Source organism: Sulfurimonas sp. (assembly GCF_023229105.1).
In the GTDB taxonomy this organism is placed as follows: domain Bacteria; phylum Campylobacterota; class Campylobacteria; order Campylobacterales; family Sulfurimonadaceae; genus Sulfurimonas.
This window is the reverse complement of record NZ_JALNZY010000007.1, coordinates 1-43,562: the sequence shown is the minus strand read 5'-3', so window position 1 is coordinate 43,562 and position 43,562 is coordinate 1. Positions and strand designations below refer to the sequence as shown.

51 protein-coding genes and 1 pseudogene are annotated in these 43,562 nt (G+C 36.0%); 32 read left to right on the top strand and 20 right to left on the bottom strand.

Annotated elements, in window-relative coordinates; translation table 11 throughout:
• A pseudogene (locus M0Q17_RS02005) lies at positions 1-302 on the top strand (hypothetical protein); the annotation flags it as partial.
• Here the strand turns inward: M0Q17_RS02005 and M0Q17_RS02000 are convergent.
• On the bottom strand, positions 292-975 hold the full coding sequence (locus tag M0Q17_RS02000) for a hypothetical protein (protein ID WP_295082764.1): 684 nt from the start codon (positions 973-975) through the stop codon (positions 292-294). The pseudogene M0Q17_RS02005 and the gene M0Q17_RS02000 sit on opposite strands and share 11 nt — an antisense overlap.
• A gap of 7 nt (positions 976-982) precedes the next feature.
• Positions 983-2,851 carry an RNA polymerase sigma factor RpoD gene (rpoD, locus tag M0Q17_RS01995; RefSeq protein WP_295082762.1) on the bottom strand — a complete coding sequence of 623 codons (1,869 nt, stop codon included), beginning with the start codon at positions 2,849-2,851 and terminating at the stop codon, positions 983-985.
• A 133-nt stretch (positions 2,852-2,984) separates the two neighbouring features.
• Here rpoD and M0Q17_RS01990 point away from each other — a divergent pair, with 133 nt between their 5' ends.
• The 12 genes from M0Q17_RS01990 to M0Q17_RS01935 all read left to right on the top strand — a co-directional run bounded on the left by M0Q17_RS01990 (position 2,985) and on the right by M0Q17_RS01935 (position 12,254).
• Complete coding sequence (locus tag M0Q17_RS01990) at positions 2,985-3,806, top strand: flagellar hook-basal body protein (RefSeq protein WP_295082761.1); 822 nt, start codon at positions 2,985-2,987, stop codon at positions 3,804-3,806.
• Between the two features lie 12 nt (positions 3,807-3,818).
• Positions 3,819-4,607: a flagellar basal-body rod protein FlgG gene (flgG, locus tag M0Q17_RS01985; protein WP_295082759.1), complete on the top strand. Its 789-nt coding sequence runs from the start codon at positions 3,819-3,821 to the stop codon at positions 4,605-4,607.
• A gap of 141 nt (positions 4,608-4,748) precedes the next feature.
• Entirely contained in the window at positions 4,749-6,278 is a 1,530-nt protein-coding gene (locus tag M0Q17_RS01980) for a bifunctional GNAT family N-acetyltransferase/carbon-nitrogen hydrolase family protein (RefSeq protein WP_295082757.1), read from the top strand.
• Positions 6,279-6,359: 81 nt separating this feature from the next.
• The gene (locus M0Q17_RS01975; protein ID WP_295082755.1) at positions 6,360-6,863 is read left to right on the top strand and encodes a 3-isopropylmalate dehydratase small subunit; all 504 of its coding nucleotides are present in this window, start codon (positions 6,360-6,362) and stop codon (positions 6,861-6,863) included.
• On the top strand, positions 6,863-7,930 hold the full coding sequence (gene leuB, locus M0Q17_RS01970) for a 3-isopropylmalate dehydrogenase (RefSeq protein ID WP_295082753.1): 1,068 nt from the start codon (positions 6,863-6,865) through the stop codon (positions 7,928-7,930). The genes M0Q17_RS01975 and leuB overlap by 1 nt, the downstream gene beginning before the upstream one ends.
• Entirely contained in the window at positions 7,927-8,175 is a 249-nt protein-coding gene (locus tag M0Q17_RS01965; protein ID WP_295082751.1) for a hypothetical protein, read from the top strand. Before leuB ends, M0Q17_RS01965 begins: the two co-directional genes overlap by 4 nt.
• A complete protein-coding gene (locus M0Q17_RS01960; RefSeq protein WP_295082749.1) occupies positions 8,166-8,525 on the top strand; it encodes a hypothetical protein in 360 nt (119 codons plus the stop codon). The genes M0Q17_RS01965 and M0Q17_RS01960 overlap by 10 nt, the downstream gene beginning before the upstream one ends.
• A complete protein-coding gene (gene purU / locus M0Q17_RS01955; RefSeq protein ID WP_295082746.1) occupies positions 8,522-9,364 on the top strand; it encodes a formyltetrahydrofolate deformylase in 843 nt (280 codons plus the stop codon). The genes M0Q17_RS01960 and purU overlap by 4 nt, the downstream gene beginning before the upstream one ends.
• Positions 9,365-9,366: 2 nt before the next feature.
• Positions 9,367-9,837, top strand: coding sequence for a tRNA (cytidine(34)-2'-O)-methyltransferase (locus tag M0Q17_RS01950; protein WP_295082744.1), 471 nt, complete (start codon positions 9,367-9,369; stop codon positions 9,835-9,837).
• On the top strand, positions 9,834-9,974 hold the full coding sequence (locus M0Q17_RS01945; protein WP_295082742.1) for a hypothetical protein: 141 nt from the start codon (positions 9,834-9,836) through the stop codon (positions 9,972-9,974). The genes M0Q17_RS01950 and M0Q17_RS01945 overlap by 4 nt, the downstream gene beginning before the upstream one ends.
• A 218-nt stretch (positions 9,975-10,192) precedes the next feature.
• Positions 10,193-10,852, top strand: coding sequence for a LexA family transcriptional regulator (locus M0Q17_RS01940; RefSeq protein WP_295082740.1), 660 nt, complete (start codon positions 10,193-10,195; stop codon positions 10,850-10,852).
• Between the two features lie 13 nt (positions 10,853-10,865).
• Positions 10,866-12,254 carry an NlpC/P60 family N-terminal domain-containing protein gene (locus M0Q17_RS01935; protein ID WP_295082738.1) on the top strand — a complete coding sequence of 463 codons (1,389 nt, stop codon included), beginning with the start codon at positions 10,866-10,868 and terminating at the stop codon, positions 12,252-12,254.
• 10 nt (positions 12,255-12,264) lie between these two features.
• On the opposite strand, the gene M0Q17_RS01930 is transcribed toward M0Q17_RS01935, so the two are convergent.
• On the bottom strand, positions 12,265-12,570 hold the full coding sequence (locus M0Q17_RS01930) for a hypothetical protein (RefSeq protein WP_295082736.1): 306 nt from the start codon (positions 12,568-12,570) through the stop codon (positions 12,265-12,267).
• A 76-nt stretch (positions 12,571-12,646) separates the two neighbouring features.
• Positions 12,647-13,843: a tetrahydrodipicolinate N-succinyltransferase N-terminal domain-containing protein gene (locus M0Q17_RS01925; protein ID WP_295082734.1), complete on the bottom strand. Its 1,197-nt coding sequence runs from the start codon at positions 13,841-13,843 to the stop codon at positions 12,647-12,649.
• 76 nt (positions 13,844-13,919) lie between these two features.
• Here M0Q17_RS01925 and M0Q17_RS01920 point away from each other — a divergent pair, with 76 nt between their 5' ends.
• The gene (locus tag M0Q17_RS01920) at positions 13,920-14,423 is read left to right on the top strand and encodes an ankyrin repeat domain-containing protein (protein WP_295082732.1); all 504 of its coding nucleotides are present in this window, start codon (positions 13,920-13,922) and stop codon (positions 14,421-14,423) included.
• A gap of 16 nt (positions 14,424-14,439) precedes the next feature.
• Here the strand turns inward: M0Q17_RS01920 and M0Q17_RS01915 are convergent, their stop codons facing one another.
• Both M0Q17_RS01915 and M0Q17_RS01910 read right to left on the bottom strand, forming a co-directional pair.
• Entirely contained in the window at positions 14,440-15,084 is a 645-nt protein-coding gene (locus M0Q17_RS01915; RefSeq protein WP_295082730.1) for a DUF6166 domain-containing protein, read from the bottom strand.
• A 186-nt stretch (positions 15,085-15,270) separates the two neighbouring features.
• Positions 15,271-16,005 carry a molybdopterin-binding protein gene (locus tag M0Q17_RS01910; protein WP_295082728.1) on the bottom strand — a complete coding sequence of 245 codons (735 nt, stop codon included), beginning with the start codon at positions 16,003-16,005 and terminating at the stop codon, positions 15,271-15,273.
• A 60-nt stretch (positions 16,006-16,065) separates the two neighbouring features.
• Here M0Q17_RS01910 and M0Q17_RS01905 point away from each other — a divergent pair, with 60 nt between their 5' ends.
• Both M0Q17_RS01905 and adk read left to right on the top strand, forming a co-directional pair.
• Positions 16,066-16,356 carry a hypothetical protein gene (locus M0Q17_RS01905; protein ID WP_295082726.1) on the top strand — a complete coding sequence of 97 codons (291 nt, stop codon included), beginning with the start codon at positions 16,066-16,068 and terminating at the stop codon, positions 16,354-16,356.
• Positions 16,357-16,430: 74 nt separating this feature from the next.
• Positions 16,431-17,078 (top strand): adenylate kinase, encoded by a 648-nt coding sequence (gene adk, locus M0Q17_RS01900; RefSeq protein WP_295082724.1) that lies wholly within the window; start codon positions 16,431-16,433, stop codon positions 17,076-17,078.
• A 45-nt stretch (positions 17,079-17,123) separates the two neighbouring features.
• Here adk and M0Q17_RS01895 read toward each other — a convergent pair whose 3' ends face one another.
• The 3 genes from M0Q17_RS01895 to wrbA all read right to left on the bottom strand — a co-directional run bounded on the left by M0Q17_RS01895 (position 17,124) and on the right by wrbA (position 20,157).
• Positions 17,124-17,693: an adenylate kinase gene (locus M0Q17_RS01895; protein ID WP_295082722.1), complete on the bottom strand. Its 570-nt coding sequence runs from the start codon at positions 17,691-17,693 to the stop codon at positions 17,124-17,126.
• Between the two features lie 8 nt (positions 17,694-17,701).
• Positions 17,702-19,456 carry an aspartate--tRNA ligase gene (aspS, locus tag M0Q17_RS01890; RefSeq protein WP_295082720.1) on the bottom strand — a complete coding sequence of 585 codons (1,755 nt, stop codon included), beginning with the start codon at positions 19,454-19,456 and terminating at the stop codon, positions 17,702-17,704.
• A gap of 89 nt (positions 19,457-19,545) precedes the next feature.
• Positions 19,546-20,157 (bottom strand): NAD(P)H:quinone oxidoreductase, encoded by a 612-nt coding sequence (gene wrbA, locus M0Q17_RS01885; RefSeq protein WP_295082718.1) that lies wholly within the window; start codon positions 20,155-20,157, stop codon positions 19,546-19,548.
• Positions 20,158-20,323: 166 nt separating this feature from the next.
• Here wrbA and M0Q17_RS01880 point away from each other — a divergent pair, with 166 nt between their 5' ends.
• From M0Q17_RS01880 to mrdA, 13 genes are all read left to right on the top strand, one after another.
• Complete coding sequence (locus tag M0Q17_RS01880; protein ID WP_295082716.1) at positions 20,324-21,178, top strand: NAD(+)/NADH kinase; 855 nt, start codon at positions 20,324-20,326, stop codon at positions 21,176-21,178.
• A 17-nt stretch (positions 21,179-21,195) separates the two neighbouring features.
• Entirely contained in the window at positions 21,196-21,729 is a 534-nt protein-coding gene (locus tag M0Q17_RS01875) for a DUF4136 domain-containing protein (protein WP_295082714.1), read from the top strand.
• A 91-nt stretch (positions 21,730-21,820) separates the two neighbouring features.
• Entirely contained in the window at positions 21,821-23,356 is a 1,536-nt protein-coding gene (locus M0Q17_RS01870; RefSeq protein ID WP_295082712.1) for an AAA family ATPase, read from the top strand.
• Between the two features lie 10 nt (positions 23,357-23,366).
• Positions 23,367-24,143 carry a TatD family hydrolase gene (locus M0Q17_RS01865; RefSeq protein WP_295082710.1) on the top strand — a complete coding sequence of 259 codons (777 nt, stop codon included), beginning with the start codon at positions 23,367-23,369 and terminating at the stop codon, positions 24,141-24,143.
• A gap of 77 nt (positions 24,144-24,220) precedes the next feature.
• A complete protein-coding gene (locus M0Q17_RS01860) occupies positions 24,221-25,447 on the top strand; it encodes a lytic transglycosylase domain-containing protein (RefSeq protein WP_295082708.1) in 1,227 nt (408 codons plus the stop codon).
• Positions 25,440-26,252 carry a septal ring lytic transglycosylase RlpA family protein gene (locus M0Q17_RS01855; RefSeq protein ID WP_295082706.1) on the top strand — a complete coding sequence of 271 codons (813 nt, stop codon included), beginning with the start codon at positions 25,440-25,442 and terminating at the stop codon, positions 26,250-26,252. The genes M0Q17_RS01860 and M0Q17_RS01855 overlap by 8 nt, the downstream gene beginning before the upstream one ends.
• 3 nt (positions 26,253-26,255) lie before the next feature.
• Positions 26,256-26,828 carry an imidazoleglycerol-phosphate dehydratase HisB gene (hisB, locus tag M0Q17_RS01850; RefSeq protein ID WP_295082705.1) on the top strand — a complete coding sequence of 191 codons (573 nt, stop codon included), beginning with the start codon at positions 26,256-26,258 and terminating at the stop codon, positions 26,826-26,828.
• A complete protein-coding gene (locus M0Q17_RS01845) occupies positions 26,825-27,319 on the top strand; it encodes an HAD-IIIA family hydrolase (protein WP_295082702.1) in 495 nt (164 codons plus the stop codon). The genes hisB and M0Q17_RS01845 overlap by 4 nt, the downstream gene beginning before the upstream one ends.
• A gap of 3 nt (positions 27,320-27,322) precedes the next feature.
• Entirely contained in the window at positions 27,323-27,844 is a 522-nt protein-coding gene (lptC, locus tag M0Q17_RS01840; protein ID WP_295082700.1) for an LPS export ABC transporter periplasmic protein LptC, read from the top strand.
• Entirely contained in the window at positions 27,841-28,323 is a 483-nt protein-coding gene (gene lptA, locus M0Q17_RS01835; protein ID WP_295082698.1) for a lipopolysaccharide transport periplasmic protein LptA, read from the top strand. Before lptC ends, lptA begins: the two co-directional genes overlap by 4 nt.
• Positions 28,316-28,936, top strand: coding sequence for a ribosome biogenesis GTP-binding protein YihA/YsxC (gene yihA, locus M0Q17_RS01830; protein ID WP_295082696.1), 621 nt, complete (start codon positions 28,316-28,318; stop codon positions 28,934-28,936). Before lptA ends, yihA begins: the two co-directional genes overlap by 8 nt.
• Entirely contained in the window at positions 28,923-29,387 is a 465-nt protein-coding gene (locus tag M0Q17_RS01825; protein ID WP_295082694.1) for an N-acetyltransferase, read from the top strand. Before yihA ends, M0Q17_RS01825 begins: the two co-directional genes overlap by 14 nt.
• Positions 29,388-29,802: 415 nt before the next feature.
• Positions 29,803-31,590, top strand: coding sequence for a penicillin-binding protein 2 (gene mrdA / locus M0Q17_RS01820; RefSeq protein WP_295082692.1), 1,788 nt, complete (start codon positions 29,803-29,805; stop codon positions 31,588-31,590).
• A gap of 87 nt (positions 31,591-31,677) precedes the next feature.
• On the opposite strand, the gene M0Q17_RS01815 is transcribed toward mrdA, so the two are convergent.
• Both M0Q17_RS01815 and ybeY read right to left on the bottom strand, forming a co-directional pair.
• Entirely contained in the window at positions 31,678-32,604 is a 927-nt protein-coding gene (locus M0Q17_RS01815; protein WP_295082690.1) for a calcium/sodium antiporter, read from the bottom strand.
• 6 nt (positions 32,605-32,610) lie between these two features.
• A complete protein-coding gene (gene ybeY, locus M0Q17_RS01810; RefSeq protein WP_295082688.1) occupies positions 32,611-33,030 on the bottom strand; it encodes an rRNA maturation RNase YbeY in 420 nt (139 codons plus the stop codon).
• Positions 33,031-33,076: 46 nt separating this feature from the next.
• Between ybeY and queC the strand changes: the two genes are divergently transcribed.
• Together queC and M0Q17_RS01800 are read left to right on the top strand one after the other, a co-directional pair.
• Entirely contained in the window at positions 33,077-33,751 is a 675-nt protein-coding gene (gene queC / locus M0Q17_RS01805; RefSeq protein ID WP_295082686.1) for a 7-cyano-7-deazaguanine synthase QueC, read from the top strand.
• A complete protein-coding gene (locus tag M0Q17_RS01800; protein ID WP_295082684.1) occupies positions 33,738-34,403 on the top strand; it encodes a SprT family zinc-dependent metalloprotease in 666 nt (221 codons plus the stop codon). Before queC ends, M0Q17_RS01800 begins: the two co-directional genes overlap by 14 nt.
• On the opposite strand, the gene M0Q17_RS01795 is transcribed toward M0Q17_RS01800, so the two are convergent.
• Genes M0Q17_RS01795 through mobB form a run of 7 tightly spaced genes read right to left on the bottom strand, consistent with a single transcriptional unit; the run spans position 34,336 to position 41,249 of the window.
• The gene (locus M0Q17_RS01795; RefSeq protein WP_295082682.1) at positions 34,336-35,640 is read right to left on the bottom strand and encodes a putative glycoside hydrolase; all 1,305 of its coding nucleotides are present in this window, start codon (positions 35,638-35,640) and stop codon (positions 34,336-34,338) included. The genes M0Q17_RS01800 and M0Q17_RS01795 overlap by 68 nt on opposite strands.
• On the bottom strand, positions 35,630-36,763 hold the full coding sequence (gene dctP / locus M0Q17_RS01790) for a TRAP transporter substrate-binding protein DctP (RefSeq protein ID WP_295082680.1): 1,134 nt from the start codon (positions 36,761-36,763) through the stop codon (positions 35,630-35,632). The genes M0Q17_RS01795 and dctP overlap by 11 nt, the downstream gene beginning before the upstream one ends.
• 14 nt (positions 36,764-36,777) lie before the next feature.
• Positions 36,778-37,773 (bottom strand): hypothetical protein, encoded by a 996-nt coding sequence (locus tag M0Q17_RS01785; RefSeq protein ID WP_295082678.1) that lies wholly within the window; start codon positions 37,771-37,773, stop codon positions 36,778-36,780.
• Complete coding sequence (gene metG, locus M0Q17_RS01780) at positions 37,770-39,698, bottom strand: methionine--tRNA ligase (RefSeq protein WP_295082676.1); 1,929 nt, start codon at positions 39,696-39,698, stop codon at positions 37,770-37,772. The genes M0Q17_RS01785 and metG overlap by 4 nt, the downstream gene beginning before the upstream one ends.
• A 10-nt stretch (positions 39,699-39,708) precedes the next feature.
• On the bottom strand, positions 39,709-39,915 hold the full coding sequence (locus M0Q17_RS01775; RefSeq protein ID WP_295082674.1) for a hypothetical protein: 207 nt from the start codon (positions 39,913-39,915) through the stop codon (positions 39,709-39,711).
• Positions 39,902-40,741 carry a class 1 fructose-bisphosphatase gene (locus M0Q17_RS01770; protein WP_295082672.1) on the bottom strand — a complete coding sequence of 280 codons (840 nt, stop codon included), beginning with the start codon at positions 40,739-40,741 and terminating at the stop codon, positions 39,902-39,904. The genes M0Q17_RS01775 and M0Q17_RS01770 overlap by 14 nt, the downstream gene beginning before the upstream one ends.
• Before the next feature lie 4 nt (positions 40,742-40,745).
• On the bottom strand, positions 40,746-41,249 hold the full coding sequence (gene mobB / locus M0Q17_RS01765; RefSeq protein WP_295082670.1) for a molybdopterin-guanine dinucleotide biosynthesis protein B: 504 nt from the start codon (positions 41,247-41,249) through the stop codon (positions 40,746-40,748).
• A 96-nt stretch (positions 41,250-41,345) separates the two neighbouring features.
• On the opposite strand from mobB, the gene M0Q17_RS01760 reads away from it, so the two are divergent.
• The gene (locus M0Q17_RS01760; protein WP_295082668.1) at positions 41,346-41,831 is read left to right on the top strand and encodes a hypothetical protein; all 486 of its coding nucleotides are present in this window, start codon (positions 41,346-41,348) and stop codon (positions 41,829-41,831) included.
• An 18-nt stretch (positions 41,832-41,849) separates the two neighbouring features.
• Here the strand turns inward: M0Q17_RS01760 and M0Q17_RS01755 are convergent, their stop codons facing one another.
• A complete protein-coding gene (locus M0Q17_RS01755; RefSeq protein WP_295082666.1) occupies positions 41,850-42,134 on the bottom strand; it encodes a YggT family protein in 285 nt (94 codons plus the stop codon).
• Positions 42,131-43,429: a glutamate--tRNA ligase gene (gene gltX / locus M0Q17_RS01750; protein WP_295082664.1), complete on the bottom strand. Its 1,299-nt coding sequence runs from the start codon at positions 43,427-43,429 to the stop codon at positions 42,131-42,133. The genes M0Q17_RS01755 and gltX overlap by 4 nt, the downstream gene beginning before the upstream one ends.
• Positions 43,430-43,562: the final 133 nt, after the last annotated feature.

Genomic DNA, 43,562 nt, shown 5'->3' with positions numbered 1-43,562 from the left:
AGGATCCTTATGAGCTTTATGAAGAGTTTGAGATAGATGCTAGACCTGCTGATGAGCTAGATTTAAAAGCTATTGTTAAGCAGGAGAAAAAAAAGATAAAAATTTTAAATATAAAAGATATTAAAAAGGGCTCAAAAGCAGGTGTTTCTCTTTTTAGACTGATTCCGTATCTGTTTTTGATTTTAGGTTTTATTGCTCTTAAAAATAATGCACTTTTGGATATCTCTATCTATCTTCCATCTCTGCTTGTGGGAATTATTGTAGGTTATATTTTCTCAAAAGAGTTTAACCCTAAGCAGTAATCATCGGTATATTAAGGGTTATCTTTTTTTGAATATCTATATAAAAATTTGTATTTACCGCTAACGCTTTTAGTTCGTTAACTCTCTCTTTATCAATACTCTTTGAACTTATTTCGATAGAGAATATGCTATATTTTTTATTTTCAAATTTTATATGTTCGCCGACTCTGTAAAATATTTTGGTTACAATTTTTTCATTATTTTCATAGCAAGAGTAGATTTTGTTTACTATTTTTATGAAGATGTTAGAGTCAACTATAACTTCTGGAATAGTAGGGTCAAAATCTTTTTCAAAAAATATTTTTGAGTTTATTGAGTGTGTTAACATGCATAAATCGACCAAAGCATAAATATTAACCGGCTCCCCGATAGGTTTTTGGTTATTTAGTTTAAAAGATGGAGTTTGATAGAGCTTTATACCTATAGCATCATCATTTTCATATCCGACGGTAAGTGCAAAAAATCTATAGCGCCCAACCTCCAACTCAACAAAAGTAGTCTTAAACCCAAACGTGACGTTTGCGTACGTTGTAGTAAGTATAAAAAGCTCTTCTGTCGTAATTGAGCCTAATAGAAACTGAGCTTGTGAATTTAACGATATGATTTTTCCATTTGAGCTAAAGAGCACAAAAGGGTTGTAGTCATACTCAATCCATTGCTGCTCAAATGTCATCTTATGATTACTCTTCTATATAATTTTTCAGTTTTCGCCCAACTTTAGGGTGCTTTAGTTTTTTAATTGCACTTGATTCGATTTGGCGGACTCTCTCGCGCGTTACACTAAGCTCCTTGCCTATCTCTTCTAGTGTTCTGTCACTCTCATCATCCATAATTCCAAAACGAAGTTTGATAACAGCCTTTTCTCTTTCGTTAAGCTGCTCTAAAACATTTTCTATTTGAACTCTTAAATCATCTTTTAATATTGCATCAGATGGAGATAGTGAAGATTTATCCTCTATAAAATCTCCAAAACGTCCATCATCTTCACTTCCAATAGGAGCCTCTAGGCTTATAGGCTCTTTTGTGATTTTGATGACATTTTTAACCTTCTCAACAGAGAGACCGACTTCTTGAGCGATAATCTCAACATCTGGCTCTTTTCCATGCTCTTGGAGATGTTTGCGCATAATTTTATTTATACGGTTTATCGTCTCTATCATGTGGATAGGAATACGAATAGTTCTTGCTTGATCCGCAATTGCTCGAGAGATTGCCTGACGAATCCACCATGTAGCGTATGTTGAGAATTTATAACCTTTTTGGTATTCAAATTTGTCAACTGCCTTCATAAGACCAATATTTCCTTCTTGGATTAGGTCAAGAAATGGAAGACCGCGATTTGTGTAACGCTTTGCAATAGATACAACAAGTCTTAGGTTTGATTTTGCCATCTTTGTTTTTGAGATTTCAGAGATATTTTTACCGCGTTTAATCTGCTCTAAAATATCTGCCAATTTTTCCGGTTCCATATCAAAACTGTTTTTTGATGCCTCTTTTGTTTGAACAAGTTTTTTTATCTCCATGTAGGTACTAACCATGGTAGCTTCGGGAACCATACCTGCGATATCTTCTTTATTTAAGTCGCATATTTTTTCAACTAAAACCTTATGGTTTGCTTTTAGAGTTGAGTTAAACAGCGGAAGTTTGTACTCCAATCTTTTTAGCTCCTTGTCGTACCCTTCATCACTTTTAAGTGCTGTTTCCATTGCCTTAACAAGCTCATTGATAAGCTTAGACGTAGGACCCAGATCTAGTAACTTCTCCTTTAAAATGCCTTTTTTAAAGGTAACTGATAAGAAGTAGAAGATAGTTTCAGGGGTAGGCTCGCCGTCAAGATTTTCAGGTGTTTTGTCGGTTAGTTTTATCCACTCTTTTTTAGCTTTTTCCAAAGCTTTAAAACTTGTGGTAACCTTCTCAACTCTAGTTTTATCTTTGACTGTCAATGTTTTTTCAACATTCTCTTCTTCAGCATCTTCATCATCATCACCGTTCTCTGAGTCGTCGCCATCATCATCTTTTTCATCTTCAAAACTCTTAAAGAGTTCCTTTACTCTTCTTTCACGGTTTATAAGTGGCTCTTTATAATCTAAAATAAAATCTATTAAATATGCAACCGAGCATATTGCATCTATGATAATACTCTCACCGCCTTCAATTTTTTTACTTATCTCTATCTCTTCTTCTTTAGTTAAAAGCGGAATCTGCCCCATTTCACGAAGATACATACGAACAGGAGAGTCAGAACGAGACCACTCTAAAAGCTCATGCTCTTTTAATATATCAAAGCTATCTGTTTCGTTATTTTCAATCATCTTTCTTTGAGCATTTCTTCTAGCCTCTGCCTCTTTGTCATTAAGAAGTTTTGCATGCTCTGATGATGTGTAGATGCAAGCCTTATGCTTTTGTGCGAGTTTATATATATTTGCTGCTTGTGATGCAGTCGGCTGCTTGTCAAAAAGTTCCACTAGTGCTTCGTATGTCAAACACTCTTTAGGTTTTTGATTTGCGAAGAATGATTCGATAGCTTTGTTTAATTCTTTGGCTGTCATATAAAATATACCTTCTTAAGTCTATAAGATTTTTCAAAGGTGGATTATACCCAAATACTCTTAACTCTTGCTTCTTTTAATATTGGAACACCCTTTGCTTTAACATTTGAAAATATTTGTTTAAAGGTACTTTATGCAAAGTGGATACTATAGTTCAGCAGCAGGTATGGTTACTCAGTTTAATCGCCTTGACACTATCGCAAATAACCTAGCTAATGTAAATACAGTTGGCTTTAAAGAGGATAATTTGGTAGTCGGTGATTTTATGCGTCTTTACAAAGAAGCAAGAGATGAGCTTCCAAACGCAAACCAGACTAAAGAGGCGGCACAGTTTTTAAACAGAGCCATGAATAAGGCTCCGCAAGTAGTTGACTCATATACTGATCACTCTTTGGGAAATATGCAAAAAAGTAACAATCCGCTTGATATGGCTCTCTCAAAAGAGGGACTTTTCTTTTTGGTTAAAACACCAGAGGGAATTAGGTTTACTAGAGATGGTACATTTATGAGAGATGATCAAGGAAGAGTTATTACAAAGAGCGGCTATGAGGTGCTTCCTAGTGATTATTTTCAAACAAAACAGCCTATAACACTCAACCAAGAAGATAGTGTAGTTGAGATAGATAAAAATGGACAAATATATACAAATATTCCAAACAGTGCGAATTTTACACTTAACTCTAAAATCTTTATAGCGCAGCCTGAAAATATTGCGTTTTTGAAAAAAGAGGGAAATAACCTTTATAGATACGACAAAGAACAAGAATTTGTGAGCATTCAAGAGAGCGGAGCTGTAATGCAGGGTTTTGTTGAAAAGAGTAATGTAAATGCTGTGAAGATGATGACACAGATGATAGAGACAAATCGTTTAGTTGGAATGTATCAAAAAGCCATGGATACCCAAATGAACGATATGAACCGTGATGCAATTGAAAAAATTGCCAAAAAATCTTAAGGAGTTTAGACTATGATGCAATCACTTTACACTGCTTCGACCGGAATGTTAGGCATGCAGACACAAATAGATACGACAGCGAACAATATTGCAAACGTAAATACAATCGGATTTAAAAAATCTCGTGCGGAGTTTGCTGATTTAATGTATAAAGTTATGGAGTATGCAGGAACATCCACGAGTGATGTTACCAAAAGTCCTACCGGTATCGAGGTTGGACTCGGTGTTAGACCTACTGCAATCAATAAAATATTTTCAGAGGGCAGCCTAAAGCAAACAGATAATGAGCTTGATTTGGCTGTAACAGGAAAAGGTTTTTTTAAATTAGAGCTTCCTGATGGAACTGAGGTTTACTCAAGAAACGGTGCTTTTAAAATTGATGAAAACGGGACAATTGTAAACAGCGACGGGTACAGAATGGTTCCTGAAGTTGTTATTCCGCCTGATGCAACAAATGTCAATGTAGGAACAGATGGCACGGTCAGCGTTGTTCAACCGGGGCAGACTCAGGCAACTCAAGTAGGTCAAATCACATTGACTAACTTTATAAACCCTGCAGGTCTTCACTCTATGGGAGACAACTTATATATAGAGACAGACAGCTCTGGACAGCCAGTTGAGGGGACTCCCGGACTTGATGGTCTTGGAGTGCTTAGACAAGGTTTTGTTGAGCTGAGTAATGTCGAACTTGTTGTTGAATTAACAGACTTAATAACAGGTCAACGTGCATATGACTCTAACTCAAAAGTAATCACTACAAGTGATGAAATGCTTCAAACTACAAATAATCTAAAAAGATAATAAACTCTTAAATACGGCTTGATACTAAGTGATATTAAGTCGTAGTCTTCTCTTTGTCTGCCAATTAGCAAAACATCAAACTACTTTTAGTACAATTACTACTATAATATGAAAAAGTAGAGTATAAAATTAGGAATTTTTATGAATTTAAAAAATATAGAGAAAATTGAATTAAACTATCTAGCAATAGAAGACCATGAAGCCGTAGCAGAACTTATGAAAGATGAGTATAGACATCTTAAAGACTCCACATGGAGCAAGGAAGAGCTTGCTATTTTAATCAATAAATTTCCAAAAGGGCAGGTAGGTATAAAAATAGATGGGGAGTTTGCCGGTTTTGCCCTGAGTATGATTGTGAATTATGATAAATTTGAAGATACGCATACATATAAAGAGATAACGAAAAATTATACTTTTGACACATTTAACCCGCTTGGTAACATCCTTTACGGAGTTGATGTGTTTGTTAGTAAAAAATACCGTGGATTAAGACTTGGAAGAAGATTGTACGATTATAGAAAAGAGCTATGTGAAGAGCTTAATCTAAAAGGGATAATTTTTGGAGGAAGATTGCCTAACTACGCAAAATACTCAAAAGAGCTCTCTGCAAGAGAATATATACAAAAAGTTAAAGAAAAAGAGATTGATGACCCCGTGCTTAATTTTCAACTCTCAAATGATTTTAATGTCAGGCGTATAGTGAAAAATTATCTCGAAGGGGATATGGAGAGTTGCGAATATGCAGCAATTTTGGGATGGAATAATATCTATTATACGCAACCAAAGAAAAATCCGCTAACGCAAAAAACAGTTATAAGACTTGGGCTAATTCAGTGGCAAGTAAGACCGTATAATGACATAAAAGAGGTGCTTGAGCAGGCAGAATATTTTATAAATGCAGTCTCTAACTACAGAAGTGATTTTGCACTTTTTCCAGAGTTTTTTAATGCGCCACTCATGTCAAAATATAATCATCTAAATGAAGCAGAAGCTATTAGAGAGTTGGCAGGTTATACTCAGAGATTTAGCGATGAGTTCTCAAAACTGGCTATATCGTATAACATAAATATTATAACTGGAAGTATGCCGGAACTGGTTGATGGGCATCTTTATAATGTCGGATTTTTATGTAGGCGTGATGGAACGGTTGAGAAGTATTCTAAGATACATGTAACTCCCGATGAGGAGAGAATCTGGGGGCTAAAAGGCTCTAATGAGATAAAAACATTCAATACCGATTGCGGAAAGATAGGAGTGCTTATCTGCTATGATGCTGAATTTCCAGAACTTGGTAGATTGCTAGCTAAAGAGGGAATGGAGATACTTTTTGTCCCATTTTTAACAGATACACAAAATGGATACTCAAGAGTCAGAATCTGCTCGCAAGCAAGAGCAATAGAAAATGAGTGCTATGTTGCAATTGCCGGATGTGTAGGAAATCTGCCAAAAGTCAGCAACATGGATATACAGTATGCGCAATCAGCAGTATTTACACCATGTGATTTTGCATTTCCTTCAAACGGCATCAAGGCAGAATCAACACCAAATACGGAGATGATTCTTGTTGCTGATGTTGATTTGGATCTTTTAAAAGAGCTTCATACATTCGGTGGAGTTACAAACCTAAAAGACAGAAGAGAAGATCTCTATGAGCTTAGATTAAAAAAGTAGCAAAAAGCTCTTTATAAAACTAAAATCTCATTTTGGGTATAATCGCAAAATTAATTTACAACAAATAGTTAGGAATCTATAATGCAAAAAGCAAATATTAACGGAAAAGTTTGGAGATTTGGCAAAGATATCGACACAGATTTAATCATAGCAGCTCGTTATTTAAGTACCTCGGTGCCCGAAGAGTTGGCAAAACATGTCATGGAAGATGCTGATCCTGAATTTGTAAATAAGATGAGCAGAGGCGACGTGATAGTTGCGGATGAGAATTTTGGCTGCGGCAGTTCTCGCGAACACGCTCCAATTGCTCTAAAAGCTGCCGGTGTTGCAGCAGTTATTGCTCCTACTTTTGCAAGAATTTTCTATAGAAACTCGTTTAACATGGGACTTCCTATATTTGAGCTTAAAGAGAGCGCAGAGATAGCAGAGGGCGATGAGATAAGTATAGATATGAATAATGGAACTATTATAAACAAAACATCAGGCAAAACATATAGTTTTACCCCAATTCCCGCATTTATGCAAGAGCTTATAGATGCCGGCGGACTTATGAATTTTGCACAAAACGAGATTAAAGGTAAATAATGAAAACGTATAAAATTGCATTAATAAAAGGTGATGGCATAGGTCCTGAAATTATAGATGAAGCTGTAAAGGTTTTAGATGCCGTAGCATCATGCTGTGATATAGAGTTCTCTTACGAAGAGGCTTTAATGGGCGGTTGCGCTTATGATATTACCGGTGATCCTCTTCCACAAGAGACTATCAACATATCATTAAACAGTGATGCGGTACTCTTTGGTGCAATCGGCGGAGAAAAATGGGATAATCTTCCCCGTGAAAAACGACCTGAAAGCGGGCTTTTACGATTTAGAAAAGAGCTTGGTGTTTATGCAAACCTGCGCCCTGCAGTTGTATATGATGAACTTGTGAATGCTTCATCACTTAAGGCGGAAGTCGTTAAGGGCGTTGACTTGATGGTTGTTCGTGAGCTTATCGGTGGAATCTACTTTGGGGAACCAAAAGGGCGTGATGAAAACAGAGGCTGGAACACTATGGTCTATACTCGTGATGAGATAGTCAGAATCGCGCATCAAGCATTTAAGATTGCCATGACAAGAAGCAAAAGAGTCTGCTCGGTTGACAAAGCAAATGTTTTGGATGTATCGCAACTTTGGAGAGATGTGGTCATTGATGTCTCAAAAGAGTATCCAGAAATTGAACTCTCTCACATGTATGTAGATAACGCAGCGATGCAGCTTATCCGCGACCCTAGGCAGTTTGACGTAATTCTTACGGGAAATATTTTTGGTGATATTTTAAGCGATGAGGCTAGTATGCTATCAGGCTCGATAGGTCTTCTTCCCTCGGCTTCCGTTGGGGCTAAGATAGGTGTTTATGAGCCTATTCACGGTTCTGCACCTGATATCGCAGGTCAAGGAATTGCAAATCCTATTGCAACTATCTCCTCAGCTTCGATGATGCTAAGATACGCTCTTGGCGAAGATAATGCAGCAGACAAGATAGATGCTGCCGTAAAAAGAGCACTAAAAGAGGGCTACAGAACAAAAGATTTGGCACAATATGATGCTAAAGAAGTTTGTTCTACAAGTGAGATGGGTTCTATAATTGCTAATTATGCGGCGAAATGAAGACACTAACTTTAGCAAATATTTATGAGTTGCAAGGATTAAAAGAAGAGGCGCTTGAAATCTATAAAGAGATACTAAAAAAAGAGCCCTCTAACATTGATGCTAAAATTGCCATACGAAGACTCTCTGGCATGAGAAAGAAGTTTTTAAATGTAAATACTCAGATGAAAGAGTATTTTGTAAAGATGGAAGAAGAGATTGAGTTTAATGAATTTGAAAGGTGGCTATTAAAGTTATGGAACTAAAAGATGTAATTCTCTCAACTTTAGCAGAGATGGAAAATGTGAAACCTGAAAAAAAGATGATAGATAATATAAAGCATATCCAAGATGCTCAAGAGAAAAGCAAAAAAGAGCTTGAGCTAGAAGTTCAAAGCGAAGAGAGCTCTGCTTCAAAAGACGAACGGAATGTAAACAGCGAGATACTCTTTTTAAAATCGACAAGAGAGAGATTGCTTGTGCTTTTTGAAGGTTTTCAGGCTCCAAACAATACAAATATAGAGGCCAAAATAGATATGACGCTTAATTTTTTAGAGTATATGCTCGTTACTATTGACTCAAGAGTTGAAGAGATACAAAGAGGTAGTCAAATATGAGCCAGTACAGAGTCCTGATAGATGCAAATGATGAAAAAGGTCTTGTTTATAAAGTCTCTTCCGTTTTTTATCAAAACGATATGAATATTCTCTCAAATAGCGAATTTGTTGACAAAGAGAATAATAAATTTTTTATGAGAAGCGTTGTTGAAGGTGATATAACTTTAGAAAAACTCCATAAGCTCATCAGCGATATTATGCCCGAAAATGCAAATATTGACGTAATTGCCCCTCAAGATAAAAATATAATTATAATGGCAACAAAGGAGATGCATGCCTTAGGCGATATTTTAATCAGGCATGAGGCTGGAGAATTAGAGGCAAATATATTAGCCGTAATATCAAACTACAGCGATTTAGAATCCCTTGTGTCTAGATTTAATATCCCTTTTGTCTGCATCTCTCATGTTGATTTAAGCAGAGAAGAGCATGAAGATAAAATACTTGAGCACTTAACTAAATTTAAAGCGATAGATTATATCGTTTTGGCAAAATATATGAGAGTGTTAACGCCTCAGTTTGTAGAAGTTTATGAAAAAAAAATTATTAATATCCATCACTCATTTTTACCGGCTTTTATTGGAGCAAACCCCTATAAACAGGCACATGAAAGGGGTGTGAAAATCATAGGTGCAACTTCACATTTTGTGAATAACAACCTTGATGAAGGTCCGATTATTGCTCAAGAGGTTATACATGTCGATCATGCCTATGGGTGGAGGGATATGCAGCGTTTAGGCAAAGATGTTGAAAAAGTTGTTCTCTCTAGAGCGCTTAAACTTGCGCTAGAAGATAGAATTTTTGTATATGCAAATAAAACCGTTATTTTTCAGGGATAGTGTTGTTTAACCTTGTTTTAGTAAACCCACAAATACCAAACAATACCGGTGCAATAGGGCGTTTATGCGTAAATGCCGGTGCATCTTTGCATATCATCAAACCTATTGCTTTTGATATTGATGAAAAAGCTGTAAGACGTGCAGGACTTGACTATTGGCATAAGTTAGACCTGCATGTCTGGGAGAGTTTAGAGCATTTTTTCCAAAATAATAAAATATCCGACAATGCCTATTTTGCTACTACAAAAACTGATAAACCATACTTTGAGGCAGAGTTTAAAAAGGGTAATTATATTTTTTTTGGAAGTGAAACAGCAGGGATACCCGAAGATATTTTAGATGCCCACAAGGAGCAAAACATAACTATACCTATGACTAAAGAGGGCAGAAGTCTAAATTTGGCTATAAGTACAGGAATAGTGCTTTATGAAGCAATAAAACAAAACTATACAATCTTTAAGGAGAACAGATGAAGGAATATATAGATATTATTATGGCTATACTTTTTATACTTTTTATGGTTTTTGTCTTTGGCGGTTACCATAAAAATAAGTTTGCACAAAGAGAAGCTGATGAAAAAAAGCTAAAAGATAAAGAGAATGGTCTTTAAAAAACTTTTTTAGCCCACTTCTCTAGTGTTTCTTCAAATTTCTCCAACATACTTTGTACATTTTTTACTACAAGTGTCATATAAAAATCCTTTAATTTTTCCAAATTTTACACATAATTTCATATTTATATAAAAAATATTGCATTTTGTCATATAAACTTTGACTAAATTGCAAAAATCAAATATAATATTTTAAAAGTTGGCATAAAGGAAGCGAGATGAAAAATTTTCTAGAAATTATAGAAGAGATAAAAAATATTGTTTCTACGGAGTTTAAGAACAAGAAGATATACGACAAGGATGTTGCAGATATTTTGGGAGTTTCTCAGATGAATTTTGCGACTATGAAAAAAAGAAATAAAATTCCTTTCGATGAACTTTTAGACTTTTGTGCAACAAAATCTATATCTATAAACTGGATGCTCTACGGGCAATCTCCTGAGAGTCTTGTTGAAGCAACAAACAGATTTTTTATGATTAAATACTTTGGAGGGGTCAATGCGTCTGCTGGCGGTGGAGCAGATGCCGAGGAAGAGGAGATGCAAGGAATCGAGATTCCGCATGAGTTTGCACTAATGCTCGGAGGGGAGAGGGAGCTAAAGTATATAGAGGCTATAAATGTGTCTGGAGACTCCATGGAACCTACCTTTAGTTACAATGATATAGTTTTTATAAACAGAAGCAAGACGGATCTGCAAAGAGGCGGAATCTTTACTATAAGAACAGAAGCCGGACTGTTTATAAAGAGAGTACAAAAAAGAATTGACGGAAAAATAGATATAATATCCGACAATCAAGTTTACTCCACTCAGACGCTAGACCCATCTGAAATAGAGGTAATAGGAAGAGTAGTCAGTAGATTTGGAAGCGTTGATTAAAAAGGTTTTGGCTGTGAGATATATTTTTTTAATGTTATCAATTCTTCTGTTGGCAGGCTGTACGTCAAAGAGAGTTGAGTCGGAGGTTGAAGTTAAAGTTGAAGATAAAATAACACTAACAAAGTCGCTCAACAAGCCTGTGGAAAAATCAAAAAAAAGAGATATAGAGATATTTGACTTACTCAATATTCCTCAAGATGTAAGCTATTTTGCAAAGAATATAGATGAAAATTCAACTATTTATGATATTCAAAAAAAATATGAACAAAACTATTTTAGTGTATGGAATATTGATAAACCAAAAGAGGATTTAAAGTCTGCAATGTGGCCCTTTGCATCATTCTCATTTAACAAAAGTTATGGAGAAAATCTTCAGCTTTTAGAGAAGAGTTTTTTTGATGAGATGATTAAAAACGCAAATTTTGAGGCATATGCAAGTGTAAATAAAAAAGCATTAACTCTAAAATATAGCAACATGAGAGCTTTTCCAACGATAAGACCTCTCTTGAGAGATCCTACAGCAGCAGGAGAGGGTTTCCCTTTTGACTATCTTCAAAACAGCTCCATACATGCGAATGAGCCTCTTTTTATCTCACACTATACAAAAGATAAGGAGTGGGCATTTGTATTTAGCAGTTATGCATCAGGATGGTTAAAATCTGATGAGCTTGTAGTTCTAACCGAGGAAGAAGTTGCTAAGTGGCAAAAAGCAAAGCAGGTAGCAATCGTTAAGGAGAATGAATCTCTTTACGACAGTGAGGGTCATTTTTTATTTAAATCAAAAATAGGCATGATGTTTGCGCTTATCTCTGAAGATGAAGAGACATATACTGTTTTAGCTGTTTCCTCGTATAAAAATTCAAAACCACTCTTTTTAAAATCCAAAATATCAAAAAATATAGCAACAAAAGAGATACTTAAACTAGGTAGAGAAAATCTTATTTCCATAGTCAAGGAGGTCTCAAAAACAAACTATGGATGGGGCGGAATGTATGAGCAAAGAGACTGCTCATCAATGCTTAGAGATATGTTTGTGCCGTTTGGTATATGGCTACCTAGAAACTCGTATCAACAGAGTAAAATAGGCAGTGTCGTCTCTTTAAAAAATTTATATGATGATGAGAAGATAAGAGTCATAAAGGAGAGAGGTGTTCCTTTTGAGACGCTTCTGTATAAAAAAGGACATGTTGTTCTTTATGTGGGCACTTACAATGATGAAATTGTTGTATTTCACAACACATGGGGCATTAAAACTAAAAAAGATGAAGCTGAGGGTAGAATTATTATAGGAAAGCCTATCTTTAGTTCATTGAGACTTGGTAAATATCAGCAAAACTATGATGAAGATGCTGAGTTACTAAAAAATCTAGTTAGTATGAATATTTTGACTAGACAACCTTAAAGACTTCTAGTTAGGCCTTAGTGTCTAGAAGCGAGCCTAACATCTCATCATGTGCTCTGATAGCCGCAACATTTACCGCAGTTGAACCCTGAGTTATAATCTGATCGGTCATCTCTTTGGATAAATCGGTTTGACTTATTTTTGAGCCGTTGTCATCCGCTTTTCGCACATTTGTTGTTATGGAGTTTTCATCACCCACAACTTTAGTGTCTGTCGGCACATATCCTTCACTGTTTACATTTGCAACATTGTTTGCAGTTGTGTTCATCAATGTTTGATGAGCTTGTATAGATGATACATTGCTAGATATATTCATAAAAAACTCCTTTATAGTTATTATACTAATTTTAATCTTTAAAAGCTGAAGCAACAGGTCCTTTTAAAAATTAATATTAGTGCAAATCTGTATTTAACCTTATCTCTCTCTTGCTTCTTTGAACAACATATTGCCCTGTTAAAGAATTTTGTCTAAAGTGCAATCCATTAAGTCCTGCAAGTTCTGATGCTTTCATGATAGATGATAATTTTACATCTGGATTTACTTCTTGAATCTCTCTTATCTCTTCATCATTAATGCCAACTTTTATACCTGCTAAAACTGCCAAGCCACCGTCAATAATACATCCATCTCCAAGAGGAATCCCGCATGTAGAATTTGCTCCAAGAAGTGTATTTTTACCAATAGTAATAGGAGTTCCATCTGTTCCGCTAAGAACACCGAGTATTGAAGCACCGCCGCCAATATCGCTTTGGGCTCCAACTACAACGGAACTTGAAATTCTGCCCTCTACCATTACGGGACCTGTGGTTCCTGCATTGAAATTTACATACGAAGCTCCCGGCATGACTGTAGTTCCAGCAGCAAGTTGTGCACCAAATCTCACTTTTGATGTGTCTAGAATTCTAGTATTATCAGCAGGAATAATGTGTTGTAAAAATCTTGGAAATTTATCTACAAAATCAATATGCGGGTAGTCATTTGAGAGCTTTAATTCTATCTCAAATTCACGAAGATATTCGAGCTCTATAGGCTGTCCGTTTGACCATGCAACATTTGGTAAGACGTTAAAAGCACCGTTTAAATTTATGCTTCTTATTTCAACTTTTGCCTCAGAGAGAGCATAGAGTTTTAGATAAGCTGCTTCAACACTCTCTAGAGCCTCATCTGCAAAGATAAATGTGACCTTAAACTCACCCTCTAAAGAACCGCTATTCATGATTTGATTGTAAAGAGCAGAGACTACCTGAATATTTTTATGTGCATCCCCGTAAGCTTCATCTGCATAAGGAGTAAAAGCATTTAGACAACTCTTTAAAAATGAAGAGTTTATATTGTAAACCACTTCATTCTTGCTAAAGTCAAGCTCAACGCCTTGCTCTGCTAATGCGTTAATAAAGATAGCTGCGCTTGCAAAGTTTTCATTCCAATTAACTACAGGGTAGGTTGCTTGTAGGGTTTTGCTAAGATTTAACTGTCCCGAATCAACTCTGCATATCCCAAAAGCCAAAGGATCTCTATATTTTTTGGTTGAAGATTTAATGTTTGCTACCAGCGCTCGAAAAGCATCTGTTGTTTGAATAATTTCCATGAAGTCTCACTTAAATAATTTTCTAAAAACATTATACTTAAACATTGTTAATAATAATTTAGTATATACTTCTGCTATGAATAAATGGATTGAACTTTTAAAAAAGAATGATTTTTTGGCTGTTAAAAAACATATATCTGATGGCGCTGACCTAAATGAGGCAAATGAAAGCGGAGAGTCTGTTTTAGCATCTTCTTTGAGATATGGCTGTGATTTTGATCTTGTAATGCATCTAGTTGAAAACGGCGCTGATATTTTTGATTTTGATGAAGAGGGCGTTAGCATTTTTGATATGGCAATTACCTATAACAATATTGAAATGGTAAAGTATCTAATCTCAAAAGGTGTTGATGTAAACAGCACCACAAGAAGAAGTAAGTTTACTCCACTAATGGCGGCAGCTTGCTATGGACGCACAGAAGTTGTAAAACTACTCTTAGAGCATGGTGCAGACAGAGATGCCGTTGATGCAAAGGGAATAAGTGTTATAGATTTTGCAAGAAAAACAAACAAGAAGAGTATCTTGCTTCTTTTAGATTATGATGATAATGTTCCAAAAAACAGAGGCTACGCAAGGTAGCTGCTAGAAGTTACCCTTAAGATACATCAAGCAGTTTAACAAAGCTTTTATAGCTTTTAATTATTTGTTGACTTTTTTGACTCTGCATATAAAATTCTATAGCCTTTTTGCCAAGCCGTGGAATCTCATTTTTAACAGCCCAGCTGCTTACTGTCCCCTCTGGAATCTCCAGTATGGAAGCAAGATCTTTTTGAGTTATTTGCAACTCCTTGCATATCTCTTTAACTACGTTATCTTTTTGTTTTGGTTTTTTTGAAAGTTTTTGTGTTTTTAGTATTAAAGTATTTACAGGTTCTTCTTTTTTTTCTTCCTGCTTTTGGATAGTTTTATCTTCAATGGTTTCTTCTTCTGTATGTTCTTCTACCCATTTTAATACTTCGTAAGCTGATATAATCCAATCTCTGTTGTTAAACTTTGAAACAACATCTATTGTAAATAGAGATGCATTATCTCTTGCAAAATCCTCATTGCTTAATTGACAAAGTATTGAAAACGAGAGTTGCTGAGCAGCACTTCCTTTGTTTCCCCAATCAAATCCATTTTTAGATAAGCTAAACATATCATACCTAAGCGGAAGTTCTACTTCGCCATAAGTTACATACTTTACACCTAACAATGTCCTATGCCCTTTAAAAACATGATTGTTTCTCATAATAGCCATTACTATTGCCTTATATTTTAAAAGTGTAATGATGCTCTATTTTGTGACTTCTATCTTTTTTATGTAGAAGCAAGAAACGATAAGCAACATATAAAGATAAACAAAGCAATAAAAGTACCAATAACCAAATTATCATGGTGTAATTCCTTGATTTTTACTTATATAAGGAAATCGACCATAAGGAAATTATATTAAATTATAAGATATTTTTGAGTTCTTTAAAAAATCAGTAAAAAGTTTGAAATACTTATCTACACTTTTTTTATCTGCTGCACAAAGTGATATTTCAACAGATGCATCTTCTTTTGCATTGAGTATAGGCAAGGAGGAGAGCTCAATCTCAGACGGAATCTTTTTCATAATGTTAATAAGTGTATTTTCACTTGTTTTAGCGAGGAGAGTAACTCGATATTTTTGTTGTGATGTGCTAAATAGACGCTCTATAACAGAGGCAATCATCGGATGCGCCATTTGTGGAAATCCGGGAGTAAAGAAATATCTCTCCTCTAAAGAGAAGCCAGACATGTTGTTTATGGGATTAAACAATAGCTGCGAATTTTGCGGCAGATCTGCCATATATATTCTATGTGGGTACGCCTCCTCGCCGAATCTCTCTATAATATCTTGCTTAAATTTTTCATGTCGTTGCAATGGTTTTGAGGTAAAAACTTCTGCCGCAATCTCTCTTGTTAAGTCATCAGGGGTAGCGCCGATACCGCCAAAAGAGAACATAACACTCCGTGAGTCATCTTTTACTAGTTTATATATATTTTTTATAAGTTTCTCATCATCTTTTATAATAAAAGAGGCGAAGAGTTCGTGTCCATATTTTTGAAGTTCATTTTTTAAAAATGCAAAATGTTTATCTTCTCTGCGTCCGTTTAGTATCTCACTACCGATTATACAAGCATAAAAATTCATTTTTATCTTCCGCTTTACTTTTTTTTATGTATTATACTAAAAACAGTTAAGGATAAATAGATGTCATACGCACAGCAACTAGAAGAGTTAATAACAAAAAATGTTATTCCAGATATTGATGAGAGACTAGATGAGATTTTTGAAGAAATTGCCGAGAGTAAAGAGGCTGACGAGGATGCAAAAGAGGAGATAGAGGAGCTAAGAGAGTTCAAGGCTGATTTGCAGGATGTATTAGATGATATAAAAAGCGGAGATATCGAAGAAGATGAGTGTAAAGAGCTTATTGATGATATTTTAGAGGCTCAAAATGAATCTCATGATGAAGATTTTGGATTTACAGAGGAGGGGTAGTCTGTATAATTGGCTTATAGCCAATTTTAAATTCGTTTCTATATAATAGCATCAACAAAACAGATAGGATAAATATGAGAATAATATTATTAGGAGCTCCGGGAGCCGGAAAAGGAACTCAAGCAGGGTTTTTAACAAAAAAATATAACATCCCTCAAATCTCTACAGGAGATATGCTTCGCGCTGCTATTAAAGCAGGCACAGAGATGGGTAAAATGGCAAAAGCTGCTATGGATGCGGGTCAGCTTGTAACTGATGAGATTATTATCGGTCTTGTAAAAGATAGAATTGCCGAAGATGATTGTAAGAACGGTTACCTGCTTGATGGTTTTCCTCGTACACTTGCTCAAGCTGATGCTGTTACAAATGCAGGCATAAATATTGATGCGGTCATTGAGATAGATGTTCCCGACTCAGAAATAGTTACTCGTATGGCCGGTCGCCGCGCGCATTTGGCAAGTGGGAGAACTTACCATTTAGTTTACAACCCGCCAAAAGTCGAAGGAAAAGATGATATAACGGGAGAGGATTTAGTTCAGCGTGATGATGATAAAGAGTCAGTTGTGCTAGACCGCCTAAAAGTTTACCATGACCTTACAAGTCCGCTTATAGGTTACTACAAAGAGCAAGCTTCTAAACTTAAGGGTTTAACTTACATAACTGTTGACGGAACGGTAGATATAGCTGACGTTGAAGCGGCTATTGTCTCTAAGTTAGGTTAAGAACTAATTTGCATATCTAAGTATCTGGAATTTATCCGGATGCTTTTATATTTTAGACTTAATAAAACTCTCCATCTCAGAAACTATTGTCTCGATACTTCCCTCGCCGCTTATTACATGTAAAAGATTTTTAGCTTTGTAAAAAGTCTGCATGTCAGCCAAAGGCTCTGCGTAAACCTTCATTCGGTTGTCAAAGATTTCTGTGTTGTCATCGGCACCGCGGGCACGACCGAGGACTCTTTCTCTTGCGGTATCTTCGCTAACACGAACTTCTATAACGCTGATAAGCTCAAGTGACGAATCTTGGCTTAGATACTCATCTAGAGCATTTAACTGCTCGATGCTTCTTGGATAGCCGTCTATGATGATTATGTCGGTAGGAGCATTTTTTATGGCGTTAACAATAGTCTCTATTGCTATTTTAATGGGAACTATTAGACCTTTAGAGATATAGTTATTTATTTCAGAACCGAGGTTGCTGCCGCTTGCAACTTCTGCTCTTAACATCTCACCGGCAGAGTAGTGTGTTATCTTCTCATTTTGTTCAGCGATTAGCTGGGCATCTGTAGTTTTACCGGAGCCTGGTGCTCCGATAATCAAAAATAGTTTTTTCATACCCAAAACTATTTTACTTGTTCACGCAATCTTATATGCAGCTCTTTAAGTTGCGTTGCATCAACAGCACTTGGTGCTTTAGTAAGGATACAAGAAGCCTTTTGTGTTTTAGGGAAGGCTATAACATCACGAATGCTCTCTTTTTTAGTGATAAGCATCATGAGTCTGTCAAATCCTATTGCAAAGCCACCATGTGGAGGTGCACCAAATTTAAGAGCATCAAGCAAGAAACCGAATTTCTCCCCAGCTTCTTCTTCGTCAATCCCTAGAAGTTTGAAAACTTCTTCTTGAACCTCAGGCTTATGGATACGAATACTTCCGCCACCGAGTTCCGTGCCGTTTAAAACGATATCATATGCGATAGACTCTATCTCTTCAATATCTTCTTTATCAGTATCTTTAGGCATAGTAAAAGGGTGGTGAAGTGCTTTTACGCGTCCATCTTCAACTTCAAACATAGGAAAATCAACAACCCATACAAATTCAAAGGCATCTTTATTCACAAGATTCATCTTCTCATGCTCAGCTATAAAAATTCTAAGACGTCCCATGTAGTCCCAGACGGTTTTTTTATCGCCTGCGCCAAAAAATACGACATCGCCAACTTCCATGCCGAGTCTCTCAACTAAAAGTGCAATATCATCTTCGCTAAAAAACTTTATAAGAGGACCTTTAAGCCCATCTTCTTTCATCTGAAAATACCCAAGACCTTGTGCACCAAACTTTCGTACATAATCTTCAAATGTTTTCATCTCTCTTTTTGAGAAAACCAAATCTGCTCCCGGAACTTTTAGAGCCTTGATTCGGTTTGTATGTGGTTTTTTTGCGATATTTGTAAAAATTTCATTGTCGCATCTCTCAAAAATATCAATAACGTCAACCATCTTAAGGTTATACCTTAAGTCTGGTTTGTCAGAACCGTACCACTCTATAGCGTCTTTGTAAGCTATACGGTTAAATGGAGGTTTGACATTGATGCCACAAGCACTAAACATAGCCTCAAGCAAATCTTCAGCTACTTTTATAACGTCCTCTTGATTACAGAAGCTCATCTCGACATCTATTTGAGTAAATTCCGGTTGTCTGTCTGCACGCAAATCTTCATCGCGAAAACATTTTGCTATTTGGAAGTATCTGTCAAAGCCGCCAACCATTAAAAGCTGTTTAAAAAGCTGTGGGGATTGAGGAAGTGCGTAAAATTCTCCGCTGTGAACACGTGAGGGAACCAAATAATCCCTTGCACCCTCTGGAGTCGATTTTGTTAAAATCGGAGTTTCTACCTCTAAAAATCCATTTTTATCTAAGATATTTCTAGCAGCGATTGCCGTTTTTGAGCGAAGACGAAACGTTTCATACATGTCAGGATCTCTAAGCTCTAAGTAGCGGTATTTAAGTCTTGTCTCCTCGCCGACATTTTTATCGCCGATAACAAAAGGAACGGGAGCTGATTTGTTCTCAATAATAAGCTCTTTTACTATAACTTCGATAGTACCTGTTTTAAGACGTGGGTTGACAAGTCCCTCCCCGCGATGACGAACAGTTCCTTTAGCTATAAGAACATACTCATCACGAACACCGTCTGCTGCTTTATGCGCGGCTGCGTTGTCTTCAGGGTCGCATGTAAGCTGAATAAGACCGCTTTTATCTCTTAAATCAATAAAAATAATCCCGCCATGATCACGGTAACTGTTTGCCCAACCCGTTAGAACAACATCCTGTCCAACGTTTGCCTCACTTAAATCTGTACAATAATGACTTCTCATAAAAATAGAGTCCTACTAAATAATTTTTGCGATTATATCCAAACTTGACTTATCGGGCAATTATTTTGTTCTTAATAGATATTTTTCTCTTAAGCCATAAGTTTCTTTGCTATTTGCGCAACATGTTTTCCCTGAAAATGCGCTCCTGCAAGCTCATTTTTGCTTGGATAGAAACTCCCGTCAGAGCCGGCAATAGTAGATGCCCCGTATGGGGAGCAACCGCTGATTTCATCCATAGTATTCTGTCCTTGAAAAGTATATGGAAGTCCGACAATTACCATGCCGTGATGCAAAAGAGTAGTGTGAAAACTAAGAATGGTAGATTCTTGACCGCCATGTTGCGTGTTTGAGCTTGTAAAAACGCTTCCGGCTTTTCCTACTAACGCGCCTTTTGTCCACAACCCACCGGTAGCATCAAGAAACTGTCGCATCTGAGCGCACATATTGCCAAAACGAGTCGGCGTTCCAAAGATAACCGCATCGGCATTACCTAGCTCTTCTACAGTGCATATAGGTATATGGGCTTGATGCTTTTGAGCTTCAACAGCACCCATTTTTTCTAGCACTTCTTGAGGGAGAGTCTCAGGAACTCTACGAAGTACAACTTCAACATTTTCGACCAACTGAGCTCCCTCAACCGCTGCTTTTGCTAGTTTATAGACATGTCCGTACATGGAATAGTAAACGACTAATATCTTCATAAAAAACTCCTTTGCTTGCGCTATTTTAAATATTATATATCAATTAATCTTAAGCGATAGAGAGTGTACTATAGTTAAAGTATTGAAAATTCAATAGTTTATCGCTCCATTGGATTTTAATGTCAAAAGTGTATAATTAACAAAATAGTTTATAAAGAGATATACTTTGAAAAGCAAAAATATTAAGAGGGTAGGCGTTGTTTTAAGACCCTCAACACCAGAAATAAAAGATGCTTACCTAAGAGTAGAGCAAATTTTTAAAAATTATAATATAGAAGTTTTGCTAGAGAGTAGGAGTGCCAAAATGATTGGCATGACTGGAGAGAGTTTTAAAAATATCTGCAAGGAGTGTGATTTTATAGTTAGCTTCGGCGGCGATGGCACGCTCATATCTACAGTTAGAAAATCATTTGATTTTGATATTCCAATACTCGGCGTTCATGCAGGTAATCTTGGATTTTTGGCGGATTTGTCTGTAGATGAGCTTGACTCTTTTGTGCAAAAAATAATTCAAAACAGGTATAGAGTCGATGAGAGAGCGGTTCTTGAAGCAACCGTTATAAAAAATACGAAAGAGGTTAAATACTACGCTTTTAACGACATTGTCCTAACTCGTACTCGTGTTTCAAATATGATACATATAGAGACTCTTGTTGATTCCCAATCCTTTAACACATATTATGGTGATGGGGTGATTGTCTCAACACCAACAGGCTCAACTGCTTACAACCTCTCAGCAGGCGGACCTGTTCTCTTTCCGATGTCAAATGTGTTTGCGCTAACGCCGATCTGCCCTCACTCCTTAACGCAAAGACCAGTTGTGCTTCCGGGAAAATATGCTATAGAGATGAAGACCTCGGAGGAGAGGGCTCTTATGATTATAGACGGACAAGATGTGCATGAGCTAGAACTTGGCGAGAGCGTACATATAAAACTCGCCACTAAAACGGTAAAGCTGATGCATAAAGAGGAGTATAATTACTTTGAGGTGTTAAAAGAGAAATTAAGATGGGGAGAATAGACTCCGAAAGAGATAACATGTATAGATATTTACTTCCATTTTTGCTACTTTTAATTTTGTCAGGCTGTTCGTCGAAAAAAGTAGATGTAGATTACGATTCCTTATTTCAAATAAGTTCACTTTCGACATTTGCCGTAGTTAACAAAAATACAAATAAGCTTTATCTATTGGACAATGAGCGTATAATAGATGCTATAAATCGTGAAATGGAGTCAAAGGGTTACACAAGCGTATCTGTAGATAAAGCTGAGTTTCATATAACTTTTCACAGTGTCATAAAAGAGGATGTGCCTTCAAACGTTGGGATTGGACTTGGATTGGGTACGTTTTCAAGCGGACTCGGTTTATCTCTGGGAACTTTTCATGGCTTTTCAAGTGATGAAGGAAATCTTCTTATAAACATGCTCGACTCATCTACACAGAAGATATTCTGGCAGGCTACACTTAAGAGTAAGATAAAGGAATTAGAGTCACCGCAAGAACGCATAGAATACTTCAGTAAAACTGTAGCTACCATGCTAGAAGAGTTTCCTGTTCGCTCAACTAAGTAAAAGTATTATACGATTTGTAAAAATAATAGAGTCATAGATTTTTAACAATAAAGAAGTATAATTTAAAAATATTTTAGTAAGGCACTGATTAATGATAGAGAGATTTTACTTAAAAGAGTATCTTAGCTTTAAAGAAGTTGAGTTGGATTTAAAATCGGGACTAATAGTCTTTACGGGTCCTAGTGGAAGCGGAAAGTCGATTTTAATGAACTCAATCTTATCATCATTTGGCACCGCATCATGCGAAGCATCGTTATGTGAATCTACTGTTTCTTGGGAGCTAGATGCTGATGAGTATGGCATAGATAGTGATGATGTATATATTTTTAAGCATATCAAAAAAGAGAAATCAAGATACTTCATAAACAACCAGAGCATCTCTAAAAAAACTATGGGTAATTTATCTTCTAGCTACTTAAGACATCTCTCTTTGAGGGATTTTAGTGATTTTGAAAATGAAAATCTTCTATCTATTTTAGACAGCAGAATAAAAAAACAAACTCTAAATATGGATGCACTCAAAAGCGATTACAAGGAGGCTTTTTTAGAGCATAAAAGAGTCAAAAAAGAGCTTTTAACTATTGAGGATGAGCAAAAAAGAGTTACTGAATTAAAAGAGTTTGCAGCTTATGAGATTAAAAAGATAGAAGATATAAATCCAAAAATCTCTGAGGATGAAGAGCTTTTAGAGATAAAAAAGGAGCTCTCAAAAAAAGAGAAAGTGTTAGAAGCTATAGCTAAAGCAAGTGCTGTTTTTGAGCATGAGCACAACATTTTTAGCGCACTTGATCTGCTCAATAAAGAGAGTTCCTTCTTTAGTGACAGCTTAAATGAACTTAGAGCCATCATGGAGAGTGCAGAAGAGAAGTTTAATGCGCTTGATGAAGTCGATATTGAAGAGGTTTTAAACCGTATTGAAGAGTTAAGCGACTTAAAAAGAAGATACGGAAGCATAAAAGAGACTCTTGAGTACAAACAACAAAAGATTTTAGAGCTTCAAAAGTATGAAAATATAGAGATAACCAAAGGTGATTTAGCAGCAAGAGAGGCAGCGCTTGAGGCAAAAGTAAAAGATTTGGCGCAAAAAATCACAGCTCTTCGCTTAGGCGAGCTAAAATTTTTCAAAGATGACTTAAACAGGTACCTAAAAGAGCTCTATCTTCGAGATGCACAAGTTGAGATAAAAGATGCCGAGTATAAGCTTCTTGGAAAAGACGAGATGGTTATAAGACTAAATGCTACTGATTTGCAAAAAATAAGCACGGGGGAGTTTAACAGGCTCCGCCTTGGCATCTTGGCTCTAAAATCAGAGTTTATGAGCAAAAACGGCGGCGTATTGATGCTTGATGAGATAGATGCAAATCTAAGCGGGGAAGAGTCGATGAGCGTTGCAAAAGTGCTAAAGGAGCTATCAGAGTATTTTCAAATATTTGTAATCTCGCATCAGCCGCAACTCACTTCCATGGGAGATCAGCACTTTTTAGTACATAAAAAAGGTGATGAGTCACATGTAAGAGAGCTTGGATTTGATGAGAGAGTAGATGAGATAGCTAGAATAATTAGCGGCGAAAGTATTACGCAAGAGGCTAAAGGGTTTGCAAAAGAGTTGCTAAGTTTACACAAATAAAGAGAGATTGATGATAATTGACACACATGTACACCTCGATGATAAGAGATACAAAGATGACTTGGATGAAGTTTTAAATAGAGCAAGAGAGGGTGGGGTAGAGCGTTTTATAATTCCCGCAGCAGATCCTGCAAACCTCGATAGAGCTGTTGAGATAGCCCAAAAAAATAGTGATGTTTACTTTGCCGTGGGGGTTCATCCTTATGATATGGATAAATTTGATACGCTTGAGTTCAACAAATATATAGAGCATCCAAAATGTGTAGCCGTAGGCGAATGTGGACTTGATTATTTTAGGCTTGAGGGCACAGAAGATGAGAAGCAGAGAGAAAAAAAGAGGCAAAAAGAGGTCTTTATAGCTCAGATAGAAGTCGCAAAAAAGTATAAAAAACCGCTTATCGTTCATATACGAGATGCCTCAAGAGATTCAAAAGAGATACTGCTTGCGCATAATGCAAAAGAGGTAGGCGGAGTGCTTCACTGTTATAACGCCGATGAGGAGCTTTTAAGCCTTGCAAAAGAGGGCTTTTATTTTGGAATAGGAGGAGTTTTAACCTTTAAAAATGCAAAAAAGCTTCTGCACGTGTTGCCAAAGATACCCCATGAAAAACTACTCGTAGAAACAGATGGTCCATACTTGACTCCGACTCCGCATAGAGGCGAGAGAAATGAGCCGCTATATACAACTTTTGTTGCAAAAAAAATGTCTGAAATTTTGGAAATTTCATTTGAAGATATAGAAAAAATAACCACTCAAAATGCCCTAAAACTCTTTGATATTTCTTAATATTAAATTCTATTAACTATATTTAAAGTTGATTTAGATAAAATCAACACTTTAAATTTAAAATAAGAGTTGCTATTTTGAAATATTTCCTACTACTTTTACTACCGTTTTTGTTGAGTGCAAGCCTTAATTTCACTTCAAACCACACTAAAGAGATATCCGTACTAGAGTCTTTTGATATAGAAGCATCTTTTTTATATGATCCGATTATGAATGAGATGAAAAATAGCAATATGACTATCTACAAAGATAAACGCTTTTTTCAGGCGATGAATGATGCATATCTTTTCATTCCGGCTGTAAAGAGCATTTTGGCTAAACATGACATACCAGCTGAATTTCTTTTTCTTGCAATGGCAGAATCACACTTTTCTGCAAAAGCGTATTCGGCAAAGAGTGCATCTGGATTGTGGCAGTTTATGCCCGAGACAGGTAAGGTATATGGACTTAAGATTGATGAGTATGTTGATGAGAGAAGAGATCTTATAAAATCAACAGAAGCAGCTGCGAAACATCTTCGTGATCTTCATGACAAATTTGGTAAATGGTATTTGGCAGCTATAGCTTACAATTGTGGCAGCGGAAGACTAAGTAGGGCTATAGAAGCTGCAAAAAGTAACGATTTAAACACTTTGCTAGATCCTAAAAAGATGTATATTCCAAGAGAGAGCAGGTTGTATATTAGAAAAATAGTAGCCCTCGCTATAATGGGAAATGATGAGCAATTTTTGCTAAAAAGCGAGTACGAGCACCTTTTAAACAGAGCAAACGCTTACTCTATCTCAACTGTTAGAGTTCCAAGGGGCGAATCATTAAAAAGAGTATCAAAACTTGTTGGAATTCCGTTAGGTGAACTTCAAAAACTCAACAGACACCTAAAATATGACTTTGTTCCTCCTTATTTTGACGGCTATGATATATATATTCCATATATAAAACTTTCAGATTTTAAACAAAAATATTTTGAGGAGGAAATTCAAAATATTTACAAGGTGCATGTTGTTAGAGGAGGCGATAGCCTCTATGATATAGGCAAAAGATACGGCGTTTCATATAAAATGATAATGGACTTTAACTCTCTAAAGAGCAGCATCATAAGTCTAAATCAAAAATTAATTATTCCCATAGATAACAAGGCAAATGTTGAAAAAATAAATAAAGGAATTTATCACTTAGTTAAAAAAGGCGATACTTTAGAGTCAATTTCAAAAGCATATAAAATAAGTATTAAAAGCATACAGCTTACAAATAAGCTCAAAGGCAATATGATTAGAGAAGGAGAGAGGTTAATACTTCATGAATAAATTATCTTTTTTTATAATTCCTTTTGTTCTTATTTTAACGACAGGATGTAGTACAAGAGGCGCAAGAACATATACAAATTTTGGTGAGACAAAAACATACTCCCAAGATAGTAGTGCGCATAGTTCAGTTATTAGTAAAAAAGATTATAAGCATCCAACGATGAAACCTTACGTTATAAGAGGAATAAAATATTATCCGACTGTGGTAAATGTAGGTGATGAGTTTAGCGGAAATGCAAGCTGGTACGGTCCTGATTTTCACGGCAAGCTGACATCAAACGGTGAAACTTACAACATGTACGACATGACCGCTGCGCATAAAACTCTGCCGATGAATACAATTGTAAAAGTGACAAATAAAAAAAATGGTTTAAATACGGTTGTTAGAATAAACGATAGAGGTCCTTTTATTGCAACAAGAATTATCGATTTGTCTAATACGGCAGCACGTAAAATAGGCATGCTTAATGACGGAACGGCTCCTGTTAAAATTGAAATCATAGGTTTTCATTCAAAAGATCAGAAAAAAGTTCCACTTAATCGGGAGCTAAAAGAGTCTCCACAAGATCAGATAGTAGATGGGTTTGCTATTCAGATAGCATCTTTTTCTAGGATAGAGGGTGCGATTTTTACTCAAAAAAAGTATGATGATACTGATGGATACAAAACAATTATAAAAGATATGCACACGGAAAACGGCAGAATGTTTAAGGTATGGCTCAAAGGCTTTAGAAGCGAGCAAGAGGCTAGAGACTATAAATCACTCGGAAATTTTAAAGATTCATTTATTGTTAGAGAGGACTAAAAGATGATTAGTAAGAGCAGAAAAACAAAAGAGACGGATATAACTATTTCACTACTGTTAAATGGAGAGGGAAAAGCTAAAATCCAAACTGGTGTTGGTTTTTTAGACCATATGCTAGAGAGTTTCTCTAAGCACTCCCTGATTGACTTAGAAATCTCATGCAAGGGTGACACTCAGATAGATGACCATCATAGTGTAGAGGATGTTGGGATTGTTCTTGGTTCTCTTTTGTCCGAAGCGATATATCCGGTTAAAAATATGGAGCGTTTTGGAAGTGCAAATATAGTCATGGATGAAGCATGTGTTAGTTGTGACTTAGATTTAAGCAACCGTCCGTATCTTGTTTACGACATTGACGTAACTGGAAAAATAGGGCAGTTTGATACAGAGCTTGTAGAAGAGTTCTTTAAAGCTTTTATATCAAATGCTAGAATTAGTGCACATATAGTAGCTCTTAGGGGAAAGAACAGGCATCATATTGTAGAGGCTGCCTTTAAATCACTTGCAGTTGCAATTCGTCGTGCAATACAGAAAAATGATAGAGTAGGTATCCCAAGTACGAAAGATATGCTGTGATAAAGCTTATTGTTTTAGATGTTGATGGCTGTCTTACAAATGGAGATATTATCTATACTTCAAACGCTGAAGAGATAAAACACTTTAATGTAAAAGATGGGTTGGCTATAAGTTCATGGATAAAGATGGGTTTTCATGTTGCAATCATAACAGGAAGAGAGTCCAAAATAGTTGAAAAAAGAGCTAAAGAGCTAGGCATTAAGCATCTGTATCAACATGTTAAAAATAAAGAGAGAATACTAAAAGAACTTATAAACAAGCTTGAGTTAAAAAGCTATGAAGTAGCGGCTATAGGTGATGATTTAAATGACTATAAAATGCTTCGTTATGTAGGTAGAAGCTTTACCCCTAAAGATGGCATAAAAGAGGTCAGAGAACTTGTTGATACAGTTTTATCGCTAAAAGGTGGAGAAGGCGCGGTTAGAGAGATGATAGATATTTTAGTAGATGAGAACGATATAAGAGATCAATTTTTGTCTGTATGGTTATAGATTATGAATATAAACTACTTTTTTTTATTTATATCTTTGTGCTTACTTATGATTTTATTGTTGTTTAAACCCCTAGAAATTAAGCAACAAATATCCAAAGAGGTGCCGCTGTTTAGTATATCATCCTTTACGATGCATGAGCTTGATTCAAATGGGCTTGTTACTTTGATGAATGGTAAAGAAGCAACTAAATATGCCAATAGATATACTGTGCAAATGATGCAATATATTGATAATTCCAAAAAATTTATGGCAAACATGAAGGCTAACAACGGAATATATAAGGATGATATAGTTTACTTAGATGGGGATATAATATATACAAGAGAAGATGGGTTGACCTTTGAGACGCAAAAAGCAGTTTATGACAAAAAAACAAGTATAGCTACGGCTGATGGAGATTTTGTTCTCTATAGAGATTCTAACAGGATAACAGGAGAGAAGTTAAAGTATAATAACTCTCTAGAGAAGATAGAATCAAAAAATGTTAACGCAGTATATCAATTACAAAAGAGCAATAAATGAAAAAAACAATTTTTTTAACAATTTTTTTAACAGCAACGCTATTTTCACAAGAGTTAAAGATTAAGGCAAATCTTTTTAATGCAGATCAAAAAACGGGCATCTCTGTCTTTGAAGGTAATGTTAATATAGTCAGAGGCAAAGATGAGCTAAATGCTTCAAAAGTTACAATTTATACAAATGAGAAACAGGAGCCAACAAAATTTATAGCTCAAGGGAATGCATCTTTTCATATAGAGACTCTAGGTGGTGCTCTATATGAGGGTAAAGCACAAAAAGTGATATATCTTCCGATTGAAAAAGAGTATCACTTTTTCAAAGAGGTTCATCTTAAGCAAATTAATGAAAAAAAAGAGATTATAGGAGAAGAGGTTATCTTAAAAACAATCGAAGGCAAAGCGTATGCAAAAGGTGCACAAAAAGAACCTGTTATTATGATATTTAACATGTCAAAAGATGTTAATAAGAGTAAAAATGATTGAGATTGTTGATGCGAAGTTTGTCACATCTGCGGCAAATATAGAGGGAGCTCCAGATACAGATAAGCAGAATGAAGTTGTCTTTATGGCTCGCTCAAATGCAGGGAAAAGCTCCCTCTTAAATGCCCTCAGCAACCATAAAGGATTGGCTAAAGTCTCTTCAACTCCAGGTAAAACAAGGCTTATAAATTATTTTGACGTTACTTTTATTGATAGAGAAGATGCTAAAAAGAGTTTTGCAAAATTTGTTGATTTACCCGGCTTTGGTTATGCAAAAGTATCGAAATCTATCAAAAGTGATTGGGAAAAAAATCTAACTGATTATATATCACAAAGAAAACAGATAAAACTTTTTATACATTTAGTTGATTGCAGACACCCATATTTAGAGATTGATAAATCAGTAACTGATTTTTTGCTTCAACATGCAGATGAGTCGCAACATATATTGCAAATATTTACTAAAATAGACAAACTTAATCAAAAAGAGCAAAATGCGCTTAAAAAAGAGTTTCCGCAGGCTATTATGGTTTCAAGTTCGAAAAAAAAAGGGTTGCAAAAAGTTGTAACAATAATACATGATATTTTAAAAGGAGCTTTCGATGAACAACATTGAGTTATCAAAAGCTAAATTATCCGACATTGAAAATATGCAAAAATTAGTTATTCCTGAAGTTGAATTAGGTCTTATTTTAGCCAGAAGTTCCGATGAGATAGCGACAAATATAAGATCTTATATACTTGCAAAAGAAGATGCAGAGATTGTTGGATTTTGTGCTCTTCACATTCATACTCCATCACTCGCCGAAATCAGATCTCTTGTTGTAAAACAGAGCAAAAGAGGGCAGAAGATAGGGCAAAGTTTGGTGCTAAAAGCGATAGAAGAGGCTAGAATGCTCGGGTTGCAAAAAGTTCTCAGTTTAACATACAGACAACAGTTTTTTGAAAATCTTGGGTTTGTTGAAATTCCAAAAGAGTCACTGCCCGAACATAAAATCTGGGCTGATTGTATAAAATGTAAGCACTTTCCAGTATGCAACGAAGTATCTCTTATCAAAACCCTTTAACACCGCTTCTTTATGCTGCGCTGTTTATTTTATATACCGCATTAAGCGGGATATATCTCTTCTTACCACCCTTTTTTGCGATCTTATATGTGCTTTTTTCAAGAGCACTAAAACAAGAGAATACTGCATCTATATTTTTAGTATCTTTTTGTCTGCTTTTTTTCGAAGCCCAAAACAGTTATATGCTCTTTAGCACTATTATTTATTTCTCGCTTATTCATAAATATGTGGTTGCAAAGATAAAGCAAAATTTTAATTGTAACTTATGTGTGAAATTTTCAATTGTCTTTTTGGTATATATTGGTTTTTTTATTTTTAACTTACTGTTATCCAATATATTTTTATTTCCTATGCCAAGTATAAACTATTATGTTATTTACTATGTGGCAGTTGAATTTTTAATTTTGAATCTGTTATGAAAATAAAATTTATACTTTTTATTTTCGCCCTAACATGGTTTGCTCTTTTAGTAAGGGTCTTTTTACTCTCTGTAGAATCAAATACTTATTATGAAAAACTCTCTTATGACAACACTATTAAAACTGAGCAAATTCCGCCGGTAAGAGGTGAAATTTTAGACATAAATAACAAGCCTATTGCCATAAATGAACTTGGTTTTAAGATACAGTTAGCTCCGCATCTAGGGTTGAAAAAAAATAATTATATTTTCAAGGAGGAGATTGATACTCTTCTTAGGTTTTTGCCAAATTTAGATAGAGAAAAAATAATAAAAAACTATAAAAAAGCGGACTCTTACTACAATCACAACTTTATTGATATAGTTGAATTTGTCTCTTACGAAGATATTATGCCGATATATTCTATACTAAATCTTAGAGACATGATAAATATCGTCTCCTCTCCAAAGAGATTTTATCCATACAGTGAGGTCGCTGCCCACTCTATAGGGTACGTTTCACGCGCAAACAAGAGTGATATAAAAGATGACAAACTTCAAGAACTCATAGGATATACGGGCAAGTCTGGAATAGAGAAATATTATAACACATACCTTCAGGGAGAAGCAGGCAAGAGAGAGATTAAAGTAAATGCAAACAATCAAGAGATAGAGGAACTCTCAAGCGAGGCGGCAATAGAAAATAGAAAATTAACGCTAAATATTGATATTGAGCTTCAAAAATATATATCATCTTTGTTTGTAAAAAAGTCCGGTGCAGTTATTGTTATGGGCGTTGATGGTGCTATTTTATCAGCCGGCAGCTTTCCTGAATATAACTTAAATACATTTGTAGCAGGAATTACGTATGAAGATTGGGACAGGCTTTCAAATAGCCTTGAAAAACCATTTACAAACAAATTGATTCATGGACTTTATCCTCCGGGATCAGTTATAAAAACAGGACTTGGACTCTTGTATATTAGCGCACCTGAAATTGGTCCTAACTGGAGTGTTCACTGCACAGCATCGTTACCACTTGGCAAAAGAGTCTTTAGATGCTGGAAAAAAGATGGGCATGGAAGCACTAGCATAACAAAGGCTATACGAGAGAGCTGCGATGACTATTTTTACAAAGGAAGTATTCAGCTTGGCATTAAAAAGATGAGTGATGGGCTCATTAGATATGGTCTTGGCAGAAAGACGGGTGTTGACTTGCCAAACGAATTTGTCGGCACAGTACCCTCAAGGGAGTGGAAAAGAAATAAATATAACAAACCTTGGTATATAGGAGAGACGGTAAATACATCAATCGGGCAGGGTGATTTTTTAACTACACCCATGCAGATGGCACAATTTACAGCACTCATGGCAACATCTAGGCTTCCTCGCCCGCAATTTGCAAAGAAGATAGGGGAGGAGGAGATTAGGCCTGAATTTGAAGAGGTGCTTAATGAAGATGAGTTAAAAAAACTTCCAATTATCCAAAAAGCTATGTATGAAGTTTGTAATTATCCCAGTGGAACAGCAACAAGTTATTTGAGTTCAAAAGTGAAGATTGCAGGAAAGACAGGAACAGCACAGGTTATCGGTATTTTACAAGATATAAAAGAGAGAGAGCTAGAGCACGAGATGGAATACTACACTCGCTCTCATGCTTGGTTTACAACTTATGGGCCATATGATAATCCTCAGTATGTAGTTTTAGTTATGGTTGAACATGGGGGACATGGTGGTGCCGCAGCGGGTAAAATCGTCTCAGATATTTACAATAAGCTTTTAGAGATGGAATATATTAAAAAGTAGAAGCAGGGCTACATCTCTAAAGATTGCTCCTTAGAGAGAATTTTCTAAAGAAACTTGTTACTACGCAACGGTGTTTTCTAAAGAAATTTATACTGCGTTTTGTATAAACAGAGCTAGTATGATTAGTAAAAATATTGCTCCGGCTTTGTTATATAGTCTGTTAGCTAAGATAAAAACAAGGGTGATCGAAGCTGCCGCCATTATAAAAAGATCAAACTTTGTTGCAATGAGGTCTATACTTAAGGGACTTAGAAGTGATGCAGATCCTAGTACCATTGAGAAGTTTGCAACGTTTGAACCTATAATATTTCCTATGCTCATCTCTGCGTTTCCTTTTTTTATAGCCACTACAGAAACAACAAGTTCAGGAAGCGATGTTCCAAACGCTATAAGAAAAAGACCTATAATCCACTCGCTGACACCAAAGTTCCTTGCTATATTTGTACCGCTCTCTACAACAAAGTTTGCTCCGCCGATGGTTAAGGCAAAGCCCACAAGAAGAAGTGCTATTGTCAGACCCCAGTTGAATTTTTCTTTTAAAAGCTCTTCATCAATATCACTCTCAAGAGTCTCCTTAGCGCTTCCAAATAAAAATATAAGATAAGATATCATTAAAAGTAGATATAAAACTCCGTCTGTCCTGCTTATTTCGCCATCTTGAATCATTATAAAAAAGAGCACTACCGGAATAACTACCCAAGCACTGTCTAAAGAGAAAAGATCTCTTTTTGGAACCATTTTTTTGGAGATAAAAAAGACGATTCCAAGTACAAGGGTAATGTTGAAAATAACGCTTCCAACTACATTTGCAATAGCCATTTCACTTTTGCCGGCATATGAAGCCATCATAGAAGCTGCCATCTCTGGCAGAGATGTTCCAAAAGCTATAAGAGTGGCACCTATAACATAGTGAGATATGTCAAATTGCAGGGCTATTCTCTCAGACTCTTTTATGACGAAGTCAGCTCCGTAAATAAGTGCTGTCATGGCAACTGTAAAAATTACAAAATCCATACGATTCTATCCCTCCGTTCTTATTATTAAACTTTTTGGCAAATTAAATTTCTCTATTAACTTGAACTCTCTTTCTCTCATTTCACCGCTATCAGTCTCATGGTCGTATCCTAAAAGATGCAGCATCCCGTGAATAAAGAGAAGTGCAAGTTCATCATCTACACTATGTCCAAACTCCTTTGAACTCAAAAGTAGGTATGAAGATGAGATAACAATGCTTCCAAGTGGACACATGGGCATCTCTTCGTAGGGAAAACTAAGAACGTCAGTATCTTTGTCTATATTGCGATGCGTCTTGTTTATCTCTTGCATCTCTTTGGCGTTTGTAATAATTAGCTCTATCTCTTTTTTTGTAAGAGAGTCTGCTATCGCCTCTATTGTAGTAGTGTCAATCTGTAGGGAAGTTCTGTTGTCTAATTCAATCATGGGCGAATTATAGCGAATATAAAGCAAATTATGTTAAAATATTTTTATGATAATGAAAAATAAAAGAGCGATATGCATCATGAGCGGCGGTATGGATTCGACACTTAGCGCCTATATGATGAGAGAGATGGGTTATGAAATTGTGGCTTTGCACTTTAACTATGCACAAAGAACACAAGCTAAAGAGTTGGCGTGCTTTCATGCTATTTGCGATGAGTTAAAAGTTTTAAACAGATATGTTTTAGATTTGGATTTTTTTGCTCAAATCGGTGCTTCTGCTTTGACTGATGCGAAGATAGAGGTTCCAACAAGCGGCCTACAAGAGGGTGTTCCGGTTACATATGTACCTTTTAGAAACGGGATATTTTTAAGTATGGCTGCAGCCATAGCGGAAAAAGAGGGCGCTGAGGCTATAGCTATTGGCGTTGTGGAGGAGGATGGCAGTGGATACCCTGATTGTCGGGACTCTTTTATACAAAGTATGCAGCACAGCATAAATCTCGGTACAAAAGAGGGAACAAATATAGTTATTCATATGCCATTAGTGCATCTTATGAAGTCTCAAATAGTAAAAAGTGCTCTAAAGCTCAATGTTGCATTGCATCTTACATGGAGCTGTTATAAAAATGAAGATAAAGCATGTGGAGTCTGTGACAGCTGCCGTTTACGACTAAACGGTTTTAAGATAGCCGGAGTAAAAGATCCAATTGAGTATCAATAAAATAAGATTTAACAACTTAGAGATTTTGCATCTATGTAAAACAAATCTAAAAAACAGCTATATAAGCGTGAAAAAAAATGGTGATATAACGCTCAAAACTCCAAAAGTCTCAAACAGATATATTGAAAATCTTCTTTTAAAAAAAGAGCCGTGGATAAGAAAGCAGTTGAAAATCATAGAAGAAAATCCACCAAAGGTGCACAATCTACAAGATGAAGTTCTGCTTTTTGGGGAGCTATTTAGCATAGACAGCGAGGAAGCGAGCAAACTAAGAGAGTATTTAAAAAAAATAGATATCTCAAAAATCGACACAATTTTAAGTTGTTATGATAAATACTATAAAAATTATGCAAAAAATTATCTTACCCAAAGAGCCCAACACTATGCAAAAGAGATGGCTTTGAGCTACAACACTATAAAGTTTAGAAAGATGAGAAGCAGATGGGGGAGTTGCAGTTCAAGAGGTACTATAACTTTTAATACAGAGCTTATAAAGATAGACAGAAGACTCATTGATTATGTCGTAGTGCATGAACTGGCTCATCTGGTGCATATGAACCACTCTAAAAAATTTCATGACCTTGTTAGTCAATATATTCCTGATTCTCGCGGATTAATTCAAGAGTTAAAATATTTTTGTCTTGGGACTTAAAGTAACTTGCTTCATATTTGCTAGAGGGTGACCAAAGCATCCATCCACCAGAATTTGTATCCATAGCCGCTCTTATCTGCTCATTTATTTCAAAGTAGTCATACGCAATTTTTGTATGAGCATAATCTTTAAAAGATTGTAGCCAAGGTCTGACTCTCTTTGAGTCAATCTTGTGCTCTATATTTTTTAAACTTTTATAAATAACTGCATGCGGGTGTTCGGCAGGATTTTTAAGTCCAAAAGATCCACTTGAAAAGCCTGAAGGGTAGAGCATAGGAGAGATATAATCTGCATACTTAGAGAGCGATTCTATCTTTTGTCCTATTCCTATATCATCTTCTACCCAGCAGATGTTTCCATAGGTATCTACAGAGATAAAAACACCGTATTTTCTAAGTCTGTTTTGTGCCAACTCCAAAAACTCGCTTATTGCTTGTATGCGATTTGCTTGCGTATTCTCTTTTGAGAGTATCAATCCTGTTTTTGCCGGAAAACGAATATAATCAAAATTTATCTCATCAAAACCTACTTTTGCAGCATCTTCGGCTATTGAGATGGTGTACTCATGTGCTCTTTTGTCAAATGGGTCAACCCAAGCCATATTATCATGGTTTCTCCATAGAGTACCGTCATCTTTTTTTATGGCATAATCATAGTTGTTCGTGGCTTGAAGTTCATCTTTAAATGTTACGATTCTGGCTATTGTATAGATATTTTTGGATTTCATTAACTTTATAAACTGTTCAATATTTCTGTTTGTTCTATCCTCATGTGCGCCATAACCGTTTGCTTTTTCAAAAGAGGTTTTGTAAGAGGTTGAACCATACTCATTTTTCACATCTACGACAATCGTATTAACTTCCGTCTGTTTAATAATCTTTAAAATCTCTTTTAATCTCGGGGAGTTATTGCTTGCGCGCCAAAAACTTAGATAAAGAGCTTTTACGGTTATTGGCTCTAGCTCAACAACGGTTTTATTATCTTCTAGGTTTAGTTTGTAAGGTCTATATCCATACGCTTTTATATAAAGGCAATTTTCTTCACTCTTATGTATAAAGGTGCCATTTTCATCACTCTTTACGCTCAATTTAGAGTCGCTAGCAGTAGCGTGTGCAATAGGCAAAGATGTAGTTTTATCGATAATCGTTGCGCCAAAAGAGCCCCATAAAATGGACTTATAAAGAAAAAATGGAATTAATATATATCTGAAAATCATGTTGTTTTGCTTATCTTTCATTTAAAAAATATCCTAAACTTGCACTGCTCCACTCTTTTGAAAGTGCAAGATAGTTGTCTATAGAGTCATAAACTCGCCTAAAATCGCTGTTTTTTTCACTAAGCTCTAAAATTACCTCTTTTAAAGCCCTTTTTCCTGCATCTATGACATCTTTAGGAAACTGATGCAAAGAGATGTTTAACTCTTTTAAGTTTTTAAAAGCTTTAATATTTTCACTATGAAACTCATATGTCATATTTGAGTTCATCTCACTTGAAGCAACCTCTATCATCGACTGATGCTCATAAGCTAGCTTACTCCAAAACTGCTTGTTAAAGGTAAGCTCTAGGATTGAACCTGGTTCATGCCAGCCTGAATAGTAGTGAGGCGCTACTTTGTAAAATCCCATCTTGATATCGAGCGCGGGCCCAACCCATTCGGTTGCATCTATAACTCCGCGCTCTAGGGAAGTATATATCTCCCCCGCAGGAAGTAAAACTGAATTTACTCCCATCTTAGAAAAAACTTCCCCGCCTAGACCCGGGATTCTCATCTTTAGTCCCTGCATATCTGAGAGTGATTTTATCTCTTCTCTAAACCATCCGCCCATCTGAATATTTGTATTGCCTCCCATTAAGGGATGAAGATTGTATTTAGCATACTGCTCTCTCCATAGCTCCATTCCGCCGCCAAAGAGCATCCAAGAGTTTATCTCCTCCGCGGTAAAACCAAATGGAATACCGCTAAAGAGTGAAAATGTACTGTTCTTTCCCTTCCAGTAGTATGGTCCTGAGTGAAAAGCATCAATCTGACCACTAGAACAGGCATCAAATACCGCCAAATCAGGGATAAGAACATTTTTAGGATAAATCTTTACATCCAAAGAACCACCGCTAATATCACTTAGTCTCTTTGCCAACCTCTCTACGCCGACTCCCATAATCGGAAAGCTTGCAGGCCAGCTTGTTGCAAGCTTTATTGTAGTCTTTTTATTTCTGTTTATATTTACTCTTTTTGCATCACTCTCTTTTTTGGTAGGATGTTTTGAGTAGTCTATAGCTTCTCGGGCGCCATCATTGCACCCGACTAAAATAATAGAAGCAGATGCTGTTGTAGCAGTTGTTAAAAAGTCTCTTCTGTTCATTATTTTACCTTTGTTTAAAAATCCATTGTGAGTTGAGTCTGCTTTACCAACGGCTTGTTTAGTATTGATTTGTCAACTCCTACAATCAAAGCAAAGTGAAAGCTGTTATTTTTGAGTATATCGGTAATATCTTTCTCATTTTTATAGCTAAAAATATTATCACTCCTATTTGGCTTAATATATTGCGGAGCAATAAAAATAATATTAGCCCAAGATGCATGGCGCTCTAAAAAGAGGATTTGCGAATCTATCAACTCGCTATTAGGCTCAAAAATAAGCACTTTTTCGCTCGTACCGAAGTTTTTTATCTCAAATTTTTTATTTACAAAAACAGCTTCAAAATGATCTATTGGAGTGAATTTTTTAAGCTTATAGTTTATCTTTAATGTTTTAAAAAAGTTCAAAAGCTCCTCTAGATAGGAGATAAAAAATGGAGATATTAACTGTCTTTCATAAAATATATCATCATAAATAAACGATGTTTCAAAGAGAGTCTGCTCCATAATCTCAATAAGCGCAAATGGTCTTTTTGGCATCGTTTTTACACTTGCAAATATCCCGCTGTCTGTTAGAGCAGGGCAAAATAGCACTGTTGTCCTGCTCTGTATACCCCAAAGAGTTCTAAAAACTGTTTTTAAATCCCCAACAAGTGAGAGAAAATTTTCCTGAGTAATTATCTGCAAGGAGAGCTTTAAAACAATCTCATTACACTCATATGCTACAACCTCTTTTTCAATCATCTTAAACCGAAGCAGTTTTTTCAGAGCAGTATCTAGGCTTTGAACTTTAATCCAGGCTATCTCTGTGTCGCTAATCCTGTTTTCTCCCTCAAACACAATGCCATAAGCACCGTTTGCTACTGCTAAAGAGATGCTTTCATTCTCATAAGCAAAAAAAAGGTCGCCTCTTTTTACTTTTGAGGCTTCAAAAATAATATTTTCAAAACCATGTATGCATGGTTCATTAACAAGGGTAGCTTGTGTAAGCGCTAGAAAGTTTTCAAGTCTCATCCAATAGGCGTGCCTGCTTTTTTAGGTTTTTCCGGTCTAACTAAACATAGACCATCTTCATCCTTAGCAGCAAGAAGCATTCCCTCTGAGATCATTCCCATGAGTTTTGCAGGTTTTAAGTTCGCAACAACGCAAACCTGTGTGTTTATCAGAGATTCGGGGGTATAAAATTCTCTTATTCCTGCAACAACTTGTCTAGGCTTATCTTCGCCTAAATCAACTTGAAGCTTAAGGAGCTTTTTACTCTTTGGAACCTCCTTCGCCTCTACAACTACACCTACTTTTAGCGAGGTCTCAAAAAACTGTCCTATTTCTATAAGGTTGTCTTGCTCTTTTAAGCTATCTTGCGACTCTTTAGCGCTATCAATATTTGGCTGAGCCAAAGGAGCTTCTGCCATCAAAGGCTCTTCAACACGTGGAAAAAGAGGCGGAACTACCTTGATATTAAATAATTTCAATAACTTTTTCTCTATTACAAGTTCTCTGTAGCTTGCGTTGTCTATCTTAAAATTTAGAGCATCCGCAATAGTGTTTGTAGTCTTAGGCATAACAGGGAAGAGCATGATAGAGGCTTTAGCTAAGATATTTGCTACGAGCGCAACAGTAGCTAGTGCTTCATTTTTTTTATTTTCTTTCATTTTAACCCATGGAGCATGCTCTTCTATGGATTTGTTTGCGATTGAAAAGAGCTTCCATAGCTCCTCAAGATATCTATGCGTCTGTAGATTTTCCATATATGAATCAAGTGAATCTAAAACGAGATTCATAGCATCAAGCTCTCTTTTATGGTACTTTAATACATCTTTGCTGTCTATCTCAAAGTCAGAGTATTTACCGCTCATGCCGATAATTCGGTTTAAAAGATTACCTAAATCATTACTGAGTTCAGAGTTAATTCTATCAATAAATGCTCTTTGAGAAAAATCACCGTCCTGCCCAAAAGGAACTTCTCTGAGCATAAAATATCTTAAATTCTCAACTCCATAAGCGTTTGCAACCTCTCTAGGAGAAACAACATTCCCTTTTGATTTGCTCATCTTCTCGCCATCTCTAGTCCACCATCCATGTGCACCGATATGTTTTGGCAGAGGGAGGTCTAAACTCATTAAAAATGCAGGCCAGTAGATAGCATGAAAACGAAGAATGTCTTTACCGACAAACTGAACTGATGCCGGCCAGTATCTCATATTTTCTTCAGTTGTTCCATATCCAAGAGCAGTTATATAGTTTAAAAGTGCATCAAGCCATACATACATGACATGCTTGTCATCTTTGATTGACTCTGGCATCCCTACGCCCCATGTAAAAGATGTTCTTGTCACGGAAAGGTCACGCAGACCGCCTTTTACAAAGTTAATAACTTCATTAGCACGAGAGCGAGGCATGATAAAATCAGGATTATCACTATAATGTTTTAAAAGTGCATCCTCATATTTTGAGAGTCTAAAAAAGTAGCTCTCCTCTTTGATAATATTTGTACCTCTACCACAATCTGGGCAAAATTCGCCATCTACTAGCTGCATTTCCGTAAAAAATGTCTCACAGCTTACACAGTAGTGCCCCTCATAGAAATCTTTGTAAATATCGCCTTTGTTATGCATGGCTTCAAAAGCTTTTTGCACGCCTTTTTTATGATCTTCATCAGTCGTACGGATAAACTTGTCGTAATTTATCTCAAATTCATCCCATAAATTTTTAAAGCCCGCACTTATCTCATCTGCAAACTCCTGTGTAGGCTTGCCACTCTTTTGAGCCGACTCCTCAATCTTTTGACCATGCTCGTCTGTGCCGGTTAAAAAGTAGGTGTCCTCCCCTTTTAGTTTTTCATATCTAGCCATAGTGTCTGCTATAAAAGTGGTGTAAGCATGTCCGATATGCGCCTCGCCGTTTACATAATAGATAGGTGTTGTTATATATTTACTCAATTTTATCTCCTTAAAATTCAAATCCACCAGTATCGCCCTTAGACATACTGTTGTAAACCGCTTTTACATAATCGCTTCGAAGAACGCAATTTAAGTAGAGCTCGCAATTACTGCAACTTTTTAAGCCTCTCTCTTTTTGACAAGTTTGAATTTTTTCTATCATCTCATCAAGATAAAGTTCAAACTTATCCATTGCTTGCACATTAGTTGTTTGCATAAACTTCTTTTACTCTTTTTATCTCGTACTTAGAGCCAAAAAAACAAGGGGAAGTATCATGTATATGTGCGCATCCTAGCTCCATCAAATCTTTTTTTCCGTCAATTGCTTCTCCTCCGGCAGTTTTAAATATAAAAGCAAAAGGAAACACTTCAAAAAGCCTACGAAGTTTTCCTTCAGGCTTATCAGAAGTGCAGGGGTAGCTAAAAAGTCCGCCGCCCTTTAGAAGAATCTGATGCAAATCCGGAACCATACCCCCAGAGTATCGCAGACGGTAACCCTCGGCAAAAAAGCTATCTACAAGCTCTTTGTGAAAAGGTTTCCAGTTTTGTTGTGTTCCGCCTGGCGCATTAAGATTTCCTTTTTCATTTAGGCGAATCTCTTTTACAAACTCAAACTCTTTTCCTTGAAGCAGATGAAGTTTTGTTTTGTTGTGGGCAAAAACCATCTCAACACGAGGTCCAAAAACAACATAACATGAAGCAACCATATTTTTTGCCTCAAAGCTGTTTTCATAGATGCCAAATATGGAACCGACGCTAAGATTTACATCTATCAAAGAGGAGCCATCAAGCGGGTCATAAGCAATAAAATATTTGCCATTTTTATGAAGTACAACCTCTTTCTCCTTCTCTTCACTAGCTATTGTATGGATAGAGGCTACATGTGAGAACTCCTCCTCGATAATCATATCGCATTTGATATCAAGCTGAAGCTGTGTTTCTCCAGAGCTGTTTTCCTGTTGCGAATAGCCTATATCTTTGGTGTCTATCGCACTTTTAATTCTGATGGCTGTTCTTTGTATGGCACTAAATATATCAGTCATTTATCTATACTTCCTTTGCGTTTTTAAGTATCCATGAAATTACACTTTCACAGTTGTTAATGTCGAGAATGTCAATGTTTTGAGGTAATTTATAGTTACTTAAATCTATACTGCCATCAGTTGCTAGCGCATCCATGTATGGAAAATAATCTTCATCCAAAACATCTCTAAAGATGCTTATTCTAGGAAGAGGCAGATTCTTTAATCCCTCTACAAGTAAGATGTCAAAGTCATTAAAGAGTCTAATCATCTCATTAAGCTCTTTGTGTTTGTTGGAAAAATAGGTAGTACGTTTTGGCGAGGTTACTATAACCTCCGCCCCGGTATCTGAGAACTTATAACTGTCCTTTCCCTCAACATCAAAGCGTGCCTTATCTTTTGGGTCATGCTTAATAATAGCGACCTCTTTTTTGTAGTCATGTATAAGTTTTCTGGCAACTTTTAGTATGAGAGTAGTTTTACCGCTGTTGGAAGGACCTGTAAATGCAACTGCTAATCTTTTTTTCAATTTAAATACTTTAGTTAATTTTAGGAGATTATACAAAATAGTCGTTAAAAGCTTGTTTAATAAGATATAATTCTGCGATTATTTAGAGGATTTTGAATGAAAATTTTCATTACTGTTTTATCTTTTTTAACACTTTTTAGCGGATGCTCAACAAAAAATGCCTTTTTTGGATTTGATATGAATAGAGCTCAAGAACTAAGCGCATCTAGCTTGCAGAGTTCAAAAATAATATCAAAAGATGGCAATATAAGTGGTATTTTTTCCGTAATATACTTAAATGAAGTCTATCCAAAATCATACAATCAAAATGAGTATTTTTATGTATTTATGTTTACAAAAGAGTCCAAAGTGCTTTATGATTCGAAAAATCCCAAAGATACAGACATGAGACTTACACTAAACTCAAAACCGCCTCTTAATGTAGAAAAATTGCCCGAAGAAAATCAATTTTCTCATCTAGCCAATACAAAAAATGACTGGAACCAATACTACCTTGTCACATTTGAGCAAGCAGATACTATAAATCTTACTCTAGAAGATAATACAACATCTTCTAGGGTTATAAAATACAAAAAAGAGTAGAAGTTTTTTAACACACTCCTAAAGGGCGCGCAAAACAGCACTTAGCAAAACGCTAATTATCTGTAATCCTATTATAATTATCAGCGGTGCCAAATCCAAACCATTGAAATTTGTCCTTATATATCTTTTAACAAGAGAGTATGCAGGATTTGTTATTCTATATAAAAATTGAACAATCGGATTAAACGGATCAGGATTTACAAAACTAAGAAGAGCAGCTATAATAACAACCCACATATAAATATTGATAAGAGTAAGAGCTATTGCTCCGATGCCTTGAATTATCTCTATTAATATACTCATTTTACAATCTCCCCTAGGTAGTTTTTAATATATTTATAGACCAAAGAAATATCAGGACCATGTTCAGCTCCTGTTAAAATTAAACGAAGCGGTCTAAAAAAGTTTTTGCCCTTAAGTTCGGACTCTTTCATGACATAGTTTTTAAACTCATCATACTCCTCAAAGTAGGGAGCATTTTTGATAGTTTCTACTATGATTTGGGCAGACTCTTTAAGCTCCTCGGGTATCTCTTTTTCTGCGAAAATAGAAGCTATTTTTGCTTTTAAATCTCTAGTCGTATTTGACTCTTCTAGGTAAATTTTTGCAAGTTCCCCAATCTCTTCATCGGCAAAACCGACATAACGAGAAAGCTCTTTTGGCTCAAGCATTTTTATATGCTCCCTATTTATATGCTTGAGCATATTTATATCAAAACGGGCAGGGGATTTTGATATGTTTTTCAAATCAAACCACTCTATGGTCTCTGTTAGATGAAAAATCTCTTTTGGAGGTTTATTCCCCATCAGTATAAGATAGTTTGCAATAGCCGATGGCAAGAAACCCTCTTCAAGAAGCCATTTAACACTTGAAGCATCATCTCTTTTACTCATCTTTTTGCCGCTGTCGTTTAGTATTATCGGCAGGTGGGCGTACTCTATATTTTTGTCGTAGCCTAGCGCTTCTCTGATAAGAATCTGCTTTGGTGTATTGCTCACATGGTCTTCCCCTCGGATTATCAACGAAACATCACTTAACATATCATCAACGGCGCACGCAAAATTATACATAGGCGTCTTATCTTGTCTCATGATTATGAAACTGTCTATCTCATTTGCTTCAAATTTCATCTCGCCTTTGATATAATCTTTTACAGTGATAGCTTCCATGGGTTTTCTTATTCTAACCGTAAAAGGATTCTCATTGTCAATAACAAGCTCATCCGGCAGAGATGCGCATGCATCATCATATCTATATGCAGTTTTACTCTCTTTAGCATCTTGTCGTTTTTTATCCAGCCAATCCGTGGAGCAAAAGCAGTTAAAAGCTTTTAGTTCGTGCAGGAGTTGTAGCGCCATAGCAGAGTGAAAACGCATATTTTGGCTTTGGTACATAACTTGTGAGTATTCGATGCCAAAAACGCCCAAAATATCCAATATTTCTTGATCTTTTCCCTCTATATTTCTATCTTTATCAGTATCTTCAATTCTGATAATAAGATCTTCTTTTCTCTGTTTTGATACGATGTAGTTAAATAGCGCAACTCTAAGGTTGCCTATATGCATATCACCGGTAGGGCTAGGCGCAAATCTTAACATTAAAATTCCTAAAAATAGTTTTTTGAAATGTTACCAAATTTTAGCTGAGGAGATAATTTATTTTTGATTGTTTTGAGTATTTTGAAGTGGTGACCCCGAGGAGAATTGAACTCCTGTAACATGGATGAAAACC

What these genes read in the sequence shown, in the direction of transcription:
- M0Q17_RS02000 (WP_295082764.1), bottom strand. Translation starts at nt 975, where the DNA reads ATGACATTTGAGCAGCAATGGATTGAGTATGACTACAACCCTTTTGTG.
- rpoD (WP_295082762.1), bottom strand. Translation starts at nt 2,851, where the DNA reads ATGACAGCCAAAGAATTAAACAAAGCTATCGAATCATTCTTCGCAAAT.
- M0Q17_RS01990 (WP_295082761.1), top strand. Translation starts at nt 2,985, where the DNA reads ATGCAAAGTGGATACTATAGTTCAGCAGCAGGTATGGTTACTCAGTTT.
- flgG (WP_295082759.1), top strand. Translation starts at nt 3,819, where the DNA reads ATGATGCAATCACTTTACACTGCTTCGACCGGAATGTTAGGCATGCAG.
- M0Q17_RS01980 (WP_295082757.1), top strand. Translation starts at nt 4,749, where the DNA reads ATGAATTTAAAAAATATAGAGAAAATTGAATTAAACTATCTAGCAATA.
- M0Q17_RS01975 (WP_295082755.1), top strand. Translation starts at nt 6,360, where the DNA reads ATGCAAAAAGCAAATATTAACGGAAAAGTTTGGAGATTTGGCAAAGAT.
- leuB (WP_295082753.1), top strand. Translation starts at nt 6,863, where the DNA reads ATGAAAACGTATAAAATTGCATTAATAAAAGGTGATGGCATAGGTCCT.
- M0Q17_RS01965 (WP_295082751.1), top strand. Translation starts at nt 7,927, where the DNA reads ATGAAGACACTAACTTTAGCAAATATTTATGAGTTGCAAGGATTAAAA.
- M0Q17_RS01960 (WP_295082749.1), top strand. Translation starts at nt 8,166, where the DNA reads ATGGAACTAAAAGATGTAATTCTCTCAACTTTAGCAGAGATGGAAAAT.
- purU (WP_295082746.1), top strand. Translation starts at nt 8,522, where the DNA reads ATGAGCCAGTACAGAGTCCTGATAGATGCAAATGATGAAAAAGGTCTT.
- M0Q17_RS01945 (WP_295082742.1), top strand. Translation starts at nt 9,834, where the DNA reads ATGAAGGAATATATAGATATTATTATGGCTATACTTTTTATACTTTTT.
- M0Q17_RS01940 (WP_295082740.1), top strand. Translation starts at nt 10,193, where the DNA reads ATGAAAAATTTTCTAGAAATTATAGAAGAGATAAAAAATATTGTTTCT.
- M0Q17_RS01930 (WP_295082736.1), bottom strand. Translation starts at nt 12,570, where the DNA reads ATGAATATATCTAGCAATGTATCATCTATACAAGCTCATCAAACATTG.
- M0Q17_RS01925 (WP_295082734.1), bottom strand. Translation starts at nt 13,843, where the DNA reads ATGGAAATTATTCAAACAACAGATGCTTTTCGAGCGCTGGTAGCAAAC.
- M0Q17_RS01920 (WP_295082732.1), top strand. Translation starts at nt 13,920, where the DNA reads ATGAATAAATGGATTGAACTTTTAAAAAAGAATGATTTTTTGGCTGTT.
- M0Q17_RS01915 (WP_295082730.1), bottom strand. Translation starts at nt 15,084, where the DNA reads ATGGCTATTATGAGAAACAATCATGTTTTTAAAGGGCATAGGACATTG.
- M0Q17_RS01910 (WP_295082728.1), bottom strand. Translation starts at nt 16,005, where the DNA reads ATGAATTTTTATGCTTGTATAATCGGTAGTGAGATACTAAACGGACGC.
- M0Q17_RS01905 (WP_295082726.1), top strand. Translation starts at nt 16,066, where the DNA reads ATGTCATACGCACAGCAACTAGAAGAGTTAATAACAAAAAATGTTATT.
- adk (WP_295082724.1), top strand. Translation starts at nt 16,431, where the DNA reads ATGAGAATAATATTATTAGGAGCTCCGGGAGCCGGAAAAGGAACTCAA.
- M0Q17_RS01895 (WP_295082722.1), bottom strand. Translation starts at nt 17,693, where the DNA reads ATGAAAAAACTATTTTTGATTATCGGAGCACCAGGCTCCGGTAAAACT.
- aspS (WP_295082720.1), bottom strand. Translation starts at nt 19,456, where the DNA reads ATGAGAAGTCATTATTGTACAGATTTAAGTGAGGCAAACGTTGGACAG.
- wrbA (WP_295082718.1), bottom strand. Translation starts at nt 20,157, where the DNA reads ATGAAGATATTAGTCGTTTACTATTCCATGTACGGACATGTCTATAAA.
- M0Q17_RS01875 (WP_295082714.1), top strand. Translation starts at nt 21,196, where the DNA reads ATGTATAGATATTTACTTCCATTTTTGCTACTTTTAATTTTGTCAGGC.
- M0Q17_RS01870 (WP_295082712.1), top strand. Translation starts at nt 21,821, where the DNA reads ATGATAGAGAGATTTTACTTAAAAGAGTATCTTAGCTTTAAAGAAGTT.
- M0Q17_RS01865 (WP_295082710.1), top strand. Translation starts at nt 23,367, where the DNA reads ATGATAATTGACACACATGTACACCTCGATGATAAGAGATACAAAGAT.
- M0Q17_RS01855 (WP_295082706.1), top strand. Translation starts at nt 25,440, where the DNA reads ATGAATAAATTATCTTTTTTTATAATTCCTTTTGTTCTTATTTTAACG.
- hisB (WP_295082705.1), top strand. Translation starts at nt 26,256, where the DNA reads ATGATTAGTAAGAGCAGAAAAACAAAAGAGACGGATATAACTATTTCA.
- lptC (WP_295082700.1), top strand. Translation starts at nt 27,323, where the DNA reads ATGAATATAAACTACTTTTTTTTATTTATATCTTTGTGCTTACTTATG.
- lptA (WP_295082698.1), top strand. Translation starts at nt 27,841, where the DNA reads ATGAAAAAAACAATTTTTTTAACAATTTTTTTAACAGCAACGCTATTT.
- yihA (WP_295082696.1), top strand. Translation starts at nt 28,316, where the DNA reads ATGATTGAGATTGTTGATGCGAAGTTTGTCACATCTGCGGCAAATATA.
- M0Q17_RS01825 (WP_295082694.1), top strand. Translation starts at nt 28,923, where the DNA reads ATGAACAACATTGAGTTATCAAAAGCTAAATTATCCGACATTGAAAAT.
- mrdA (WP_295082692.1), top strand. Translation starts at nt 29,803, where the DNA reads ATGAAAATAAAATTTATACTTTTTATTTTCGCCCTAACATGGTTTGCT.
- M0Q17_RS01815 (WP_295082690.1), bottom strand. Translation starts at nt 32,604, where the DNA reads ATGGATTTTGTAATTTTTACAGTTGCCATGACAGCACTTATTTACGGA.
- ybeY (WP_295082688.1), bottom strand. Translation starts at nt 33,030, where the DNA reads ATGATTGAATTAGACAACAGAACTTCCCTACAGATTGACACTACTACA.
- queC (WP_295082686.1), top strand. Translation starts at nt 33,077, where the DNA reads ATGATAATGAAAAATAAAAGAGCGATATGCATCATGAGCGGCGGTATG.
- M0Q17_RS01795 (WP_295082682.1), bottom strand. Translation starts at nt 35,640, where the DNA reads ATGAAAGATAAGCAAAACAACATGATTTTCAGATATATATTAATTCCA.
- dctP (WP_295082680.1), bottom strand. Translation starts at nt 36,763, where the DNA reads ATGAACAGAAGAGACTTTTTAACAACTGCTACAACAGCATCTGCTTCT.
- M0Q17_RS01785 (WP_295082678.1), bottom strand. Translation starts at nt 37,773, where the DNA reads ATGAGACTTGAAAACTTTCTAGCGCTTACACAAGCTACCCTTGTTAAT.
- M0Q17_RS01775 (WP_295082674.1), bottom strand. Translation starts at nt 39,915, where the DNA reads ATGCAAACAACTAATGTGCAAGCAATGGATAAGTTTGAACTTTATCTT.
- M0Q17_RS01770 (WP_295082672.1), bottom strand. Translation starts at nt 40,741, where the DNA reads ATGACTGATATATTTAGTGCCATACAAAGAACAGCCATCAGAATTAAA.
- M0Q17_RS01760 (WP_295082668.1), top strand. Translation starts at nt 41,346, where the DNA reads ATGAAAATTTTCATTACTGTTTTATCTTTTTTAACACTTTTTAGCGGA.
- M0Q17_RS01755 (WP_295082666.1), bottom strand. Translation starts at nt 42,134, where the DNA reads ATGAGTATATTAATAGAGATAATTCAAGGCATCGGAGCAATAGCTCTT.
- gltX (WP_295082664.1), bottom strand. Translation starts at nt 43,429, where the DNA reads ATGTTAAGATTTGCGCCTAGCCCTACCGGTGATATGCATATAGGCAAC.